Genomic DNA, 55,455 nt, shown 5'->3' on the forward strand with positions numbered 1-55,455 from the left:
TGGGGTATTGCCGCAGTTCCGCCTTCCCGATGCGCGTCGCGGATCCTGTTTCGCCGGAAGGTCCGGTGAAGGCTGGGGACAGGATAGATAGGGCAAGACCATGGACGAGATCTGGGGCCAGGCATGCGCCGCGCTTGAAACAAGCGTGGGACCGAACAATTTCAATCATTGGATCAAGCCCCTGCGCCTGACCGGCGTGGATGCGGGCATTGCCCATTTCGCCAGTCCGACGCGCTTCATCTCGGACTGGGTGAACCGCCACTTCGCCAAGGATATCCTGGGCGAGCTCAGCCGCCATGGCGCCCCCGTGGAACGCCTGCGCTTCGAGGTCGTGCCCCAGCAGGCCCCCGGCCGCGCCCGTCCTGCTGCCGCCGCCCCGGCCAAGCCCGCCCGCCCCGTCGCATCCGCTGCAGCCCCCGCATCCGTCCGCGTGGCGCGCGCCGATCTGGGCGCGCCGCTGGATCCGCGATACACATTCGGCAATTTCGTCGTCGGCAAACCCAACGAACTGGCCCATGCCGCCGCGCGCCGCGTGGCCGAGGGCGGGCCGGTGGGCTTCAACCCGCTGTTCCTGTATGGCGGCGTGGGCTTGGGCAAGACGCACCTGATGCACGCAATCGCCCATGACTATCAGATCAATCATCCGGCCGCGCAGGTGCTGTATCTGTCGGCGGAACAGTTCATGTACCGCTTCGTGCAGGCCTTGCGCGAAAGTTCCATCATGGATTTCAAGAGCATGTTCCGCAACGTGAACATGCTGATGGTGGACGACGTGCAGTTCATCGCCGGCAAGGACAGCACCCAGGAAGAATTCTTCCACACCTTCAACGCCCTGGTCGACCAGGGCAAGCAGATCGTCATTTCCGCCGACCGCGCCCCGGCCGAGATCAAGGGGCTTGAGGAACGCATCAAGTCGCGCTTGTCCTGCGGGCTGATCGTGGACCTGCATCCCACAACCTATGAATTGCGCCTGGGCATCCTGCAATCCAAGACCGAGGGCTTCCGCGCCCAGCAGCCGGATCTGGAAATCGGCACCGGCGTTCTGGAATTCTTGGCGCATCGGATCACCACCAACGTCCGCGTGCTGGAAGGCGCGTTGCAGCGCCTGTTTGCCCATGCCAGCCTGCTGCGTCGCGAAATCACGCTGGAAGTGGCCCAGGAATGCCTGGCCGACATCTTGCGCACCAACGACCGCAAGATCTCGATCGACGACATCCAGCGCAAGGTGGCCGAACATTACAACATCCGCCTGGCCGACATGATCGGTCCGAAACGCGCCCGCAACGTCGCCCGTCCGCGCCAGATCGCCATGTATCTGTCCAAGCAGCTGACCAGCCGGTCCCTGCCGGAAATCGGACGCCGCTTCGGCGGGCGCGACCACACCACGATCATGCACGGCATCCGCAAGGTCGAGGAACTGGCCGTAGAGGATCATGCTCTGGCCGAGGACGTGGCGCTGCTGAAACGCCTGCTGGAAGCCTGATCCCCGAAAGCCTCACGAAACCCTTGTGACCGCCCTCATGGCTGGTTACAAATCAGGTCCGCAGACGGGCCGGGTTGGCCATATTCACAGGGAAACGTGATGAAATTCTCGATCGAGCGCGCCGTTCTGGTCAAGGCCGTCTCTCAGGCCCAATCGGTTGTGGAACGTCGCAACACCATCCCGATCCTGGCCAACGTCCTGATCGAGGCCGCGCCCGACGGCGTCAGTTTCCGCGCCACCGACCTGGATACCGAGGTCGTGGACCAGGCCCCGGCGCAGGTCGAACGCCCCGGCGCCACCACCGTCAGCGCGGTCATGCTGAACGAGATCGCGCGGAAATTGCCCGACGGCGCCTTGGTGCAGATCAGCAGCGACGATGCGACAGGGCGGCTGGCGGTTCAGGCGGGGCGATCCTCCTTCAGCCTGGCCACGCTGCCGCGCGAGGACTTCCCGGTCATGGCCTCGTCCGAATACAGCGCCAATTTCAAGGCCAAGGCCGATATGCTGCGCCGCCTGTTCGACAAGGCGAAATTTGCCATCTCGACCGAGGAAACGCGTTACTATCTGAACGGCGTCTATATGCACGTGGCGCAGGTCGATGGTCAGCCGATGCTGCGCTGCGTGGCGACCGACGGACATCGGCTGGCGCGGATCGACGCACCCCTGCCGGTTGGCGCGGACGAGATGCCGGGCGTGATCGTGCCGCGCAAGACGGTTGCCGAACTGCGCAAGCTGCTGGACGACGGCGACGTCGACATCGCGGTGTCGGTCAGCGAGACCAAGGTGCGGTTCGCCACGCCCACGCTGACGCTGACATCCAAGGTGATCGACGGGACCTTCCCGGATTATTCGCGCGTGATCCCCCAGAACAATGCCCGCAAGCTCGAGGTTGACGCCGCCGATTTCGCCCGTGCCGTGGACCGGGTCGCCACCGTCAGCAGCGAACGGTCCCGCGCGGTCAAGCTGGCCTTGGACCAGGACCGGCTGATCCTGTCGGTGAACGCCCCCGACGCGGGCGCGGCCGAGGAGGAGCTGATCGTCGCCTATGCCGACGAGCCGCTGGAAATCGGTTTCAATGCCAAGTATTTGCAGGAAATCGCATCCCAAGTGGATCGCGACAACGCGGTCTTCATGTTCAACGGTTCGGGCGATGCCGCATTGATCCGCGAAGGCGGCGACCAGAGCGCGGTTTATGTCGTCATGCCGATGCGGGTGTGACGCTAGGCCACATCTCGCTGGCGCAATTCCGGTCCTGGTCGCGGCTAGAGCTGGATCTGGACCAAAGACCCTTGGCGATCTTCGGTCCGAACGGGTCCGGCAAGACCAATATCCTGGAAGCGGTATCCATGCTGGCCCCGGGCCGGGGGCTGCGGTCAGCACCTGCACCCGACCAGGCCCGCCAGGGCAAGGATGCGGGCTGGCGGATCACGGCAAGGATCGGCGATCATCCGGTGGAAACCCTGGCCCCGCCGGGCCAGCCCCGCAGCGTCGCCATCGACGACAAGATCGTGGCCCAGACCGCGCTTGGGCGCCTGCTGCGGATCATCTGGCTGGTGCCTGCGATGGACCGCCTGTGGTCCGACCCGCCCGAGGCACGGCGGCGATTCCTGGACCGGGTGACCCTCAGCCTTTATCCCGATCATGCGGATCTGGCGCTGACCTATGACAAGGCGATGCGGGAACGCAACCGGCTGTTGAAGGACCAGATCAACGACCCCGGCTGGTATCGCGCGCTAGAGGCGCAAATGGGGGATGCGGGCGGCGCGCTGACCCGCAACCGTCAGGCCGCGCTGTCGGCCATCACCGCCGCGCAGGATGGGGGCGATTTCCCCGCAGCCACCCTGGCCCTGCTGCCCGGCGAAGGGGTGGCGGACGATCCCGACCCGGACAGCATCGCCGCCCGCTTGGCCGCCATGCGTCCGCGCGATCTGGCGGCAGGACGCACGCTGACCGGCCCGCACCGGGCCGATCTCGGGGCAACCTGGGGGCCGCAGGATATGCCCGCCGCCCTGTCCTCGACCGGAGAGCAGAAGGCCTTGCTGTTGTCGCTGATCCTGGCCAATGCCCGCGCCTTGCCGGACCAGCCGGTGGTCCTGCTGCTGGACGAGGTCGCGGCCCATCTGGACGCCGACCGCCGCGCGGCCCTGTATGACCGCATCTGCGGCCTGCCCGCGCAAAGCCTGCTGACCGGCACCGGAGCCGAGCTTTTCGACAGCCTTGGCGCCCGCGCCCGGCGCCTGTCCGTGACGAAAATGGCCGGCCTGTCGCAGGCCAGCGAAACGACCGGCTGAACCCCGCCGGAAACGCAGAAAAATCCCGTCTTTCCCGTGACTTTCACTGTCGGAACCCTTATATCGACAGCACAGGAACAGGACACCATCACCTATGACCGCACCCGCCGCGCAGACCGCCGAATACGGCGCTGATTCCATCAAGGTTCTCAAGGGCTTGGAAGCCGTGAGGAAGCGGCCCGGCATGTATATCGGCGATACCGACGACGGGTCCGGCCTTCATCACATGGTCTACGAGGTCGTGGACAACGGCATTGACGAGGCTTTGGCCGGTCACGCCGATTATGTAAAGGTGAAAATCCACGCCGACAGCAGCGTCAGCGTCCGCGACAACGGCCGGGGCATTCCCACCGACATCCACGCGGGCGAAGGCGTCAGCGCGGCCGAGGTCATCATGACCCAGCTTCATGCGGGCGGAAAGTTCGACCAGAACAGCTACAAGGTTTCGGGTGGCTTGCACGGCGTCGGCGTGTCGGTCGTGAACGCCCTGTCGGACTGGCTGGAACTGCGCGTGTGGCGCAATGGCCGCGAACATTACGCCCGTTTCGAACGCGGGGACACCGTGGAACACCTGCGCGTCGTGGGCGATGCGGAACCCGGCGAAAAGGGAACCGAGGTGCGCTTTCTCGCCTCGGTCAAGTCTGATGGTTCCGAGGGCACGTTCAGCAATCTCGATTACGTCTACAAGACGCTGGAAAACCGATTGCGGGAACTGGCCTTCCTGAACAGCGGCGTCCGCATCATCCTGGAAGACGAGCGTCATGCCGAGGTGCAGCGGACCGAGCTGTTCTATGAAGGCGGCGTGCGGGAATTCGTGAAATATCTGGACCGCTCTAAGGCCGCTGTCATGCCGGAACCGATCTTCATGACTGGCGAACGGAACGGCATCGGGGTCGAGGTCGCGATGTGGTGGAACGACAGCTATCACGAAACGGTGCTGCCCTTTACCAACAACATCCCGCAACGCGACGGCGGCACGCATCTGGCGGGCTTTCGGGGCGCGCTGACCCGCGTGATCACGAAATATGCCCAGGACAGCGGCATCGCCAAGCGTGAAAAGGTCGATTTCACGGGCGATGACGCGCGTGAGGGGCTGACCTGCGTGCTGTCGGTCAAGGTGCCCGATCCCAAATTCTCTAGCCAGACCAAGGACAAGCTGGTCAGCAGCGAAGTTCGTCCGGCGGTGGAAAACCTGGTCGGCGAAAAGCTGGCCGAATGGTTCGAGGAAAACCCCTCCGAGGCCAAGGCCATCACCGGCAAGATCGTCGAGGCAGCCCTTGCCCGCGAAGCCGCGCGCAAGGCCCGCGAACTGACGCGCCGCAAGACGGCGATGGATGTGGCCTCGCTGCCCGGCAAGCTGGCCGACTGCCAGGAAAAGGATCCCGCGCTGTCGGAACTGTTCATCGTCGAGGGGGATTCCGCGGGCGGGTCCGCAAAACAGGGTCGGTCGCGCCAGAACCAGGCGGTGCTGCCGCTGCGCGGCAAGATCCTGAACGTGGAACGGGCGCGCTTTGACCGGATGCTGTCGTCCGAAATGATCGGCACGCTGATTACCGCGCTTGGTACCGGCATCGGTCGCGACGAATTCAACCTGAACAAGCTGCGTTACCACAAGATCGTCATCATGACCGACGCCGACGTGGACGGCGCGCATATCCGCACGCTGCTGCTGACCTTCTTCTTCCGCCAGATGCCCGACCTGATCGACGCGGGCCACCTGTATATCGCGCAGCCGCCGCTTTATAAAGTGTCGCGCGGCCGGTCCGAGGTTTACCTGAAGGACGAAGCGGCCCTGGAAGACTACCTGATCCAGCAAGGGGTCGAGGGCGCGGCGCTGCGCCTCGGCTCGGGCGAGGAAATCATGGGCGCGGATCTGGCGCGTGTCGTGGACGAGGCGCGGACCGCGCGGCGCGTGCTGCGTGCCTATCCGACCCATTACCCGCCCCATGTCACCGAACAGGCGGCCATTGCCGGGGCGCTGATGGCGGGCCGGATCGACGGAGATGCCCAAAGCGTGGCAGATGCCATTGCCGCGCGCCTCGACATGATTGCCGAGGAATATGAACGCGGCTGGACCGGTCGCCCGACCCAGGACGCAGGCATTCGCCTGACCCGCACCCTGCGCGGGGTCGAGGAAAACCGGACCCTGGACGGGCAGATGCTGCGCAGCGCCGAAAGCCGCCGTTTGGGCGAGATGACGCAAGCCTTGCAGGATGTCTATGCCCGGCCCGCGCGGCTGGTGCGAAAGGACCGCGACCAGCCGATCTTCGGGCCGCTGGGGCTGTTGCAGGCGATCTTCCTGGAAGGCGAAAAGGGCCTGTCGCTGCAACGCTACAAGGGTCTGGGCGAGATGAACCCGGAACAGTTGTGGGAAACGACGCTGGACCCCGTTGCGCGCACCATGTTGCAGGTGCGCGTCGAGGACGTGGCGGAGGCCGAGGATCTGTTCACCAAGCTGATGGGCGACGTGGTGGAACCCCGCCGCGAATTCATCCAGCAGAACGCGCTGAACGTCGAGAACCTGGATACCTGATGCTGTGGCGGAAATGCCGCGCCCAAGTGTCAGGCGCAGGGTTTCCGTTTACACGCATGAGATGTATCATCGGTGCGCAGACAAATGGCGCTTATCTCCAATGCGAACAGGAAGATCCGCGCTTCGGTTGAATTATCCTATGTAAAGGAGCTCTAGATGCGTCATTCCTCGTTTCTGGCGATATGCGCCTTTGGCCTTGTCCCCGGTGCATCCGGCGCCCTTGCAGGGGGATATGTCGCCCCGGTCGCCGACCCTGTGGTAGTCACGCCGGTGATCGAAGCCCCTGCCGGCATCTGGTCCGGCCGATATGCGGGTGGCTCGATCGGCTATGCCTTCGGCGGTGACGACGAGATCGGGCTGGACCTGATCGAAGGGGGAACCCTTGTCGAGCGGGCGAATGACCTGGGCAGCGTCGATCTTAAAGGCCTGAACGCAGGGCTTCACGCAGGCTATCGCTGGCAGCGTGGGAACTGGGTCTTTGGCCCCGAGCTTTGGGTCGAGGGCGGCAGCATCGACGCCACGGACCGGATTAGCGTGGCGGACGCCACGGACGTCGAGGTTGAATCCTCGGTCAATTACATCGCCGGTCTGCAGTTCAAGACGGGCTATACGGTGGATCCGCAGACCCTGGTCTATGGCACCGCCGGCGTCACCCATGGCGATTTCGACTATAAGCTGGCGGACATGACCGAAAGCTATTCCGATACCGGCTATTCGCTGGGCCTTGGCGTTGAACGGAAGATGCGCGACAACCTTTCGGTTTTTGCGGAATGGCAGTACCGCAATTTCGGCAAGTCCGAAGTGACCTATGACCTGGGCGATGGCGATGCAGTCCTGACCCGTTCCACGCCCGAACATCACAACATCAAGGTCGGCGTGAACTTCAGCTTCTAAGCCGATCCAGCCGTACCGGGGCCGGGCCGCTTGCGTGCCCGGCCTTTTTCATGCCCGCCGTCCGGGCCGCCGAGAAGCGCCCACCGGCAGGGGCAGGGCGCGCGCGCCGCACGCAATGGCCAGGCCCTGCGGGACAAGCACCGACAGCACCGGGCTGTCGATGGCAAGCCCGCCGGTATAGGCGCCGAAGGCGGGCAGGATCAGGTGATCGCGCCCGACCAGGAAACAGCGCCGACGATCCCCTGCCAGCCTGACGCAGGGATGGAAATGACCCGACACATCCGGCCCCTGCCCCGCCTGGTGGCGCAAGACCAGCCCCTCGGTCAGCGCGTCCACCGTCTTGCCCGGCAGGCGCGGGCAAACCGGGGAAGGATCGTGGTTGCCGCTGACCCAGATCCACTGCCTCCCCCAGGCCATGTCGCGCAGCCGGTCGCACAGCATATCGGGCAGAGCCAAGGCCGCCGCATCGTCGTCGAAGCCGTCGCCCAGGCTGATGACGGCAGCGGGATCGGTGGCGGTGATCTCGGCTTCCAGCCGATCCAGCGTCGCCAGAACCTCGTAAGGCGGCAACAGCGATCCGCCGCGCCGGGCCATGCGTTCGGACTTGCCCAGGTGCAGGTCGGCCACGATCAGCCAACGGCGTTCCGGCCAGAACAGCGCGCCCGACGGCCGCGCCTCAAGCGCGTGGCCCGCAAAGTCGAAGGCATAGGTCATGCCAGGCCTGCTTCGGCCATCAGGGCGGCGGCCTCGGCTTCGGCCAGGCGTTCGCGGGCCTGGCCGGTGATGGGCACCCGGCCGTATTCCAGCAGCAAGGGTGCGGCCAGGGGGGTCACGCGGCCTGTCATGCGATGGTCGCTTTGGGGTGAATGGTTCAGCATATCCTCGATCCGGTCGAAATCGACAAGGCCCCGCCGCGCCTCGTCCGCGGTGATCCGCAGCAGCAGATGGTCGGGGTCGTAACGGCGCAAGGTATCGTAAAGAATATCGCTGGAAAAGGTCGCCTGCTTGCCGGTCTTGCGCGCCCCCGGCATATTCCGCTGGATCAGGCCGGAAATGACCGCGACATTCTTGAACGTCCGCTTCATCACCGCATTGCCCGCCAACCAGTCGCCCAGGCCCGCGCGCAAGCCTTCGCGGTCCAGCAGCGGCGCGGGATCAGTGACGGGATCCAGCGACCAGATCAGCAGCGCATAGTCGGTTGCGATAAAGCCCAAGGGTCCAAGTCCCGCTTCCTCCATCATGCGGGTCATCAACAGGCCCAGGGTTTGCAGCGCATTGCGCCCTGCGAACCCATAGAGCGCGAAATGCCATTTGCCCTGAAAGGGGAAACTCTCGCTCAGCAACACGCCGGGCTGCGGCAGGGTGCTGATCCGGGCCTGCATGGCCAGCCAGTCGGCAGTGTCCGGGGGCAGCACCCAGTGGCGCGTGGAATCCCCGATCAGCGCCTGCACCCGGTGCGACAGTTGCGTCGAGGTCGCAAGCTTCATCCCGGAGTAAAGCGCAATCCGCGGCTGCTTGGTGGGCTGCTTCGTCACCTCGACCACCATCTCGCGCAGGGCGTCGTAACGGACGGTCTGCCCGCCGATCAGGAAGGTGTCGCCGGGCACAAGGGTGGCGGCAAAGCCTTCCTCGACCTCTCCCAGCAGGCCGCCGCCCCGGCGAAAGCGGACCTTCAGCATCTCGGCCTCGACGATGGTGCCCACGTTCATGCGCAGATCGCGGGCGGCCCGAGGGTCGCGCAGGCGCCACAACCCGTCGCGCAGCATCAGCCGCTGCCAGCGGTCATAAGCGCGCAGGGCGTATCCGCCGGTCGCGGCGAAATCCAGGCAATCGTCGAACTGTGCGCGGCTCAGCCCGCGATAGGGTCCGGCGGTCCGCGCCTCGCGGAACAGGGCGTCGGCATCGAAGGGACCGGCGCAGGCCGTCAACAGGATATGCTGGCACAGCACGTCCAGCGGGCCGGGGCCGCGCGGATCGCCGTCCAGGTCGTGTTCATGCACGGCTTCCAAGGCGGCGATGCATTCGACCACCTCGAAGCGGTTGGCGGGCACGATGCGGGCACGGCTGGGCGCGTTATAGCGGTGGTTGGCGCGCCCGATCCGCTGGACCAGCCGCTTGACGTTCTTGGGCGCGCCGACCTGGATCACCAGATCGACCGCGCCCCAGTCGATGCCCAGATCCAGGCTGCCCGTCGCCACCACGGCGCGCAACTCGCCCGCCGCCATCGCGGCCTCGACCCGCTGGCGGGCTTCGCGCGACAGGCTGCCGTGATGCAACCCGATGGGCAGGTTGTCGTCGTTGGCGGCCCAGATGGCCTGGAAGAACAGCTCGGCCTGGGCGCGGGTGTTGATGAAGATGATGGTCGTGCGGGCCTGCCGGATCTCGGCCAGAACCTCGGGGACGGCGTAATGGCCGCCGCCGCCCGACCAGGGCGCAGGACGGGCGGTGGCCAACATGGCGATGTCGGGTTCCGGGCCGGGATCGGCATTGATGACCGTGGCGCCGCCCATGAAGCGGGCCAATGCCTGCGGTTCCTCGACCGTGGCGGACAGGCCGGTTGCGACCAGGCCCGGGGAAAGCGTGCGCAGCCGCGCAAGGCACAGCATCAACTGGTCGCCGCGCTTGTTTTCCGCCAATGCGTGCAGTTCGTCCAACACCACGCGCCGCAGGTTGCCAAAGATCTGCGGTGCCTGTTCATAGGACAGCATCAAGGCCAGCGATTCCGGCGTGGTCAGCAGGATCTGCGGCGGATCGACCCGCTGGCGCGCCCGCTGCGAGGATCGCGTGTCCCCCGTCCGGTCCTCGACCCGGATGGGCAGGTTCAGGTCCGCCACGGGGCGGGCCAGGTTTCGGGCGATATCCGCCGTCAGCGCCTTGAGCGGAGAGACATAAAGGGTATGCAGCCCCTTGTGCCCGTCCTTCAGATCGATCAGCGACGGCAAGAAGCCCGCCAGCGTCTTGCCGCCCCCCGTGGGCGCGATCAGCAGCGTGTCGCCCTTTGTTGCCAGCAGGTCCAACTGGTGGGGATGGGGCTGCCAGCCCTGCCGGGCGAACCAGTCCTGGAACGCGGGCGGCAGGGTCACGGGATCATGGCCTTCAGCGTGGACAGGCGGTCAGCCTCGGCCACGGGCTTGTCCCAGCGGATGCGGCTGATGCGGGGAAAGCGCATGGCGACGCCGGCCTTGTGGCGCCCCGAGGCGTTCAGGCCTTCGAACGCGACCTCCAATACCAGTTTCGGCGCGACCGACCGGACCGGGCCGAAGCGTTCGATGGTGTTGTTGCGGACAAAGCGGTCCAGTTCGCGCAGTTCCTCGTCCGTGAAGCCGAAATAGGCCTTGCCGACCGGGACAAGCTGATCCGCGTCCCACAGGCCAAAGGTAAAGTCGCTGTAAAACCCCGACCGCTTGCCATGGCCGCGCTGCGCGTAAAGCAGAACGGCATCGACCACATGGGGATCGCGCTTCCACTTGAACCACGGCCCGCGCGGGCGCCCGCCGACGTAAGGACTGTCGCGGCGCTTGATCATCACGCCCTCGATCACCTGGGCCGGGGGATCGGCGCGCAGGGCGGCCAGGTCGTCCCAGGTGGCAAAATCCAGCAAGGGCGAGACATCGATTCGATCGCTGCCGAAATCCGCGCCCTCCAGAACGGCGCGACGATCCATCAGCGGAAATTCCCGCAGGTCGCGGCCCTGCCAGATCATCAGGTCATAGACGCGCAGGCCCGCCGGATGGCTGTCCAGCATCCCCCGCCCCACCTGCTTGCGGCCAAGGCGTTTCTGCAGGTCGCCAAAGACCGCCACGTCATCGCCCCGCCGCACCAGCAGTTCGCCATCCACCGCGCCGTCGAAGTTCAGAGCCTCGATCAGGTCGGGAAAGCTGTTGCTGATATCCTCGCCCGTGCGGCTGTAAAGCCTGCGCACGCCGCCGTCGTTGATCGCCTGCACACGGATGCCGTCCCATTTCCATTCCGCGATGTAATCGGCGGGAGGGAAGGCGGCCAACTGGTCCAGATCGACGGGCGTGGACAGCATCACCGGGCGGAACGGGGCGCGGGCGGCATTTTCAGGCCGCAGTCCACCCGCGATCCAGTCGAACAAGGGTCGATAGGGGGGCTTCAGCCCGTGCCAGATCTCCTCGATCTGGGCCACATCCGGCTCTCCCATGTCGGCCAGTGCCATGCGGGCCATGCGGGCGGACAGGCCGATGCGCATATTGCCGGTGGCAAGCTTCAAAAAGGCCAGCCGCTGCGACGGACCCAGCCGGTCCAGCATCCCGGCGATGGCCGTGGGCAGGGCTGCCTTGCCTGTTTCAGATAACAAGGCCACGGCCTGATGCAGGGGCACATCCTCGTCCCGGTCGGTTTCCCACAACAGCGCAATGGTCTCGGCCAGATCACCCACGAAATCATAGGACAGCGCGAACAACTGTTCGTCCACCCGTTCCACCATCAGCCCGCGCAAAAGGCCCGGCGTCACGGTGCGCAGCTTCAGGTCGCCCGTCAGCGCGGCCAGGGCAAAGCCGCGATCCGGGTCGGGCGTGGCCTCCAGGTAATGGCGCAGGATCCGCAGCTTGGCATTGCGCGCGGGCGTAAAGGCCAGGCGTTCCAGAAGGGTCGCGAATGCCCTCATTCCGGCTCGTCCTCGTATCCGACCAGCCGCAACGGACGGGCGGGGATGCCCTGGAGTTCGCACCACCGCATCAGCCCGTCCTCGGTCCCGTGGGTGATCCAGACTTCCTGGGGACCAAGTTCCGCGATGGTCTGCGTGACCTGCGGCCAGTCCACATGGTCGCTGATGACCAGCGGCAGTTCCACCCCGCGCTGCCGCGCCCGTGCCCGCACCGCCATCCAGCCGGATGCAAAGCCGATCACGGGATCGCGGAACCGCTGCACCCAGGCGGATGCAAAGGCAGAGGGCGGCGCGATCACCAGTTGCGCATCGACCTGTTTCGCGGTCGCGGGCACCAGCGGGCCAAGGTCGATCCCCTGTTCCACATGGTAATCGCACAACCGTTGCAGCGCGCCATGGATGGCGATGGGGCCGTCGATGCCTGCGGCGCGGGCCAGCATGATCAGCCGCTGCGCCTTGCCCAGGGCATAGGCGCCGATCAGGTGATGGCGTTCGGGAAACTCGGCCATGCTGGCGGTCAGGCGGGTCATTTCGCCCGCCGGGTCCGGGTGCTTGAAGACCGGCAGGCCAAAGGTCGCCTCGGTCACGAAGATGTCGCAGGGGACGGGTTCATACGCCGCGCTGACCGGGTTCGGATGGCGGCAGTAGTCGCCCGACACCACGATCTTCGGACCCCGGTCGGGCTGCACGGCGATCTGTGCCGATCCCAGGATGTGGCCCGCCGGATGAAAGCTGACGGTGGTATCGCCAACGCGGATCGGACCATCCGCCGCCTGCCGCTGGCCCGCGAAATCGGCCCCATAGCGGATCGCCATGATCTCCAGCGTCTGGCGCGTGGCCATGACCGCGCCGTGGCCGGACCGGGCGTGATCGCCATGGCCGTGGGTGATCAGCGCGCGGGGCACCGGGCGGATCGGGTCGATGAAGAAATCGCCGGGGGGACAGTAAAGCCCGGCCGGCGTGGGATGCAGGATCTGATCGGCGCGCATGGGATCCAAGATGGCAAGGATTTCATGGATTTCAACGCCGCCCCGATGGCCCCCGTTCCCGCCGTCAGGCCGGGGGCGGGCGGCGGGCCGGCACCGCCGCCGCCGGCGCCTTGGACAGTTGCACGGCCAGGATGCCTGCCATGATCACCCCCACGCCGATCACGTCGCCTGCGGCAAGCTGTTCGCCCAGCAAAAGCGCCCCGGTGGCGACCCCGAAAAAGGGCGTCAGGAAATGAAATGTCGCGGCCCGCACCGCCCCGATCCGGCCCACCAGCTTGAACCAGACCCAGGTCGCGACCAGCCCCGGCACGATCACGGTGTAAAGAAAGGCCCAGACCAGCCGGGGATTGGGATCGACCTGCCAATCCTCCAGCAGGGGGGCAAGGATCCACAGGGTCGCCGATCCGACCAGCATTTGCAGGCTGACGATCATCATCACATTGCCGCCCGAGCTTGCCCCGCGCACCGTCAGCGTGGCAACCGCCAGGGCCAGGGCCGCGGCAAAGCACATCGCGATGCCCAGCGGATCGCTGCCCCCGCCTTGCAGCCGCGCGCCCATGATGATCGCCACCCCGATCAAGCCCAGGGCCAGCCCCGCGATCCCCAAGGGGCGCAACCGTTCCCCCATCAGCATCCAGCCCAGCAGCGCCACGATCAGCGGCATGGTGGCCGCGATGATCGAGGCCAGCCCCGCCTCGATCCACTGCATGGCCGTCCAGTTCAGGCCCAGGTACAGCGCGTTCTGGCACAGGCCCAGGATCACCACCGCCCGCCATTGCACCCGCGTCAGCGCCCGCCAGGTTTCGCCCATCATCAGGGCGATGACGAACGCCGCCGCCCCCGACAGGGCAAAGCGCAGGGCCAGGGCGAACAAGGGCGGCACCTCGGTCACGATCATCCGGGTCGAGGTGAAGGCCGAGGCCCACATCACCGCAAAGAACACCCCCATCCCGATCGCGCGAATGTCCATGCGGAAAGCCCCGTTTGCAGATGATGCAGGAACGGCTAGCAGCATGGCCGGGCAGCGGGAAGGCCAAAATGGAAAAGGCCGCGCCCATCGGCACGGCCCCGTCATCCGGCAAAGCGGAAGGATCAGCTGTTGACGCTGTCCTTCAGCGACTTGGCGACCGTCACCTTGACCTGCTTGTCGGCGGGCTTGGTCATCATTTCCTGGGTCTGCGGGTTGCGGACCTGGCGTTCCGGGCGGGCGCGGCAGGCGATCTTGCCGATGCCGGGGATCGTGACCGAACCGCCGGCGGCGACTTCACGCGACACAACGGCGGCGATCGCGTCCAGGGCGGCCGTGGCCGATTTCTTATCCGAACCCATTTCCTCGGCCAGGGTGGCGACGAGTTGGGTCTTGGTCATCGGTTTCGCGGATGGCGTTGCCATGGATCTGTCTCCTCTTGCCCTGTTCTGCGGGGCCTGCGAATAGCGCCGTTTGCGGCATATCGCCTGCTACACACGGTTTTGCCCAACAGATCAAGCGTTTTTCGCCACTTCTTGCAAAAGCGGGCACCGTCCGGCCGGTTGACGCAGGGTCAAAGGAACGCCGTTTCGTTGAAGGACCGCAATTTGCGCGAATGGATCCGCTCGAGCGGCATCTCTCGCAGCTTTTCCATGGCCCGGATGCCGATCAGCAGGTGATTGGCGACCTGGGTCCGATAGAAATCGGTGGCCATCCCCGGCAGCTTCAATTCGCCATGCAGCGGCTTGTCGCTGACACAGAGCAGCGTGCCGTAAGGCACCCGGAACCGGAAGCCGTTCGCGGCGATCGTGGCGCTTTCCATGTCAAGCGCCACCGCCCGTGCCAGCGACAGCCGGTGGATCGGCGTATCGCGCAGTTCCCAGTTGCGGTTGTCGATGGTGGCGACCGTGCCGGTGCGCATGATGCGCTTCAGCTCGTATCCTTCCAGTTGCGTGACCTCGGCCACGGCTTCCTGCAAGGCCACCTGCACCTCGGACAGGGTCGGCAGCGGGATCCAGACAGGCAGGTCAGCGTCCAGGACGTGGTCTTCACGCAGATAGGCATGGGCCAGGACGAAATCGCCCAGCCGCTGGCTGTTGCGCAGGCCCGCGCAATGGCCGACCATCAGCCAGGCATGGGGACGCAGGACCGCGATATGGTCGGTCGCGGTCTTGGCGTTCGACGGGCCGACGCCGATATTGACCAGCGTGATTCCCTGCCCGTTTGGGCGCTTGAGATGATAGGCGGGCATCTGCGGCATCTTTGTCAGCGCCGCCAGGGGCGCGCCGGCGTCGTCGATCACCTGGTTTCCCGGTGCGACAAAGCTGTCATAGCCAAGCGATGCGTCGCACAGGACGCGGCGGGCATAGGCCTCGAATTCGTCAACATAGAACTGATAGTTGGTGAACAGGATGAAGTTCTGGAAATGCTCGGCCGCCGTCGCGGTGTAATGCTGCAGCCGCGCCAGGGAATAATCGATGCGCTGCGCCGTGAAGGCCGCCAGATGCAGCGACCCGTCCGGCATCGGCCCTGCCACGCCGTTCACGATGTCGTCGTTCATGGTGTTCAGGTCCGGCACGTCGAAAATGTCGCGCAAGCTGAAATCCAGCACCCCTTCCTGGGGCACCGCCAGGTCGCTTTGGGCGGCGACGGCGAAATGGACTGGCATAGGCGTGTCGCTGACACCCACCGTGACGGGCACGCCGTGGTTGCGGATCAGGAGGCCTATCTGTTCGCGCAGGTAATTGCCGAACAGGTCGGGCCGGGTGACTGTCGCGGAATAGCTGCCGGGGGCGACCACATGGCCAAAGGACAGGCGCGAATCGACCGAAGGATGAGTCGGCACGGTCAGGCGCAATTCGGGATAATAGGCGCGATACCGGGCGGCGGGCTTGTCGCCCTCCAATGCCTTGGTGAAGCGGTCCAGCAGAAAGCCCGTCGATTGCGCATAAAGATCCTGCAATTGCGCGACGGCGGCACCGGCATCGGTAAATTGCCGGCGGCCCGGCGCCTCGGGGCTTTCGACCGGCAGGTAACGGGAATCCGTGTCCATTCTTGTTATCCTTCTTTCCCCTGACCCTGCCAGCGGGACCGGGCGCAGGCAAGCGTCTGGCGCCGGGGAACGCGTGCCGTTACGGTGTCGTCATGAAGATGCTTGTTTTCGGTCACGGCTACTGCGCGGGCTTCCTGACGCAACTTTTGCGCGCACGGCGCTGGCAGGTTCTGGGCACCACGCGCGGCGATCCCGACCGGGTGGCCCAGGCGGGCGCGGTGCCCCTGATCTGGCCCGGCGAGGATGCGCGCCTGCGCGAGGAGATCGCCACGGCGGATGCGATCCTGGTATCCGCCGCGCCCGGCCCGGAAGGCGATCCGGTTCTGGCCGCCTTTCACGACGATCTGGTGGGCGCCAAGCCCCGCTGGCTGGGCTATCTGTCCACGACCGGGGTTTACGGCGACCGGAACGGCGGTTGGGTGGACGAGGACAGCCCCCTGGACGCCACCAGCCCTCGCGGCCAGGCCCGCATCCGGGCCGAGGGGGACTGGCAGACCCTGGCGGATCGTGCGGGGCTGCCGCTGCACATCTTCCGGCTGGCCGGGATCTATGGTCCCGGGCGCGGGCCGTTCGAAAAGGTGCGCAATGGCACCGCCCGGCGGATCATCAAGCCGGGCCAGGTCTTTTCCCGCATCCATGCCGAAGACATCGCCCAGGTGCTGCTGGCATCGCTGGACCGGCCCGCGCCCGGCACCGCCTATAACCTTTGCGACGATGACCCTGCGCCCCCGCAGGATGTACTGGCCCATGCCGCCGAACTGCTGGGCCTGCCGCCCCCGCCCCAGGTGGCGTTCGAGGATGCCCAGATGACGCCCATGGCGCGGTCGTTCTATGCCGACAGCAAGCGGGTATCAAACCGGCGGATCAAGGAGGATCTGGGGATCGTCCTGCGTCATCCCGATTACCGCAGCGGGTTGGCCGCGATCCTGGCAGGTAACGACGCTTCGCCGCATGGACTTCGCCCCGCGCTCGTGCATGATCGCGGCGATGGAACTTGATGCCGATATCCTGATCGCCGGAGGCGGGCTGAACGGCCCCACCCTGGCGCTTGCCCTGGCCCAGGCGGGGCTGCGCGTGATCGTGGTCGATTCCCGTCCAGCCGATGCGCGGGCGGGCGACAACTTCGACGGGCGGGCCTATGCGCTTGCCGTGTCCTCTCAGCGGTTGCTGAAGGCGCTTGGGTTGTGGGCGGGGCTGACAGGCGACAGCCAGCCGATAGGCCAGGTCAAAGCGTCCCAAGGCCGCCCCGGCGAAGGGGCCTTGCCCTTTTTCCTGCATTTCGACAGCGCCGAGATCGAGGAAGGCCCGGTCGGCTTTATGCTGGAGGACCGGTTCCTGTATCGCGCGCTGCTGGCGGCGATGCGGGACCGGGTGCAGAATCTGCCGGGGCTTTCGGTCGTGGACCAGCAGACCACGTCAGGCGGGATCCAGGCCACGCTGTCGGATGGCCGCAGCTTGCGCGCCCGGCTGCTGGTGGGCGCGGATGGGCGTGGATCCGGGGTGGCCGCCCGCGCCGGGATTCGGCGGCAAGGCTGGGATTACGGCCAGACCGCCCTGGTGGCGGCCATCGCGCATGACCACCCCCATCACGGCATCGCGCAACAGTATTTCATGGAAACCGGGCCGCTGGCGATCCTGCCCCTGCCCGGCAACCGCAGCAGCGTCGTCTGGTCGGAAACCCATGACAACGCCCGCGCCATCGCCGCCCTGCCCGATGATGCCTTCCTGGACGTGCTGCGCCCGCGCTTTGGCGATTACCTGGGCAACATTTCCCTGGCAGGTGCGCGCTTCACCTATCCGTTGAGCCTGTCGCTGGCCGATCGCTATGTCGCGGACCGGGTGGCCCTGGTGGGCGACGCGGCGCATGGCGTGCATCCCATCGCGGGCCAGGGGCTGAACCTGGGGCTGCGCGACGTGGCGGCGCTTGCGGAGGTTCTGGTCGATGCGTCGCGCCGGGGCGAGGATATCGGGTCGGATCTGGTCCTGGAACGATACCAGGGCTGGCGGCGGTTCGATGCCACCAGCCTGGCGCTTGGCATGGACGGGGTGAACCGGCTGTTTGGCAGCAGCAATCCGGTCCTGTCCGCCGCGCGCGGCATCGGCATGGGACTGGTCAGCGCGATTCCCGCCCTGCGGCGCGGCTTCATGCGGCAGGCAGCAGGGCTGTCGGTCGATCCGATGCCGCGGCTGCTTCTGGGGCAGGCTTTGTAGGGGGGCTGCCGCCCCCGTCCCTGCGGGACTCCCCCGCGGATATTTGAACAAGATGAAAAGCCCGCTTAGGCGGCCATCATCTTGGCAGCTTGCGTCAGGTCGGCCGCGAACTGGTGGCGCGCTTCCTCGGCCCGGGTTGGATCCAGCCGCAGGATAAGGCTGGGATGCCAGGTCAGCAGGACCGGGCCGCCGTCCAGCGTGGTTTCCACCATGCCGCGCCGAGGGGTCAGGGGGCGGTTGTCGCCCGTCAAGGCAAAAGCCGCCGTGGCACCCATCGCCAGCGTCAGCTTCGGCTGGACAAGGCGGCGTTCCAAATCCAGCCACCAGCGACACTGCTTGACCTCGGTGGCATTGGGGGTCTGGTGGATGCGGCGCTTGCCGCGGGGGGTGAACTTGAAATGCTTCACCGCATTGGTCATCCAGACACGGGCCGGGTCCAGTCCCGCCTGATCCATGACCCGGTGCAGCAACTGCCCGGCGGGACCGACAAAGGGGCGGCCTTGCAGATCTTCCTGATCGCCCGGCGCCTCGCCCACGATCATCAGGGGCGCTGCGGGATCACCCTTGCCCCAGACGGTCTGGGTTGCGGCATGGCACAGGTCGCAGCGGGTGCAGCGGCTGGCCTGCCCTGCGGCAGTGTCCAGATCTTGGGGCGGGGCCTCGTCCGGGGCCTGCCGGATCCGTGCCGTGACCTTGGCGGCAAAGCCGGGCGCGGTGCTGGCGCCGGCGTCGCGCATGGCCTGCACCCGGCGGGGCGCGTCCGCCAGCATCTGCGCGATCAGCCCGGTTTCCGGCAGGTTCTTCCAGTATTTCACCGGCATTTCCGACCGCATGGCATTGGTCTTGATCCGCGCCGGGTTGAAGATGTTGGCGAAATAAGTTTGCCACAATTCATGGCTGGCATCGGGGGGCAGGTTGGGACGCGGCGCGGGCGGTTCAAATCGCAGACTGCCGTCAAAGCGGGCCGTGCCTTCGGGCGTGGCGATCAGCCAGTCCATGTCGGCGAAGCGTTTCGCAAAGAACGGCGACGCGGCTTCCAGAATGGGATGCTCGGGTTCGAACCAGGCGCCAAACCGGCGGCGCGGGCCGTCGCCCGGCATTTCATTGAAACGGACAAAGGCGTGCATCTTGTGGATGTCGCGGCGCACGGATTTCGCCATGCGACCCAGCCGGTCTGTCAGGGGGTCGGCAGGATTGGCGATGAAACCCCGGTCATCCTGCAGCCGGATCAGCGCGGCATACAGCAAGGCCCAGCGTTCCGGGTCGGAATGGCTGGCCACGGTCCCGGCCAGATTGAGAAAATCCCTGGTCGCCACCACCGGGTGCAAGCCGGGGGGCGGGACAGGATCGGCGCCGAACAACCCGGTATCGCCCCAGATCACCTGGTCAGGCGCCACGCGGCTGCTGGCAAGCTGGCGAGCCGTGTCGCGCCAGGCCTCGAAACGTCCGAAATGGGGCAGATCGACGCCGATCACAGCAATTGCAGCTGCTCGGCCTTGGGCGCGAATCGCGCGCGCAGGCGGTCGCTGTCGGTCAGCGCGCCCGGATGCCAGTCGGGCAGCGTCACAAAAGCGCGCGCCTTCGACATGATCGCCCCCATGCGCAGCAGATCGCCATAGCGCACCGGCCCGTTGCGCCGCGCGGCCAGGATCCGGGTCACCGTCTTGGTGCCGAAGCCCGGGACGCGCAGCAGCATTTCCTTGGTCGCGGTCGCCACATCGACAGGAAACTGCGCCCGATTCGACAAGGCCCAGGCCAGTTTCGGATCAATGGCCAGATCCAGGAAACCCGACGGGTGGGCCGCGCCGATCTCCTCGGCATCGAACCCGTAAAAGCGCATCAGCCAGTCGGCCTGATACAGCCGGTGTTCGCGCATCAAGGGCGGCTTGATCAGCGGCAGGGCGGCGGATGCGTCGGGAATCGGGCTGAAGGCCGAATAATAAACCCGCTTCAGGTCATAGCCGGAATACAGGTTGGCCGAGGTCGCCAGGATGTCCCGGTCCGTCGCCGCATCTGCGCCGACGATCATCTGCGTGGACTGGCCTGCCGGGGCGAAACGCGGCGGGCGCTTGCCGGTATGGGTCTTTTCCTTGGCGGCTTCCCGGGACAGGCGCACGTCGGCCATGGCGGCGCGGATCGTTTCGGGGCGCTTTTCGGGGGCCAGTTCCCGGATGCTGGCATCCTGGGGCAGTTCGATGTTGACCGACAGGCGGTCGGCATACAGACCCGCCTCGGCCACCAGGGCGGGGGATGCATCGGGAATGGTCTTGAGGTGGATGTAACCCTTAAAGCCATGTTCGACGCGCAAGGTCCGGGCGATGCGAACCATCTGGCTCATCGTCTCATCGGGGCTGCGGATGATGCCAGACGACAGGAACAGCCCCTCGATCATGTTGCGGCGATAGAATTCCAGCGTCAGCGTCACGACCTCCTCGGGCGTGAAGCGGGCGCGTTCGACATTGCTGCTGACGCGGTTGATGCAATAGGCGCAATCATAGATGCAGAAGTTCGTCATCAGGATCTTCAGCAGGCTGATGCAGCGCCCGTCCGGCGTATAGGCATGGCAGATGCCCATGCCCCCCGACGATCCCAGGCCGCCATCCCGGGAATCGCGCCGCGTCGTGCCGCTGCTGGCGCAGGAGGCGTCGTATTTTGCCGCGTCCGACAGGATCGCCAGCTTCTGCTGAAGGGTGCGTTGTGCCATTCGTGGAATATATGTTCCCGATGCGTTCCATTCAACGGCCTGTGGGCCGGAACCCTCACAACGATGCGAGCGTTCGCCGCCCGTGCCATCCGCCAGACGTGATGTGCATCCGGTTTTGGAAAGGATATGATCGGCGCCATGAACATCAGATCGCTCGCCCTTGCGCCCGCCCTTGTCCTTGGCCTCGCCTTTCCGGCCCTGGCCGAGAAAATTCCCTTGAACGAATTGTCGCGCTATCTGAACCGGATGACGACAGCGACCTCTGAATTCACGCAGGTCAACCCAGACGGTTCGATCTCGACCGGGACGGTCTATATCCAACGGCCCGGACGGGTGCGTTTCGAATACAATAACGACAACACGCTGGTCATGGCATCGGGCGGAAACGTGGCGGTGTTCGATCCGAAATCCAGCGGGCCGCAACAATATCCGCTGTCGCAAACGCCGCTGTCGATCATCCTGGACGCCAACGTGAACTTGGGCCGCGCGAACATGGTGACGGCCCATACGGAAGCGAAGAACGCGACGGTTGTCACGGCGCAGGATCCGCAAAACCCGCAATACGGCAATATCCAGATGGTCTTCACCGCCGCGCCGACGCAGTTGCGTCAATGGGTCGTGACCGATGACAGCGGCCAGAAGACCACCGTGATCTTGGGCGAGATGCGCGAGGGCGGGTCGATCCCGGCATCGAAATTCTCGATCAACAACGAGGTGGCGCGGCGCAATTGATCGGTGCCGGTGATCGCATCAACGACGTTGATGGGTCACATCACGATGCCGGGGCTTGATCTTCGGACGGGACAGGTTCAACGCTGACCGCGACCTTATGCCGCGCAGGTTCAGTCATGACCACGTCCCGTTTGTTCACGCCCATCCTGATCGGCGGATCGCTGATCCTGCTGATCAACTTCGCCCTGCGGGCCAGCTTCGGCGTCTTCCAGATCCCCATCGCCGCCGATTTCGGCTGGCCGCGCGCTGAATTCTCGTTGGCCATTGCCATCCAGAACCTGGCCTGGGGGATCGGGCAGCCGATCTTTGGCGCGCTTGCCGAACGCTGGGGCGACCGCTGGGCGATCATCCTGGGCGCGATCCTGTATTCGGCGGGGCTGATCCTGACATCCCTTGCGACCACGCCCGCGACGATGCAGCTGCTGGAGGTGATGGTCGGCTTCGGCATTGCCGGCACGGGCTTTGGCGTCATCCTGGCCGTCGTGGGCCGGGCTGCCAGCGACGACAACCGCAGCCTTGCCCTGGGCGTCGCCACCGCAGCCGGATCCGCAGGCCAGGTCTTTGGCGCGCCCTTGGCCGAGGTTCTGCTGGGCTTCTATGCCTGGCAGACCGTTTTCGTGATCTTCGGCGTGATCGTGCTGTCCTGCCTGCTGTTCCTGCCGATGCTGGGCGATGGCAAGCCCGCCACCCGGTCCGAGCTTGAGGAAAGCCTGGGCAGCGTGCTGAAGCGCGCCTTCCGCGACCCGTCCTTTCTGATGATCTTCGTGGGCTTCTTTTCCTGCGGCTATCAGCTTGGCTTCATCACCGCGCATTTTCCCGCGATGGTGACGGAAATGTGCGGCCCGATCAGCCCCATGGGAACGCTGGCCAGCATCGGGATCACCACCACATCTGCCCTGGGCGCGGCGGCGATCAGCCTGATCGGGATGGCCAATATCGCCGGGTCGATCTTCGCGGGCTGGCTGGGCAAGCGTTACACCAAGAAATACCTGCTGGCGGGCATCTATACCCTGCGCACCATCGCGGCGGCGGCCTTTATCCTGCTGCCGATCACGCCCATCAGCGTTGTCGTCTTTTCGCTGGTAATGGGGGCGTTGTGGCTGGCAACGGTGCCGCTGACCTCGGGGCTGGTCGCCTATATCTATGGGTTGCGCTACATGGGAACGCTGTATGGCTTCGTGTTCCTGTCCCACCAGATCGGATCCTTCCTGGGGGTCTGGCTGGGCGGCGCGCTGTATGACGCTTACGGCGACTATACCCTTGTCTGGTGGGTCGGTGTGGGCGTCGGCGCAATCAGCGCACTGATCCATCTGCCGGTGCGCGAGGCCCCGTCCCGCCTTCCGGCCACGGTTCCGGCGGTTTGACGGCGGCGGGCGGTGGTTCTAGGGTCCGGTCCTCGTCTTGCAGGATTCGCCCATGACCAGCCCGACCCGCCACCATCCTTCGGAACGCGCCATCGCGATCCGCTATCAGCAGCGGTCAGCCGAGGTGAAGGCCTTGCAACGGCAATGCTATGCCCTGGCCACGCTGCGGCTGCGCGCGGCGGTCGAGGCGAACGGCACCGGCAAGGGGCTGGCCGTGGTCAGCGACATCGACGAGACGATCCTGGACAACACCGCCGTCATGGCGCACGCGATGACCCTGGGCGAGGCCCTGGACGGGTTCGAGACCTGGAAGCTGTGGGAACGCGAAGGGGCGCCGCATCTGCTGCCGGGGGCTGCGGATTTCTTTCATCTGGCGGACCGCTTGGGTGTCACGATCTTCTACGTCTCGGACCGGTTCGAGGAAAACAAGCTGGCGACCATCGCCACCCTTTCCCGCCTCGGCCTGCCCCAGGTTCATGCGGACCAGGTGCTGCTGTTCGGCCCGCCCAAATCCGAACGCCGCGCGGCCGTTGAACGGGACCACCGCATCATCCTGCAACTGGGCGACACGCTGCACGATTTCCACGGCTGCTTTGCCGGGGCGACGTTGGATATCCAGCACCAACTGGCCGAAGATCACGCAGACCGCTTCGGCGAGGATTGGATCGTCTTTCCCAACGCCGCCCATGGCACCTGGATGGAAGCCGAACTGCGTCCCTGGGAGGCGCCCAAGCCCCGCTAGTCGCCCAGGTGGCTGGCAATTGCCCGGCCAAGGGCAAAGGCCCGTTGTTCCAGAATCACCGGCGTTTCGCAGACATAGGTCAGCGATTGCTGGCGTTCGGTAAAGATGCGCTGATCCCAGTCAAGCGCCTCCTCGGCCGCATCGATGGCATCGAAATCGGGATCGGTTGCGGTCTCCAGGTCGGCCATGGCGGCGCGGCGTTCCTCGATCCGGCGGGCCATGTCCACCTGGCTGCGGCCATATCGGGCGATGCCGTCGATCAGCGCCGTCCGATCCGGTTCGATCTTGCCGAACACCGCCACCATCAGCGCAGTCAGTTCCGCATCGTCGGCCTGCGCCGCGAAATCCGCGATCTCGGCCTCGGCGTCTTCCAGCGGCAGGCGACGTTGTTCCAGCCGGGCGGCAAGGGCCTCGATCCGGGGATCGCGGGCCAGTTCGGCAATGCGGTCGTCGGGCGCAGGCCCGGTCCAGACCTGACCCAGCGACAGGTGCGGCTGCTTGCGCTGGATGCAGGGCCAGTCGGGATCAATTCCGGCAGCCGGCCATGCAGGCCCGGCGGCGATGATCAGCGCCACGATGATGCGTTTCATCCTCTTTCCTTCCGTCTGGCCCACAGGCCCTTGGCGGGATCATACATGAACACGGCCCCGCCGAAAAAGACCGCAAGGCAGCCCGCCACAACGCCGAAGGCCTGCCAGTTCATCTCAAGGTAAAGCGCGAAGCGGATCAGTTCCACCGCATAGGTAAAGGGATTGGCCGCGCAGATGTCGTGCAAAAGGGGCGAGCTTTCGTTCATCCGCCACAGCGGATAAAGCGCCGAGGACGCAAAGAACATCGGGAAGATCACGAAGTTCATCACGCCCGCGAAATTCTCCAACTGTCGGATGGCCGATGACAGGAACAACCCCAGCGCCCCCAGCATCAGCCCCGACAGGACCAGCGCGGGAAAGACCGCGACATAGCCCCAGGCGGGCGGCCGGATGTCCCAGAACCAGGCGATCGCCAGAAACGTATAGGCCTGGATGATCGACACGATCACCCCTGCCATCAGCTTGGATCCCAGCAGGAACCAGCGGGGAAAGGGGCTGACCAGCAGCGTGCGCATTGCGCCCGTTTCGCGGTCATAGACCATCGACAGCGACGACTGCATCCCGTTGAACAACTGGATCATCGCGACAAGGCCGGGGGTCACATAGACCTCGTAAAGGACATAGGTCTGATAGGGCGGCGTGATCGACAGGCCCAGCACGGCCCTGAAGCCTGCCGCAAAGATGAACAGCCAGACCAGCGGGCGCACCAGGGCGGCCAGGAACCGCCCGCGCTGCTGGACAAAGCGCAGCGTTTCGCGCCAGGCAATGCCGCGAAAGGCGGTGGCCCAGGCGGCCGCAGGGAAACGACGTTCGCTCATGCGGCGGCCCCGGTCAGCGACAGAAAGGTCTGGGTCAGCCCCGAAGGCCCGGCAATGGCAGCCGTCTTTCCCTGGCTGAGAACGCGGCCCTTGTGCAGGATCACCAAGTCGTCGTCGGGCTGGATTTCATCCATGATATGCGTGGCCCACAGCGCCGACACGCCTTCCGAGGCGATCAGGCGGCGTGTCAGAGCCAGAACCTCGGCCCGGGATTTCACGTCCAGCCCCACCGTCGCCTCGTCCAGCAGCAAAAGATCGGGGCTGTGGATCAGGGCGCGGGCGATTTCCGCGCGCCGTTGCTGGCCCCCCGACAGGGCGGACACCCGGTCATGCGCGCGGCTTTCCAGCCCCACCTGGTCCAGCACCTTGTCGATGCGCGGTCGGGCCTTGGCGCGCGGTATTCCGTGCAGCGCGGCGTGATAGGCTAGGTTCTGCGCCACCGACAAATCGGCGTCCAGGGCGCGGCTTTGGAACACCACGCCCAGGCGCGCCATGGCCTGGGCGGGATGGCGGCGCAAGTCGTATCCCGCCACCTCGATGCTGCCCGAGACATTGCTGTAAAGCCGCGTCACCAGCGAAAACAGCGTGGTCTTGCCCGCGCCGTTAACGCCCAGAAGGGCGGTAAAGCTGCCACGCGGGACGGCCAGCGACACATCGGCCAGCGCCTGGACCGAACCAAAGCGATGCGACAGGCCGGTGATCCGCAGGGCATCGGCGGATGGGGGCAGAGCGCCCGCCTCCTGCGTGGAATCAGTCAAGGGTCATGCTGGTGATGGTGAAATCGCCAGACAGCTTGATGTCGTACTGGCCAATCTCGCATTCAGCATCGTCCACCTCGAACAGGTCGGCGCGTTCCTTCTCCACCCCTTCCGGGCCAGGCTGACATCCGATCTTGGCCAGGGCTTCGGTTATGCTGGCCAGTTCCTGGTCTGATGCCATGTCATTGTCCTGCGCAAGCACAGGGGTGACGGCGCTGGCGATGATCGCGGCGCAAAGGACGGATTTCAGCATGGCATTTCCCCTTACTGGACGTTGAACACGGCCTGCTGGCTTTCGCCCGAAGATCCCGGCACCGACAATGTATAGCGTCCCGGCGTGACTGCAATGAAACTGATCACCGCCGTGCCGGCATTGTCGAATTCGATGCTGTGGACACCCATCGGGCGGATTTCGATGTCGTTGATGACGATCTCATTGATCCAGATCGACCGGAAGAAATCGCCGCCCGACAAGGCCAGTTCCTGGCTGCCATCGGCATTGATGGCGATGCGATAGAAGCCGCCCGACTTCAGGGTGTATTCCCCGCCCGCGACCGGCTGCCCCGACGCCAGCGTCAGCGGCGCCAGGTCGGTGCGGTTGTCGCGCGCCATGATGCCCGAGAAGCCATAGTCGAACTTGCCCTTGGCGTCATAGGTGGCCGCAGCCTCGCCGCCGGCTTCTTCCTCTTCCTCGTCGTCGTCGTCTTCTTCGGTCGCCGCAGCGGCCTCGGGGGCCGCCTCAGACGCAGCGGCGCCTTCGGTGGCGGCGGCGTCCTGTGCTGCGGCGGGAACCGACAGGCCGGCCATGATCATCAGAACGGTCAGCAAACGGGTCATGGGTTTTCCTTCTTTGGTGAATAGGGTGGGCCGCATCAATTGGGCGCGACGACGACGCCCCAGGGCTGCTGGCCTACGGGCACGGACTTGACGACTTCCTCGGATGCCACGTCGATCACGGACACGTCGTTGGAATTGCCGTTGGTGGTGAACAGGTATTTCTCGTCGGGCGTGAAGGCCATCTGCCAGACCCGCTGGCCGACCAGCAGGTAATCCTTGACCTCGTCCGTTTCGCCGTCGATCACGGCCACGCGGTTCGACGGCCCGAGCGCCACGAAGACCTTCTTGCCGTCATTCGTCACGCGCACACCGACGGGCTGGATCGCTTCGGGCAGGACGCCCGGAACCTCGAACGTGATCTTGTTGGTGATCTGCTGGGTCGCGGGGTCGATCACGCTGATCGTGCCGCCGATCTCGGCGCTGACATACAGTTTCGTGCCGTCGTGGTTGTACTCGGCGAAGCGGGGGCGCGAATCGACCAGGACGTTGGCGACGATCTCGAAGGTGTCGGTATCGATGAAATGCGCCATGTTCGTCGTTTCCGACGTGTTGATGACGATCTTGCCGTCCGGGCTGACGCCCATGCCCTCGGGTTCGACGCCCACGGGGATTTCGGCCAGCACCTGCTTGGTCTTCACATCGACCACGGTGACAAGGTTGTCATCCTCGTTCGCGACATACAGCGGGTTGCCGGACGGATGCAGCACGAACAGTTCGGGATCGGGGCCGGACGGCAGGGTATGCAATTCCTCCATCGTGTTCGGATCGAAGACCCGGACCAGGTTGTCGTCGGAGGCGCAAACGTAAAGCTCGGTTCCGTCGGGGGAAATGGTGATGCCGCGCGGGCGGTTGCCCACCGGATAGGTGCCGATCACCTCCAGCGTGTCGCTGTCCAGGACCGTGACATCGTTGCCTTTTTCATTGGTGACGAAGACGCGGTTGGCAAGCGCCGGTTCCGCCAAAAGGGCAAATGCGGGGGCCAGGGCGAGGATATGCTTCATGGAACCTCTCAAAAGGAACATTCGGTTTCGGGACGGTCGATGCCCAGCGTATCCAGGGCACTGGTCTGGTGCAGATACTGGTCCTGCGGACTGACCGAGGTGGTCAGCAGCCCGGTGGTCAGCAGGATCGGCTGGCGGACCTGGTGGTCCCAGTCGCGCACGGTCAGTTTCCGGCCCTTGAAGCCCGCCACGTCGAACCCTTCCGACAGGATGAATTCGCGCAATTCCACCGGATCGGCGGACTGGGTGCGGGTTGCGGCCTCGCCTACAATGCGCAGGGCCAGCCAGGTCTGGTAATCTTCCTCTCGGATGGGTCGGTTCGCCAGGCGTTCGAAACGGTTCTGGTACTGCGTCCCGCCCCAGGCCTCCATCGCCGGGTGCCAGCTTCGCGGGACCAGGCCGGCCGATCCTGCCACGGGACGCGGATCCCAGGTCAGATAGGGCAGGTAAGGGGCAAAGATGTCGCTTTCGTCCGCCGCGATCAGGATGTCGTAATCGGGCGCACGCTGCGTGAAGACCGGCATCTGTGCCTGGACCTGAACATGGCCCGAATCGGTGCTGCGGGCGCCGCCGGTATCTTCGTAAACGCGTTCCTCGACGATCTTGGCGCCGAACTTGGCGGCGGAACGGCGAAAGGCGGCGGCCAGGTTTTCATCCTCGGGGTGGCTGCCCTTGACCAGCAGCCAGTCGGGCCAGTTCTTCCACATCAGGAACTGCGCTAGCCCGTCGGCCAGCATGGCGTGGCTGGGCGCGACATGGATGGTGTTCGCGCGGCAATCGGTCCCCCGCAAGGCATCGCCCCGCGCCCGGGCATTCAGCAGCATGGCGCGGTCACCTGCCTGGTCGGCCAGGGCCAGGGTCGTGGCGTCGTCGGCCAGGACCACGACGAACTGGATCCCCTCGGCCAGGATCCTGTCCAGTTCCGCGCCCGCCGTTTCGGGCGTAGCGGTGATCTCGAGCGCCTCGAAATCCTGGTTCATGAAGCGCCCAGTTGTGTCGTTGTCCTCGATCGCCAGGCGCGCGCCCGCGAATCCCAGATCCTCGACCGGCAGATCCAGCCGGGAAATGGGGGGCAATCTTTCCTCGTCCACGCGCAGCACGGCCGCGCGGATCTGCTGCATCTCGGGCTGAGGCTGCTGGGCTATGGCAGGCCCGGCCAGCACAGCGGCACCAGCCAAAAGTCCTATGATTCCCTTGAACATTTTTCGTCTCCCTGCCTGTCATGTTGGGTCGCGGCGGGGCTTGGGACAAGACGGTTTATGTTCCCGGCGCGATCGGGAAGATTTGGATCAATCTTATGTCGTATGGACGCGGGCGGGCGACTGGCGCATGGTCATGGGCGTTTGACAGAAAGCGGAACAGATGATGCAGAAGATCCTGGGCCTTGCCGTCGCCGCGACGCTGGCCCTGCCCCTTGGCGCCCAAGCCCATGGGCCCGCCCGCCTGAAGACCGAACAGTCGGTTGTCCTGGACGCCACCCCGGACGAGGTCTGGCAGGTGATCGGCAAGTTCGACGACATGGGCTGGCATCCCGCGGTGGCCCGTACCGAAATGACGCCCGAAGGCGCGCCTGCCGATGTCCCCGAGGAATCGACGCGCGTCCTGCACCTGAAGGCGGAAAGCGGCGATCCGACCATCACCGAGCAGTTGATGTCCATCGACCCGGACAAGCGCCAATACAAATACATGATCACCGACGTCGCGGTCGAGGTTCTGCCGGTCACGAACTACTCGTCCACGATACAGGTCAAGGACAAGGACGGCCATGCCGAGGTGGTCTGGAAGGCCGGGTTCTATCGCGGCTTTCCCAACAACGATCCCCCGGCCAACCTGAATGACGACGCCGCCATGGCGGCGGTCAACGGAATCTATCAGGCGGGCATCGACGCCCTGGTCGAACGATTCGGCAAGGCCGAGTGAGGCTTGCCGCACTGGCATTGATGCTGGCATCCCCCGCAGTCGCGGGGGATTTGGCTTTCGTGACAAGCCAGAACGCGGACATGGTCACGCTTGTCGATCTGGCGTCGGGCAAGGTGCTGGCCCAGACGCCGGTTGCGGGCAAGCCCGCGCCCGTGGCCTATGATCCGGCAGCGGGCCGCGCCTATGTGATCGCGGCGGATACCGGGCAGCTTTACATCCTGGACGAGGCAGGGGGCGTCACGGCCAGCCACGCCTTGGGCGAAGGCGCATTCGGACTGGCTGCGGCGCCGGGGGGCGGTCTGTTCGTGACAGACTGGTTCGGGGCGCGGCTTGTGCATCTGGACCGCAGCCTGCAGGTGGTCTGGGACGTGCCCACGGGCGCTGCCCCTGCCGGGGTGGCGGTCAGCACTGACGGGCAATGGGTGGCAACGGCGGATCGCGACAACGACGGGGTCAGCATCTTTGACGCCAAGACGGGCGCGCTGCTGCACAAGGTCAAGACGGCGGGCGCGCATCCCTTCGGGATCACCTTCCACGACGGGCGGTTCTGGACAGCGGATGTTCAGGGCGACAGCGTTTCCGTGATCGACCCCTGGACAGGGACGCTGGCGGGCCATGTCCCGACCGGCAGCCACCCTTATGCCGTGGCTTTCGCGGGGGGCCGGGGGTTCGTCACCAACCAGTATGCAGGCACGCTGACGGTGTTCGACCCCGGCAGCCTGGCCGTATTGGCCGAGGTCCCAGTCGGCGATTACCCGGAAGGCATCGGCACCCTGCCCGGCGGCGATGCGGTTGCGGTCGCAAACTGGGAATCGGACACGCTTGTCGTCATGGACGCGGCCAGCCTGACCATCACGGCAGAGATCGAGATGCCCTCTGGTCCCCGCGCCTTTGGCCAGTTCACGGGCCGGCAGGCACAGCCTTGACCAGGGGCGCGCCGCCCGCCGCCAGCCAGCCTTCGATCCCGCCGGGAAACCAGTGGACGCCGCTGTAGCCCAGGGCAACCGCACGGCGGGCGGCATTCCAGCTCATCCAGCAATCGCTGCGGCAGAAGATCACCATGGGCGCCGCCCGGTCGCCCTTCGACACCTGCTCCAGGCCCCGTTCCAACCGCGCCTGTTCGGCAGGGGCCAGGTTTTCCCAGCCGGTATCCCACAGCCAGACCGCACCGGGGATGGTTTCATGGGGCGGTTCGCGCCAGATCGTACCCTCGGGCAGGCCCTGGGGCCGTGTCTTGCGGGGCAGCACGTCCAGGAACGGGACGTTTTCGCCATGCAGCCGGATGGTATCGCCCGCATCGACAACCGTGGCACCGCGCAGCGTCGCGGGCACCGGCGCGCGATAAGGCTCGCCCCGATAGGCGTCAGGTTCAGGCACCTGGGCCGTTGCCGGTCCTGCCAGCAGCAGCGCCAGCAAGACCGCGCGGATCACTGGACCAGCTCCTTGCCGTAGTCATCGACCAGGGGCACGCCTGCGTCACGCAGGATGGCGTTGATGTCGTCCTGGTGGCGGCGGATCAGGCTGTTCAGTTCCCGCTTCCATTCCTGTTCAGACAGCCGCACCCCCATGGTGATGCGATAGAACATCTTCGGCCCCGCTGTTTCCTTCAACAGCGGCGTGAACTGCAGATCGGGATCGTCCTTGACCCGAGGGCCGGACAGCGGTCCCCACAAGACGGCCGCGTCCAGCGTGCCGTCCTTGACGCCCCCGATCAGGTCGCCAACAGGATCCTTGACGCGGCGGTCCACGAACAGGTCGGCCCCGCGCATATCCTTGGCCAGCCCCGCCCGCGCCATGATCGTTGCAGGCGGCGATCCCGCGATCACCCCGATCGGATGGCCCTTCAAGGCCGGATCGGAAAGGTGATCGACCCCGGCCAGGTCGCCGTCCTTTCGCGTCACGATCCCGAACACCGAGGTATAGTAATGGTTGGTGTTCTGCACCAGCTCATCACCCTGGGCATAGCCCATCACCACGTCGCAATCCCCTGTCCGCAGCGTCCTGGCGATGAAACCCATGCCCGAGGGGAACCAGGAATAGGTGACAGGCACGCCCAGCCATTCCCCGAATGCCTCTGCCAGCTTGTTTTCAAAGCCCGATCCGTCGCGCATCGACATGGGGGCGTTGGCCGGATCCGCGCAGACCCGAAACTGCGTGGTGGACCGCAGGTCCGCCACCTGGGCCGTGGCGGGCAGCCCGCCCAGAACGACCGCCGCCATCAGCCAGCGAAGGATGCCCATCTTACATCGACATGCAGGAATCTTCCTGCGCCGTGTATTCGTCGGACTTGTCGGCGCGTTCCGCAGGACGGCCGCGCGGAATCTCTCCGGTCCCGTGGGCCAGCAGATAGACATAAATGTCATCGACATAGCACCAGACGTTCTTGTTCGTCCCGAACGCAGGCATGACCGAGTTCGTGCCCTGGCGTCCCGACGCCACGACTTCCTGGAATTCATAGTAGTCCATGCGCAGGACTGAATTCTTCAAGGCCGGGGCATAGGTGGACCCTTCGCCGTCAGGACCGTGGCAGACATGGCATTCCGCATGATAGCGGCGGAACCCGTTGAAGGTCGCGAAATCGACGACGTTGTTGTCGATCTTGAAGGTCGGAATGCCCTCGGCATTGTACCAGCGGCCGTTTTCCTCGGTGACAGGGGTGATGTCCATGCCATTGGGAAGGGTGGTTGCCCCCTCGGCCATCTCGACGGGCGCATCGTCCCCCCCGGCGGGTGCTGCGGGTTCGGCTGCTGCCGCGGCGCCGGATGTGGCGGCTGCCGCGCCTGCGCCGGCCTCGGCGGGCGGGGGGGTCTGGGTTGTCGCTTCCTGCGCGAAGGCAGTTGTTGCCACGGTCGCGGCAAGCGCCAGGGACGCAAGGCTGGTGATGGCTTTCATTGTCTCATTCCTCCCGAAATTCAATTTACCCGGTCCTCCTCAGGTAAAACTCCCCCCGGAGATTATCCTCGGGGGGAGCGTTGGATAGCGCAACTTTACGTTAGCGGGCCGAAAGTATTAGCCGCTGGTGCCGCCTTCGGCAGGCGCCGGTTCCGCCGCAGGGTCGGCGGCCGGCTCGGCCGAGGCCGAGGCCTCGCCCGGCAGTTCGAACACGGTCAGCTGGCCGCCCAGTTCGGTGTAATCCGACAGGGCCGCATAGCCGCCCACGGCGCCCAGGCCTTCGTTCGGGTTGGTCAGGCCCGCTGCCAGACCGATCCCGGCCCAGCCGCCGACGCCCGACAGGATGCCGATGTACTGCTTGCCTTCGCGTTCATAGGTCATCACGTTGCCGATGATCCCGGACGGGGTCTTGAACTTGTACAGTTCTTCGCCCGTGTCGGCATCCACCGCCTTCAGATAGCCTTCCAGCGTGCCATAGAAGACCACGTCGCCCGCGGTGGCCAAGGCCCCCGACCAGACCGAGAACTGTTCGGGCAGCGACCACTTGATCTTGCCCTCGATATTGTCCCAGGCGATGAAGTTACCCATGCCGCCGTGGCTGTCGGGTGCCGGATACATCGACAGGGTCGCGCCGACATAGGGCTGGCCCGCCGTATAGGCGACGCGGAACGGTTCATAGTCCATGCAGACGTGGTTGGTCGGCACATAGAAGGTCTGGGTCTTGGGCGAATAGGCAGCGGGCTGCTGGTCCTTCGATCCAAGGGCCGCCGGGCAGACGCCGGTGGTGTTCTCATCCTCGCCATTCTGGGCGGTCGAGTATTCGGCGACGACCTGCGGGCGGCCATACTGGTCGCTGTTGGGATCCATCTCGACATGGGTCGCCCAGTTCACCGCCGGATCGAACTTTTCTGCGACCAGCAGTTCGCCCGATTCGCGGTCCAGCGTATAGCCAAAGCCGTTGCGGTCGAAGTGGGTCAGCAGTTTGCGCGGCTGGCCGTCGATTTCCTGGTCGGTCAGGATGTTTTCGTTGACCCCATCATAGTCCCATTCATCGTGGGGGGTCATCTGGTAGAACCACTTGGCCATGCCGGTATCGGCATCGCGGGCCATGATGGTCATCGACCACTTGTTGTCGCCCGGCCTTTGCGACGGGTTCCAGGTCGAGGGGTTGCCGGTGCCGTAGTAGATCAGGTTCAGATCGGGGTCATAGGAGAACCAGCCCCAGATCGAGCCGCCGCCGATCTTCCACTGATCGCCTTCCCAGCTGTTCAGGCTGCTGTCGGCCCCGACCGGCTTGCCCAGATGGGTGGTCTTTTCGGGATCGACCAGCATTTCGTCGTCGGGACCGGTCGAATAGGCTTTCCATGCCTCGGTCCCATCGGCCAGGTTCAGCGCGGTCAACCGGCCACGGATGCCGTATTCACCGCCCGAAACGCCGACCATCACCTTGTCCTTGACCGGCATGACGGTCGCGGTCAGGGTTTCGCCGATCGCCGGATCGCCGATCTTGGTGGACCATTTCACTTCGCCCGTCTTGGCATCCAGTGCCACCACGGTGGTGTCGGCTTGCGACAGAATGACCATCCCGTCGGCATAGGCCAAGCCGCGGTTGACCGTGTCGCAGCACATGACGGCAATGACTTCGGGGTTTTGCTGCGGTTCGTAACGCCACAGGATCTTGCCGTCGTTGGCCAGATCCAGGGCGAAGACGTTGTTCGGGAACGGCGTGTGGACATACATGATGTCGCCGATCACCAGGGGGCTGCCCTCATGCCCGCGCAGCACGCCGGTCGAGAAGGTCCAGGCCACCCGCAGATCGCCCACGTTGTCGCGGTTGATCTGGTCCAGTTCCGAATAGCGCGTGTTGGCATAGTCGCCGGTCTGGATCGCCCATTGTTCGGGCTTGGCTGTCTCGGTCAGGACGCTTTCGTTGGCAAAGCTCGCCGCGCCCGTCAGAAGCAGCACGGCAACCGTGCTGTTCAGCAATCTTTTCATGGATTAATTCCTCCGCTGTTGGAAGCGTGCGACGGGTTCCCTCCTCCATCGCCGTCCTGGAACGTAGTCTTTGGCGGACAATGCCTTGCGTCAATCTGCCGTTCTGGCAATTGCCCCTAAAGTCTTAGGTCGAATTACCAGAACGGTCGGGAAATTTCGGCAATCGCCTTAAAGCAGTCTTTCCGCGTGCCACATCACATGATCGGCCATGAAGGACTGGACGAAGAAATAGCTGTGGTCATAACCGGGCTGCATCCTGAACTGGCCGGGCTGGCGGCGCGCCATCATCGCCTGGGCCAGCGATTCGGGGCGCAGCTTGTCCAGGAACTGATCCGCGCTGCCCTGGTCGATCAGCACCTCTCCGGGAAAGCCGCGTTCCGTCATCAGGATCGTCGCGTCATGGGCGCGCCAGGTTGACCGGTCATCCCCCAGATAGGCAGACAGCTGTTTCTGTCCCCAGTCGGATTCGGTCGGGTTGGCGATCGGCGCAAAGGCAGACACCGACTTGTATCGCTCGGGATGGGTCATGGCGATGGTCAGCGCGCCATGCCCGCCCATGGAATGGCCCGTGATGCCCATCGCCTCGCGGTCGATGGCGAAATTGTCGGCCACCAGTTCGGGCAGTTCGTGGACGATATATTGCCACATCTGGAAATGCGGCTTCCACGGATCCTGGGTCGCGTTGACATAGAAGCCTGCGCCCTTGCCCAGGTCATAGGCCTCGTCGTCGGCCACGTCGTCGCCGCGCGGAGAGGTGTCTGGAAAGACGATGGCGATGCCGGCCTCGGCGCACCATTGCTGGGCTGCGGCCTTGGTCATGGCGTTGTCGTGGGTGCAGGTCAGCCCGGACAGGTACCACAGGACCGGCACCCGTTCCTGGGCCACCAGTTCGGGCATGAAGACCGCAAAGGTCATGTCGGTCCCGGTGGATTGCGATCTGTGGCGGTAAACGCCCTGCGTGCCGCCAAAGCTGCGGTTTTCGGAAAGGGTTTCAAGCGTCATCCGACACCTCCAGTTTTTGAAACATGACCAGCCCGTCGACCGGCCCAAGCCGGGGGTGACGAAACGCCCCCGGCAACCTGCCGACAATGGCAAATCCGGCCTTCTGCCACAAATGGACGGCATCGGCATTGGTCGAAACGACAAAGTTGAACTGCATCGCCGCAAATTCCTGCGCCGCCGCCCAGGTTTTCGCATGGTCCACCAGGGCACGGGCGATCCCCCTGCCCCTAGCATCGGGATGGGTGGCAAAGGACGCATTGGCCACATGGGATCCGCCGCCGGGACGATTCGCGCCGACATGGCTGGTGCCCAGGACGCGGCCACCGGCGATTGCCACAAAGGCCGTGAAGGGAGGGGCGAACCAGTCCGCCAGGGCATCGCCCCTGGAAATGTCCTGGGGGATGCAATAGGTTTCGCCCGCGCGATAGACGGGTTCCAGGATGGCCCAGATGGCATCGTGATCGGCCGGGGTCGCGGGGCGGATTTCCACCCCGCCGCCGGTCATTTCAACTCGTCCACGCTGCGGATCACCTGTCCCAGCAAGCCATAGTCCAGCGCCTCCTGGGTGTTCAGCCAGAAATCGCGCTGCGTGTCCTTCTCGATACGCTCGACGCTCTGGCCGGTGGCATCGGCAAAGATCTGGTTCAGACGGTCGCGCATCAGCCGCACCTGTTCCGCCTGGATCATCATGTCAGACGACGTGCCGCCGATCCCGCCCGAGGGCTGGTGGATCAGGAAGCGCGTGTTGGGCAGGCAGTAGCGGTTTTCCTTTTTTGCCGCGACAAAGATCAACGCACCCGCCGACGCCACCCAGCCCGAGCCGATGGTGCGCACGTTGGGGCGGATGAACTTGATCACGTCATGGATCATGTCGCCCGATTCCACGTGCCCGCCGGGCGAGGAGATCAGCATGTTGATCGGCTTGTCGCTGTCCTCGGCCAAGGCCAGCAGATGCGCCACGGTGCGCTGCGCCAGCTTGTCGTTGATGGTGCCCGCGACAATCACCGTGCGCGACTTGAAGTACAGCTTGCCGATCTTGTCGCCTTCGGGAAGGCCCAGGCCGCCATCCTTTTCGCCGTCGTGGCGCCGGTCGTCTTCTTCCGGTTCATCGTCGTCGTCATCGTCCAGCCACTGGTGACGCATCGGCCTGCTCCTTTTTATCTCATGGCGACGGCGGGACCAGCGGCCCCGCCGTTCTTTTACCTATGCAGCCGTGAAGGATCAGTAAAGGACGACCGAGCGGATCGATTCACCGCGATGGGCCAGCTCGAACCCCTCGTTGATGTCTTCCAGCGGCATGGTGTGGGTGATCATCGGGTCGATCTCGATCTTGCCGTCCATGTACCAGTCAACGATCTTCGGCACATCCGTGCGCCCGCGTGCGCCACCAAAGGCCGTGCCTTTCCAGACCCGGCCGGTCACCAGTTGGAACGGCCGGGTGCTGATTTCCGCCCCCGCTGCCGCCACGCCGATGATGACCGAGACGCCCCAGCCGCGATGGGTGCATTCCAGCGCGTCGCGCATCACCTTGGTGCTGCCGGTCGCATCGAAGGAATAATCCGCGCCGCCGATCTGGTCGAAGGGGGTTTTCGTCAGGTTGACGATTTCCTGCACGACCGAGCCGTCGATTTCCTTGGGGTTGATGAAATGCGTCATGCCGAAATGCTCGGCCATCGGCTTCTTGTCGTTGTTCAGGTCGACGCCGATGATCTTGTCGGCCCCTGCAAGGCGCAGGCCCTGGATCACGTTCAGACCGATGCCGCCCAGGCCGAACACCACGGCCGTGGCGCCGATTTCCACCTTGGCGGTGTTGATCACCGCGCCGATGCCGGTGGTGACCCCGCAGCCGATATAGCAGATCTTGTCGAAGGGCGCGTCCTCGCGGACCTTGGCCACCGCGATTTCAGGCAGCACCGTATAGTTCGAGAAGGTCGAGCAGCCCATGTAGTGATAGATCGGGGTGCCATCCAGCATGGAAAACCGGGTGGTGCCGTCGGGCATCAGTCCCTGGCCCTGCGTGGCGCGGATCGCGGTGCAAAGGTTCGTCTTGCCCGAAAGGCATGACGCGCACTGGCGGCATTCGGGGGTGTAAAGCGGGATGACATGATCGCCGGGCTTCACGCTGGTGACGCCGGGTCCGACCTCGACCACGATGCCTGCGCCCTCATGGCCCAGGATCGAGGGAAAGATGCCTTCAGGGTCGGCGCCCGACCGGGTGAATTCGTCGGTGTGGCAGATGCCGGTGGCCTTGATCTCGACCATCACCTCGCCCGCTTTCGGGCCTTCCAGGTTGACCTCCATCACTTCCAGGGGTCGGCCAGCTTCCAGGGCTACGGCGGCACGGGTTCTCATCATGGATCTCCTAGTTCGTTCGAGCGTCCCGCAAGGGTCACGGGCGGTCAAGGCCAAAGGGGCCGCGACGCGGCCCCCGGATTTCATGCAGGGATCAGCGTCCCGTCAAGCAGCCAGGGCGCCGGAACGCTTGGCAATATGGGTGGCAATCGCGTCCATCAAGGGCGGCGACAGCGCGTCATAGGGTTCCAGACCCAGTTCGCGCAAACGCGCCCGGATGCCGTCCATCTGAGCCGGATCGACGCCGGATTCGATGATCGAACTTACAAAGGCCGCGAACTCGGGGGCCGACCAGCCGGCTTCGTTCGACAGTTCGGTATGGACAAAGTCCAGTCCATAGAACGGATGGTCCTTGTTCTCGATCCGGCCATACATATGAACGCCGCAGCCGGTGCAGGCGTAGCGCTGGATCGGCGCGTCCTTGTTGACGATCTGCAGCTTGTCGCCGTTTTCCAGAACCTGGACCGCGTCGCGCGACACGACGGCCACCTGGCTGAAGACCGCCCCGTCGGGCTTCCAGCATTTCGTGCAGCCGCACACGTGGTTATGGGCGGTCTGCGCGCCGACCCGGACCTTGACCGGCTTCGTCGCGCATTTGCAGGTAAGCGTGCCGCCCCCGAAACTGGAATTGCCTGCCTTTATGCCGTTATCCACGGCGGGGTGGATCTTTACCCCCTCGGTGCTGGCCATGGTTCTTCCCTCCCGATGAACCGATTGTGAACCCAGCGTCGCGCCATTGGGAACATTCGGCAAGTCAGCGGAAGGTTGTAGCGCCCCGACGAACCGGGGCGCCGTGCGGTCAGCTTGCGGGCGTCGAGGACACGCCGACCTTGGCCGGACGCAGCAGCCGGTCGTGCAGGCGGAAACCATTGTCCATCACCTGGATGATTTCCCCCGCAATGGTGCCGGGAACGGCGGCTTCGAACATCGCCTCGTGTTCGCTGGGGTCAAACTTGTCACCGGGCCGAGGGGTGATCACGGCAATGCCATGCTTGGCAAAGACATTGGACAGTTCGCGCAGGGTCAATTCTACGCCTTCGATCAGGGCGCTTGCGGCGGCACGCTGTTCGTCGCCCGCCGCATCCAGCGCACGGGTCAGCGCGTCATGGACCGGCAGCAGGTCGCGCGCCAGGCGGGATCCGCCATATTGTTCCGCGTCCCGGCGGTCCTTTTCGGCCCGCTTGCGCGAGTTTTCGGCGTCGGCCAATGCCCGCATGAACCTGTCGCGGAATTCGTCGCGTTCAGCCGTCAGGGCGGCGATTTCGCCCGCCGGGTCAGTCAGGGGATCCGCCAGGATATCGTCAAGGGGCTGTTCGTTTTGCTCGTTCATCGTCTTTTCATCCTTTCCGGCCGGACAGCACCCGCCCGACCAGTTGCGCGGTGTAGTCGACGATCGGCACGATCCGGCCATAGTTCAGCCGTGTCGGTCCGATGACGCCAACCGCGCCTACAATCTTTCGATCGGCATTCATATAGGGTGAAACCACCAGAGCGGAACCCGAAAGCGAAAAAAGCTTGTTTTCCGACCCGATGAAGATGCGGACCCCCTCGCCTTTCTCGGTCAATTCCAGGAATTCCACGATGTCGCGCTTGCGTTCCAAGTCGTCGAACAACACGCGGATGCGGTCCAGATCCGCGGCCTCCTGGTCCAGCAGGTTGGCCCGGCCCCGCACGATCAGGCGCGGATCGCTGGACCCGGCATCCCATTGGGCCATTCCCGATTGCACCAGTTCGGCGGCCAGCACGTCCAGTTCCTGGCGCCGCGCCGCGATTTCCCGACCGATATGGCCGCGCAGTTCGGACAGGGTCTTTCCCTCGGCCATGGCGTTCAGGAAATTCCCCGCCTCTCGCATCGACGAGGGCGTCTGGCCCACGGGCGGCGTGAACAGGCGGTTTTCCACATGGCCGTCGGCAAAGACCAGCACCACCAGCGCGCGGTCGGGACCAAGGCTGACGAATTCGATATGCCGGATCGGCGCCTCGTGCTTGGGCATCAGCACCAGGGATGCGCCGCGGGTGATGGAGGACAGCGCCGTGCTGACCCGGTCCAGCAGCACGCCCGTATCGGGATCGTCGTTGCCCAGCGTCTGGTCGATGGCCGCGCGGTCAGTGGCGGTGACGGCGTCCACCTCCATCATGCCGTCCACGAACAGCCGCAGCCCCTGCTGGGACGGCATCCGTCCGGCCGAGGTGTGTGGGCTGTCCAGCAGCCCCATGAATTCCAGATCTTGCATCACGTTGCGCACGGTCGCCGCGCTCAGCTTCTCGGACAAGGCGCGGGTCAGCGTGCGCGAACCCACAGGCTCGCCTGTTTCCAGATAGGTTTCGACCACGCGGCGAAAGATTTCGCGCGACCGGTCGTTCAAATCCTGCAGCGGCGTTTTCCGGTCCATGTCCCTCGAAGGGTTGCGTGATGGCCCGTTGGGGCGGTATTGGGCAGCCAATCTCTCGAAAAGGAATGACCATGCGCCCGTCTGGCCGAAATCTAAGCCAAATGCGTCCGATTTCAATCGAAACCGGCGTGATGGCTCATGCCGAAGGGTCATGCCTGATCCGTGTCGGCAACACCCATGTGCTGTGCACGGCATCGCTGGAGGAAACGCCGCCGCGTTTCCTGAAGGGCACCGGCCTGGGCTGGGTCACGGCGGAATACGGGATGCTGCCGCGCGCCACCAACACCCGCAACCGGCGCGAGGCAGCCCAGGGCAAGCAATCGGGCCGCACCCAGGAAATCCAGCGCCTGATCGGGCGCAGCCTGCGGGCGGGCGTGGATCGCAGTGCCCTGGGCGAACGGCAGATCACCATCGACTGCGACGTGATCCAGGCCGATGGCGGCACCCGCTGCGCATCCATCACGGGCGGCTGGGTCGCGCTGCGGCTGGCTGTAAACAAGCTGCTGAAGGCAGGCGCGATCACCAGCGACCCGATCATGGACCATGTGGCGGCGGTGTCCTGCGGACTTTATGCGGGCCAGGCGGTTCTGGATCTGGATTATGCCGAGGACAGCGAGGCAGGCACCGACGGCAATTTTGTCCTGACAGGCGCGGGCCGCCTGATCGAGGTGCAGATGTCGGCCGAGGGCGCGACCTTCTCGCGCGACCAAATGGGACAGTTGCTGGATCTGGCCGAAGGCGGCATGGCCGAACTGGTCGCCGCCCAGAAGGCCGCCACCGCATGAGACGCTTTGAGGGCACCCGCCTGCTGGTGGCGACCCATAACGCGGGCAAGCTGGACGAGATGCGCGCCCTGCTGGCCCCTTTTGGCGTCGAAGTCACGGGTGCGGCCGAGGCGGGTCTGCCCGAGCCTGAGGAAACCGAAACAACCTTCGTCGGCAATGCCCGCATCAAGGCCCGCGCCGCCGTGGAGGCAACCGGCCTGCCCGCGCTGTCCGACGACAGCGGCATCTGCGTCGATGCGCTTGACGGCGCGCCCGGCGTCCACACCGCCGACTGGGCCGAGACCGGCCAGGGCCGTGACTTCCGCATGGCCATGCAGCGCACCTGGGACGAACTGGAATCGCGCAATGCCCCCGCCCCGCGCAGCGCCCAGTTCCGCTGCACCCTGGTGCTGATGTGGCCCGACGGCCATGACGAGGTGTTCGAGGGCGTGCTGCCCGGCCAGGTCGTCTGGCCGCCGCGCGGGGTTGAAGGCCACGGTTACGACCCCATCTTCATGCCGGACGGTCACGACGTGACCCTGGGGGAGATGTCGCCCGAGATGAAGAACAGCCTCAGCCACCGGGCACGGGCGGTGGAGCGGATGATAAGGGGCAGCTTTGCATAGGATATCCACCGGATCGCCCTTCGAGGCCGCCATGGGTTACAGCCGCGCCGTTGTGAAGGGCGACTGGTGCTTCGTGTCCGGCACAACGGGGTATGACTATGCCACGATGACCATGCCGGACGATCCCTGCCAGCAGGCCCGCAACTGCTTTGCCACGATCTTTTCCGTGCTGAAGGAGGCGGGCTTTGCCCCCGAGGACATCGTGCGCGTGCAATACACCGTCACCGACGCCGCCGTGATGGAGGTGATCGCCCCTGCCCTGGGCGAGGCCATGGGCACCATCCGCCCCGCCGCCACCATGGTCATCGCAGGGCTGATCCGGCCCGAGATGAAGGTCGAGGTGGAAGTCACGGCGATGCGCGGATGATGATGCCGGGGCAGGACGGCTTTGCAGAGGCGGACTGGCGGGCCGGGGGCTTTGGCCTTTACGTCCATTGGCCCTTTTGCCAGGCGAAATGCCCTTATTGCGATTTCAACAGCCATGTGGTGCCTGCCGTGGACCAGGCCCGCTGGGCCGAGGCGCTGTCGTCCGAAATCGCCCGGCTTGGCGCGGAACTGCCCGGCCGTCACCTGGGCAGCATCTTTTTCGGCGGCGGCACGCCGTCGCTGATGGAACCCGAAACCGTCGATACGGTCCTGCGCGCCGCCCGCGCCGCCTGGGGGTTCGCCAACGACATCGAGATCACGCTGGAGGCCAACCCCACAAGCGTCGAACGGGGCCGTTTCCGGGGGTTTGCCGATGCGGGCGTCAACCGCCTGTCCATGGGCATCCAGGCGCTGAACGACGCCGATCTGCGCGCCCTGGGCCGGATGCATTCCGTGGCCGAGGCGCGGGCGGCCCTTGACGTGGCGCGCGCCTGCTTCGACCGGGTCAGCTTTGACCTGATCTATGCCCGGCAGAACCAGACGCGCGAGGCCTGGAGGGCCGAACTGACCGAAGCCCTGGCGATGGCCGTGGATCACCTGTCGCTGTATCAGTTGACCATCGAACCCGGCACGGCCTTTGGCGCGCGGGCGGCGGCGGGCAAGCTGCGCGACCTGCCCGACGACGATCTGGCCGCCGATATGTATCTGGAAACCCAGGACATCTGCGAAGCAGCCGGGATGGCGGGATACGAGACATCCAACCATGCCCGCCCCGGTTCGGAAAGCCGCCACAATCAGGTCTATTGGCGCCAGGGCGATTGGGCGGCGGTCGGACCCGGCGCCCATGGCCGCATCACCCTGCCCTCCGTCGGCAACTCTGGCGGCCGCCTTGCCACCGAGGCGCATCGCGCCCCCGGCGCCTGGCTTCACACCGTCGAGCGCCAGGGAACGGGCGAATCGCTGCGCGAGGTGGTGCCATTGGACGAACAAGCGACCGAATACCTGCTGATGTCGTTGCGGCTGGCCAAGGGACTGGACGAGGCCCGTTATGCCCGGCTGGCAGGCACCCCCCTGGACAAGGACGCGGTCAGCCGGCTGGCAGACCTGGGCATGGTCGAACGCAGCGACGGGCGGCTGCGCACCACCCGCGCGGGGCGTCCCCTGCTGAATGCCATCCTGCGGGAATTGGCGGCCTGATGCGTCCCTTGTGGTATGCCGCCGGACTGCTGTCCCTGGCCCTGGGCATCGTGGGGATCGCCCTGCCCGTGGTGCCGACCGTGCCCTTTCTGCTGCTGGCCGCAGCGGCCTTTGCGCGCAGCAGTCCCCAACTGGAACGGCGGATCCTGAACCATCCGACCTATGGCCCGCCTGTCCGGGCCTGGCGCGAACGCGGGGCGATCAGCCGCCTGGCCAAGATCTGGGCGACGCTGGCCATGGGCTGCGGGGTGGGCTTCAGCCTGTTCGTCGGAATGCCCGTCTGGGTCGTCGCGACGCAGGCCGCGATCTGCACGGCCATCGCCGCCTATCTCGTGACCCGGCCCGAAACCTGATCCCCCATGACGGCTGCCCTTTCCTTTGCCGAGCAGATTTCCGGGATGACTGCGGTCGATCTTGCCCGGCGGCTGATCGGGGCGACCCTTCTGGTCCGTGGCGCGGGTGGGACCATCATCGAGACCGAGGCTTACAGCCGCGACGATCCCGCATCGCACAGCTTTCGCGGCCCGACCGCGCGCAATGCGTCGATGTTCGGACCAGCGGGGCACGCCTATGTCTATCGATCCTATGGCATCCACCTGTGCCTGAACGTGGTCGCCCGCCCGGGCGAGGCGGTCCTGATCCGCGCCCTGGACCCCACCACGGGGATCGAGGCAATGGCCGCGCGCCGCAACAGTCCCATGCTGTGCAACGGGCCGGGACGGCTGACCCAGGCGCTCGGCGTCCGGCCCGACGATGACGGTGCCCCCCTGGATGGCCCGGAACTGTTTATCGGCCTGTCCCCGGACCGGCCCGACCTGCTGGTGGGGCCGCGTATCGGCATCAGCCGCGCGCAGGATCTGCCCTGGCGTTTCGGCATGGCTGGCGTTCGCGGCCACAGCCGCCCCTTCCCCTCTGAGCCATCGCCCCTGTCAACGCCGCGTTGATCACGTCAGTGATCGATGTTCCAGGAAGGAGTTCAGGCTGTCTTCGGCTAAATCTGCGGTCTGGTCAGCCACATCGGCAGGGCATGGCCCGCTCGGCCCGTCAGGGATGCTTCGATACATCGGCCCAGGTTGCCGAACCTGACCCTGCAGCCGGACAGGCCGGGGCCGTAATGGGCGTATTTTCCCGAATTCGTCATCAGCGTGCGGGTCTTGACCGGGAAAACCGGGCGAGAGATCGAACACCAGCACAGGTCGGGGATCACCTGCACCCCCGCCTGTTCCAGCAGCGCCAGGGTTCCTTCGGCACGCGCCTGCGCAATCGTGTCGCGGCCCGCCGTCAGGATGGTGGGGATCAGCACCCGGCGCCCATCAAGGCCTGCGGCCAGCGCGCGGCATTCGCCCGGCGAGGCGTGGGGGCTGCCCAGGGCGACAAGGTCGATGTCCTCCGGCCCCTCGTTCAACAGCTGCCAGCCTTGTTCCATATCGGCCAGGGTGATCCGACGACGATCGGCCTCATTGCCGATTTGCCCGGCTTCGGGTGTCACCCCCTCCAGATGCAGCATCGGCGCGGCGGAAGTCGTGCCAAAGGCCGCGCACAGGGCCTTCAACTCGTCCGTGCCGGGACTTGCATCCGCAAGCCCGCGCAGAACGGGAATGCGGTCGGGCGACAGCTTCCCGGCCAGATAGCCGATCAGCGGCCAGAAGGCATCATCGGCATTTTGGGGTAGGTCCACGTCGATGATGCGCCGGGCCTTGCGCTGTTCGTCCAGATAGACGCCCGACAAGGGCGCCCGCCCCGTGATCGCAATGCACAGGTCTAGGAAATCCGGGTGCTTGGCGGTGCGTGCCCCCAGAACGCTGTTGGCATAGATCACCGCGTTCGATTCTGCCCAGGCAACCGCCTCGCCCATGCCCGGCGCGCTGTCCAGAAGATAGGGTGAACAGGTGAAGGTCGGGCGGCAGCCCATCGCCACATAGGCATCGGCCAGCCGCTGCGCAGGCCCGCCAAAGCTGGGCGGCACGCCTTGGGCGCGCCAGTTGTCGTGATCAACGGAAATCGCATTCATCGTCGTCGGCACCCTGACCCTGGCACCCATCGCCACCATCTTTTCAGCAAAGGTCAGGTTTGCGGGACTGGCATAGATGCAGCCGTCGATATGGGCCTGGGTCACGTCCACAAGCCCCCTGGCCCCCTGCTCGGCGGCCATGGCGCAGATGATCCGCATGGCCTGCGCCCTGGCCGCGCCTCCCTCGCCCGCCAGCATCGCGCGGTCGCCGGCAGTCAGGTCCAGCGATGCCGTGGCAGGCGGCAGGACCGGGATCGACAGCGCGCCAGCGGTGATCCGATCCAGTCCGATCGCTGCATGGCTTTCGTTGGACATGACCGTGAAATCCCGGTCTGACAGGCGCAGGACCGGCAGAGCCTTTCCGAACATCTCGACCGCGATCAGGGCGCCCAGGGTCACGACATCCTCGGGTTCGGAAAAGACCAGCGCCACCGGGCCGCGCCCAGACAGGACCAGATCAAGCAGCACCCCCGACCCCGTGCAGGATCCGCGCGTGGAGGGCATCATCAGCACGCTGCCGGTGATCGCCTGCCCATGCAGCGGGTGATGCACGTCGATGACCGTGCCGGTCGCGGGATCCACCCCGCCCCAGAAGCTGAGCGGCTCGCCGGACGCGATGACCGGCCCCTCTGCGATGCCCGGCAGGATGGACAGCGCCGTCATTGCTTCAGCGTCGGCGTGACGCCCCATGTGTCGGACAGCATATAGCCCGCCTGCCACGGGTCGTCGGGATCCAGGTAATAGCTGTGCTGCCCCGTGATCCAGGCCCGCCCGGTGATCTGCGGGATGATCGTGGTCCGTCCGCCGCTTTCCCGCACCTCGAGGATCTGGCCGGTGAAACGCGACCCGATGATGGATTCATGGATCAGCACGTCGCCCTGACCCATCGACCCCCGCGCCTGCAGCACCGCCATGCGGGCCGAGGTGCCCGTCCCGGTGGGCGAACGGTCCGACCGGCCGGGCGCCACGATGCAGGTGTTGCGCGTGACGTTCCCCGGACCCTGGAAGGGCATCGCGAATTGCACGATGGATACGCCGCGCACGTTCGGGAAATCGGGATGGACCACATCGAACTGCTGTCGCGCGGCGTGGCGGATCTTCTCGCCCAGGGTGGCCAGGTCGCGGGCCTCGTCGGGGCGGATCTGGAAACCGAGGGCTTTCGCATCCACGATCCCGAAGAACATCCCGCCATAGGCGATGTCCAGCGGGATGGTGCCATGGCCCTCGACTTCCAGCGCGCCGTCCAGAACGGCGGCAAAGGCGGGGGCGTTGCGGAAGGTGACGGATCGGCACTTGCCGTTTTCGCAATCCGCCGTCACCTCGATCACGCCGCCGGGCATATCCAGCTTGAAGCGGGTGACAGGCTCGACCATCGGCACCATGCCGGTTTCCAGCAGCACGGTCGCCACGCAGATCGTGTTCGACCCGGACATGGGGACGTATTCCGTAGGCTCCATCACGATGGCGCCCGCAGCGCAGCCGGGGGTGATCGGCGGGACGATCAGGTTGACATGGCGCGCGACCGATCCGCGCGGCTCGCAGATCAGCAGGCGGCGGATGTGGTCGTGGTCACGCTCCATCGCAATCATGCGCTCCATCATGGTGGCGCCTGCAGGGGGCAGAACGCCGCCGATGATGACATCGCCGATCTCGCCCTCGGCATGGCAGCCGATCACGGAAATCGAAAAACGAGAGCGCATGGCTTATTCCTTTTGGTCGTTCGCCGGCGGTGCTGCATATGACCGGCCCGCATTGAACCAGTCCTGCGGCGGGGTTTCCTGGAAAATGACGGTAGTGGCCTCTGCCGGAATGCCAGCCATCTCGGTCAGCATCCGGGTGATGCCGGCGGCGATATCGGCTTTCATGTCCGGGGATCGGCCGGGGAACAGTTCGATGCGGACGATGGGCATGGACAGCCTTTCGGGGAAATGGACGGTCACTTGACGACAAAGCCGTGGGCAAAGGGATCGCGCTCGGCATCGATGAAGATGGTGTTCAGCCCGGTCTGGCGCGCCCAGCCGGCAATCGAGGGGATGATCGCGGCGCGTCCCGCCACGGTGGTCGCGGCCTCGACCCGGCCCTTGAAGATGCTGCCGATGATGGATTCGTGGTGGAATTCGTCGCCCACGGCCAGCTTGCCCCTGGCCGCCAATTGCGCCATCCGGGCCGAGGTGCCAGTGCCGCAAGGGCTGCGGTCGATGGCCTTGTCGCCATAAAAGACGGCGTTGCGCGCGTGTGCCCCGGGCTGGGTCGGTTGCCCGGTCCACAGGATGTGGGACAGCCCGTTGATCGCCGGATGTTCGGGATGGACGAAGTCGTATTTCGCGTTCAACGCCGTGCGCAGCTTTGGCGACCAGCCGATCAGTTCGCCCGCCCTATGGTCGGCCATGTCGCGAAAGTTCTTCTGCGGCTCGACGATGGCATAGAAATTGCCGCCATAGGCCACGTCCACGACGATTTCGCCCAGTCCCTCGACCTCGGCCGTCAGGCCCTCGGCGTGAAGAAAGCCGGGTACGTTGGTCAGGCGCACTTCTTCGACAAAGCGGCCTTCCTGGCAGTATTCGATATCGACCTTGCCGGCGGGGGTCTCGATCGCCAGGCGGCCCGGGGTGCGGGGGGTGATCAGCCCGTTTTCGATTCCCATGGTGATGGTGCCGATGGTGCCGTGGCCGCACATGGGCAGACAGCCCGAGGTTTCGATATACAGGACCGCAACATCGCAATCCGCCCGCGTCGGGGGATAGAGGATCGACCCCGACATCATGTCATGGCCGCGCGGCTCGAACATCAGGCCGGTGCGGATCCAGTCGAAGTCGCGCAGGAAATGGGCGCGCCTTTCCAGCATGGTCGCGCCCTCCAGCCGGGGGGCGCCGCCTGCGACCAGGCGGACCGGGTTGCCGCAGGTATGGCCGTCGATGCAGGGGAAGATGTATTGGGTCATGTCCGTTTTCCGAAACGCGCCGGGGAAAAGGGCGCAAGGTCGATGGGGGGCGTGGCCCCGGTCACAAGGTCAGCGACAATCCGCGCCGTGCCTGCCGATTGCGTCAGGCCCAGATGGCCATGGCCAAAGGCGCAGGTGACGTTCGGATTGCCGGGCAGCGGGCCGATGGCGGGAAGGCTGTCGGGCAGGGACGGACGGAAGCCCATCCATTGCGTGCCGCCGGTGGTGCGCAATCCCGGCAGGAAGGCTGCGGCCTTGTCCAGCATCGCCCGAGACCGCTTGAAGTTCGGGGGCAGGTCCAGCCCGCCCAGTTCGACCGCCCCGCCGACACGGATGCCCGAGGACAGCTTCGTGACGACAAATCCGTGCCCGCCGAAGGTGACCTGGGTGCGCAGGTCGAAGGCGTCCCCGGGCAGCGTGGTGTTATAGCCGCGTTCGGTTTCCAGCGGGATGCGCACGCCCCGGCTGCGTGCCAGCCTGTGCGAAAAGGCCCCCGCCGCCAGAACCACCCGGCCCCGCATCGTCCCGCTGGCGGTCATGACGCCGTCATCGGTCAGGGCAGTCGCCTCGGCAATGACGATCCGCCCGCCACCCGCGCGGAAACGGTCAGCCAAGGCGACGGTATAGTCGCGCGGGTCGGCGATGGAATACCAGCCAGGCGTGAATGTCCCATGGGTAAAGCGCAGTGCCAGGCCGGGCTGAACCTCGGCCATCTCCTCGGGTGTCATGTGCCGGAAGGCAATGCCGTGATCCGCGCGCGCCTGCCAGCCGGGCAAGGACGCGTCGAATTCCCGCTGGCCTTCATAAACCTGAAGATTGCCGTCCTTGCGCAACATCGCCTGGGTGCCGGTTGCCACCAGGAACGGTTCCAGTTCGGCCCTGGACAGATCCATCAGGGCCGTCTGGCCCTTGGTCGAGGCCGCGACGCGGGCGGGCGAACAGGCGCGCCAGAACCGCATCATCCAGGGCGCGATCCGCAACGCGTAGGCCGGCGGCACAGACAGCGGCCCCAGCGGATCCAGCAGCCAGCGGGGCGCCTTGCGCATGATCCCGGGCGAGGCCAAGGGCAGGATGTCGGTAAAGGCAAATGCCCCCGCATTCCCGGCGGACGCCCCGGCAGCCGGGCCTTCGCGGTCGATCACCGTGACCGGCACGCCGCGCGCCTGCAAGGCCAGGGCGGCGGACAGGCCGACAACGCCCGCCCCGACAACGATCACGTCCGACATCAATGCGTGGCCGACAGGAATTTCTGCAATTCGGGATCCTTGGGCGCATTGAACAACTGTTCGGGGGGCGCGATTTCCGCCATGACGCCCTTGTGGAAAAAGGCCACGCGGTCGGATACCTCGCGCGCGAATTTCATCTCGTGGGTGACGCAGATCATCGTCATCCCTTCGCGCGCCAGCATCCGCAAGGTGTCCAGAACCTCGCCCACCAACTGCGGGTCAAGGGCCGATGTCACCTCGTCGAACAGCATATAGTCGGGCGACATGGCAAGCGCCCGGGCAATCGCCATGCGCTGCTGCTGGCCGCCCGACAGGCGCGAGGGATAGACCTTCAGCTTGTCGCCCAGGCCCACGTGATCCAACTGCTTGACCGCCTCGGCCTCGGCTTCCGCCCTGGACCGTTTCAGCACCTTGACCTGGGCCAGCATGACGTTTTCCAGCACGGTCAGATGCGGAAAGGCGTTGAACTGCTGGAAGACGATGCCGATCTTGCGGCGCAGCTTGTTCAGGTCGGTGGACCTGGCGTGAACAACGGTCCCGTCCACGGCGATCTTGCCGGAATCGATGGGTTCCAGCCCGTTGATGCAGGTCAGCAACGTCGATTTGCCCGACCCCGATCCGCCGATGATCGTCACCACCTCGCCCTTTTGGACGGTCAGGTCGATGCCTTTGAGGACTTCCAGCGCGCCGAAGGACTTGCGGACGTTTTCGATCTCAATCATTGGACCACCGTTTTTCCAGATAGCCGCCGAACCGGGCCAGCGGGAACGAGATGACAAAATAGAAGGCCCCGCAGATCATCAGAAGCAGCAGCGGTTCTTGCAGGCGGGTGATCAGGATCTGGGTCGATTTCAGCAGTTCCGTCACCTGCACGATATAGACCAGCGCGGAATCCTTCATCACCCCAAGCGCCAGCCCGATCCAGGACGGCAAGGCCACGCGGGTTGCCAGCGGCAACACGATGTTGCGCATATCCTGGCCCCAAGTCATGCCCAGGGACCGCGCCGCACGCCGCGTCGTCACCGGCACCGCCTCGATCCCGCCGCGCACGATTTCCGAACAGAAGGCCGCCGTGTACAACGACAGGATGATGCAGGCGACCGTGAAGCCCGAGATGTTCAGCCGCAGGATCGTGCCCAAGAACGCATTGGCCAGAACAAGCTGGATCAACAGCGGGATCGACCGGAAGATGTCCAGCACAAAGGTCAGCGGCGCCGCCCAGATCGGGCCGACCTGATAGCGGAAGACGCCAAAGACGATGCCCAGAATGGTCCCCGCGATCACCGAGATCATCGTGACCACGATCGTGATGCCAGCGCCACGGGCCAGAAAGGCGAAATCGGCGGCGGTCAGTGCGGTATCGAACATGGCCAGACCCCTTCAATACCGGAACAGCCGGGCAGCGATCAGCCGCGCGCCAAGGGTGATGACCTTTGTGATCACGTAAAAGATCAAGGCGGCCAGGGCGAACAATTCGAAGGTGCGGAAGGTCAGCGCGTTCAGATCCTGCGTCACGCCATACAGGTCGCTGTTCATGCCGACCGTGACGCCCAGGGACGTCATCAGGATTGCCCAGACCATCTGGTTGGTCATCGGCAGAAAGGCAATGCGCAGCATCTGCGGCAACACGACATAGCGGAAGGCCCCGCCCTGGCCAAAGCCCAGAGACCGCGCGGCGCGGGCCTGGGTGTCGGGAATGGCCTTCAGCGCGCCGCGAAAATTCTCGGTCAGATAGCCTGCGTTGTTGAAGGTGATGCCCAGCAGGATCGAGGCAAAAGGCGAAAGGTGGATGCCGAAGCTGCCCAACCCGAAATGCGCCATGTAGATCTGGAACAGGGCGGGGGTGTTGCGCGCAACCTCGACCCAGGTCTTCGAGACAGCGGACAGAACCCGCACGCCCGACAGCCGGAACATGGTCAGCACGATCGCAAGCCCGATGCCGATCACCATCGACAGGATGGCGATCTGCATGGTCACAAGCGCGCCATCCAGCATCTGCGGAAGCCGGGCAAGCGCCTGTTTCCATTGGAAGGTATAGTTGAACATGGGCCGTCCCGCGGCTGCTGCAAGGTGTCAGGGCGGTGCGGCACCTGCGCCGCCCTGACGGGTTTTCAGCGATAGATGCCGGGAACGGTCAGATCGGCAGGCTCGCCCTCGCCCACCCATTTTGCATAAAGTTCGGCATAGCGTCCGGTGCGGACCTGCTGGTTCACGAACAGGTTCAGGTAATTGATAAGCCCGTATTCCTCGCGCATCGTGAACAGCGCCACATAGTCGGGGACCATCGGCGCCTTGTCGATGATCTTGATGCCGGGGAAATTGCCCGAAGCGACGTTGGCATTCGCGACCTCGACCGTGGAAACCGTCGCGTCAAGCTGCCCCTGGCTCAGCGCCAGGAAAACGTCGGCTTGCGTTTGATACGGACGGAAGGTGCCCTCGCCCCATTCGTTGATCTGCTTTTCCAGCCAGATCGCCTCATAGGTGCCGGCGGTGGCCCCGACGGTCTTGCCCTTCATGTCTTCCCAGGTCGACATCTCGACGCCCTCGTTCCCGACGACGGCGTTTTCAAAGGCATAGTAGGGAATCGACATGCCGACCGTCTTGGCCCGCTCCAGCGTGTCCGAGGTCGAGGCGACGCCCACGTCCACGCGGCCCGACATCAGCGCGGGGATCCGTTCGGGAAAGGGGGTTTCCACGATCTCGGCCGTGACGCCCAGGGCGGCGGCCAGGTCGTTGCAATAATCCACGTCGAAGCCGATGGGATTGTTGCTGTCGTCGCGCATCCCCATCGGCGGGAAATCCAGCACCACGGCGCAGCGCAGCGTGCCCGACGAGATGATGTCGTCCAGCTTGTCGGCATGGGCCGGCGCGGCCAGGGCGGCCGTTGTCGCCAGCAGGCCAAGGGCCCGTGTGGTCTTTGTCATGGTTTTCTCCTGTCGGTGATGGGCCGGCCTATGCTGGCCGATTCCTTGCTTGCCACTATTCATAGGATGGAAGGGCATGGCAAATTAAAAATACAAACAGTATACAAATATTGCGCAAGGACATCACGGTCTGGAGTCATGCAGGAGGATGAGATGGACGAAACAGTATCGGTCGAAACGCTGCGTCAAAGGATCGAACGGATCTTTCTGCGCGCGGGAATGCATGAGGGCCAGGCCGCGCCCTTGTCCCGTGTCATTGCGGCGGGCGAACGCGACGGCTGCAAGTCGCATGGCATCTACCGGATCGAAGGCATCTTGCGCACCTTGAAGGCGGGCAAGGTATCGGGTTCGGCGGAACCTGTGCTGCAGGCGGCGGCTGGCGATGCCATTGTCCGCGTGAATGCCGGGGGCGGGTTTTCGAACGCGGCTTTCGAACTGGGCCTGCCGGTCCTGGCGGATCGCGCGAAAGACCTGGGGCTTGCCGCCCTGGTGGTGAATGATTGCGTCCATTTCGCGGCCCTTTGGCCCGAGGTCGAAGCCGTGACCGCCCACAGGCTTGCGGTTCTTGTGATGTGCCCCAGCTATGCCAGCGTGGCGCCTGCCGGGGGCAACCAGCCGTTGCTGGGCACGAACCCGCTTGCCTTCGGCTGGCCCCGGACGGGCCGCCATCCCTATGTCTTTGACTTCGCCACCTCGGTTGCGGCACGCGGAGAGATCGAACTGCACCGCCGCGCCGGAAAGCCCCTGCCCGATGGCTGGGCCATCGACCTGCAGGGCCAGCCCACGACCGATCCCGATGCGGCCCTGGCGGGCGCGATGCTGCCTTTTGGCGGACACAAGGGGTCGGCCATCGGGACGATGATCGAATTGCTGGCAGGGATCATGATCGGCGACCTGACCAGCCCCGAGGTGCTGGATTTCCTGGGCACGACGGCGCTTGCGCCTTTTCATGGCGAACTGATCCTGGCGATGTGCCCTGACAAATTCGCCGCCGGCCGGACAGGCGACCCCTTTGCGCGGGCCGAAGTGCTGTTCGAGGCGATCCAGGGCCAGGGCGCCCGCCTGCCCTCGCAACGCCGTTTCGCGGCTCGTGCCAAGGCGGAAGCCCAGGGGATCGACCTGACCGGCGCAGAGGTTGCGCAAATGGACCGCTTTCTGGCGCTTGGACTGGACGCGGTCGCCTGACGAATAAGGCCCCCGGTTTCCGGGGGCCTTGAGCAGGTCAGGGCTTGCAGGCCTGGACCGCGCCGGGAAGCGCGCTCCATTCCCCGTACCAGACCTTGAACTGATGGAGCTGCCGTTCGGCCCAGCCCCGCTGGCTGGGGGTCAATTCATCCGTTTCGTTGAAGTGCAGCGCGTATTCGGCGTCGCCCTGCAGCACCATCATGTGCTTGTAATACAGGACCAGATCGGTCCCTTCGTCCCAGGACGACAGGACCTCCAGCGCCTCGCTCATTTCCTTGGCGCGGGCACGGGCGTCCAGATCGCCCCCGGCCGCCGCCTTGGAAAGCGCCACGAAATGCAGGATCTCGTGCGGGATGACGTTGCCGATGCCGGTGATCGTGCCGGTGGCGCCGCATTTGACATAGCCGTGGTAAACGCCGGTGTCGACCCCTGCCATCAGGATCACGCCGTCATCCGCACTGGTGATGTGTTCGGCTGCATAGGTCATGGCGCGGGCACCGCCGAATTCCTTGAAACCCACCAGGTTCGGATGATCGGCCCGCAGGGCAAAGAACAGGTCTGCCTTGGTTTCAAAGCCGTAGTAAGGGCTGTTATAGATGACGGCGGGAAGGTCGGGCGCAGCCGCCAGGATCGCCTTGAAATGATGGCGCTGCGCGGTGGCCGACAGGCCGCGCGACAGCACCCGCGGGATCACCATCAGCCCCGCCGCGCCGACTTTCTGTGCATGGGCCGCATGGGCCACTGCCAGGGCGGAATTGACCGCGCCCGTGCCCACGATCACCGGGATCCCCGCGCCGACCAGACGTTCCACCCCTTCCATCCGCTGCGCATCGGTCAGCAGCGGCCAGTCGCCCATGGACCCGCAGTAAACGACCGCCGACATTCCCGCCGCGATCAGTTCTTGGGCTTTGCGCACAAGCGCGTCGTAATCGGGGCTGCGATCGGGGGTGCAGGGCGTCATCAGCGCGGGAATGACGCCGGTGAAGATCTGGGTGTTCATGGGAAATCCTTTTCGACGGACAGGCAGACGGCATCGCGGCCGATTCTCTCAACGGCAATCTAGCATTTGCATTTTATTTGTCGACAAGAATCCGGCGAGCTACAGGCCGATGGTCTGCCGTTCATCCCGTGCCAGGAAATGCTGGATTTGCCGGATGATCTGGTCGGCATGGGTCTTGGCCAGCCGGTCGCACAGTTCGGTATCGCGGGCGGTGATGGCGTCGATGATGTCTTCGTGTTCCTGGACGATTTCGGGGGGCAGGCGATCGTTGAAGGACTGGTAATACAGCCGCAGCAGGCGCCGGCCTTCGTCCAGGATGCGCAAGAACAGGCTGGCATAATATGGATTGCGTCCAGCCTCGGCGATGGCCGCGTGGAAATCGCGGTTGGAGGCGATCATTCCCAGCGCGTCCTGGGCCGCCACGGCAGCGGCAAAGCGGGCCTGATGCGTGCGGATCGTCTTGAGATCGGCAGGGCGGTGATAGGTCGCGGCAAGTCGCGTGGTCACGCGGTACATCAACGTCATCGCATCGAAAAAGGTGTGCAGGTTCAGGAAGTCGATGTTGGCGACCATGGTCGAGCGGTTGGGAAGGGTTTCCACCAGCCCCTCGCCCGCCAACCGCACCAAGGCTTCCCGGATGGGGGTGCGCGACATCCCAAAGCGCTCGGCCAGCTGCACTTCGTCGATAGGACTGCCGGGCAGCAGCACCAGATCCAGGATCTCGTCGCGCAGCTGGTCATAGACCAGCTTGACGCCTGACCCACGCCTGCGTTCGGGAAAGCCGCCGGTTTCTGCCATCGATCCGTTCTCCGAAATGCGCCATCAGGATTGTCGACATCATAAATACACTTTGTGCTTTTGCAGATCAATCGGGATGGTCCGGTGGTCGGGACGATCCGGGCCGGGTCACCGTGCCGGCGACCCTTTTTGACAAGTTTCATGGGCCTTGGGTGCCACCGATGCATGGACCTCTGCGCCCAGCGGACTGGACATTGGTCCGATCCGCCAGAAGGCGATCCGTGGTTCAATTCAGGGATGTCTCCGGGCCTTTGGCCCATCATGAA

General features: G+C 65.2%; 57 protein-coding genes. 19 read left to right on the forward strand and 38 right to left on the reverse strand.

The window, feature by feature from the left end:
• Positions 1-100: 100 nt before the first annotated feature.
• From dnaA to LZ585_RS00025, 5 genes are all read left to right on the forward strand, one after another.
• Positions 101-1,483: a chromosomal replication initiator protein DnaA gene (gene dnaA / locus LZ585_RS00005; protein WP_234854320.1), complete on the forward strand. Its 1,383-nt coding sequence runs from the start codon at positions 101-103 to the stop codon at positions 1,481-1,483.
• 99 nt (positions 1,484-1,582) lie between these two features.
• Positions 1,583-2,701, forward strand: a complete 1,119-nt coding sequence (gene dnaN / locus LZ585_RS00010; RefSeq protein WP_234854322.1) for a DNA polymerase III subunit beta — start codon at positions 1,583-1,585, stop codon at positions 2,699-2,701.
• Positions 2,698-3,774 (forward strand): DNA replication/repair protein RecF, encoded by a 1,077-nt coding sequence (gene recF, locus LZ585_RS00015; RefSeq protein WP_234854323.1) that lies wholly within the window; start codon positions 2,698-2,700, stop codon positions 3,772-3,774. Before dnaN ends, recF begins: the two co-directional genes overlap by 4 nt.
• Before the next feature lie 94 nt (positions 3,775-3,868).
• Positions 3,869-6,307 (forward strand): DNA topoisomerase (ATP-hydrolyzing) subunit B, encoded by a 2,439-nt coding sequence (gene gyrB / locus LZ585_RS00020; RefSeq protein WP_234854325.1) that lies wholly within the window; start codon positions 3,869-3,871, stop codon positions 6,305-6,307.
• 156 nt (positions 6,308-6,463) lie between these two features.
• Complete coding sequence (locus LZ585_RS00025) at positions 6,464-7,201, forward strand: outer membrane protein (RefSeq protein ID WP_234854326.1); 738 nt, start codon at positions 6,464-6,466, stop codon at positions 7,199-7,201.
• A 48-nt stretch (positions 7,202-7,249) separates the two neighbouring features.
• Here LZ585_RS00025 and pdeM read toward each other — a convergent pair whose 3' ends face one another.
• From pdeM to LZ585_RS00060, 7 genes are all read right to left on the reverse strand, one after another.
• Entirely contained in the window at positions 7,250-7,915 is a 666-nt protein-coding gene (gene pdeM, locus LZ585_RS00030) for a ligase-associated DNA damage response endonuclease PdeM (RefSeq protein WP_234854328.1), read from the reverse strand.
• Positions 7,912-10,284, reverse strand: a complete 2,373-nt coding sequence (locus LZ585_RS00035; protein ID WP_234854329.1) for a ligase-associated DNA damage response DEXH box helicase — start codon at positions 10,282-10,284, stop codon at positions 7,912-7,914. Before LZ585_RS00035 ends, pdeM begins: the two co-directional genes overlap by 4 nt.
• The gene (locus LZ585_RS00040; RefSeq protein WP_234854330.1) at positions 10,281-11,831 is read right to left on the reverse strand and encodes a cisplatin damage response ATP-dependent DNA ligase; all 1,551 of its coding nucleotides are present in this window, start codon (positions 11,829-11,831) and stop codon (positions 10,281-10,283) included. Before LZ585_RS00040 ends, LZ585_RS00035 begins: the two co-directional genes overlap by 4 nt.
• Positions 11,828-12,820, reverse strand: coding sequence for a ligase-associated DNA damage response exonuclease (locus LZ585_RS00045; RefSeq protein WP_234854331.1), 993 nt, complete (start codon positions 12,818-12,820; stop codon positions 11,828-11,830). Before LZ585_RS00045 ends, LZ585_RS00040 begins: the two co-directional genes overlap by 4 nt.
• 64 nt (positions 12,821-12,884) lie before the next feature.
• On the reverse strand, positions 12,885-13,790 hold the full coding sequence (locus tag LZ585_RS00050) for a DMT family transporter (protein ID WP_234854332.1): 906 nt from the start codon (positions 13,788-13,790) through the stop codon (positions 12,885-12,887).
• A 122-nt stretch (positions 13,791-13,912) separates the two neighbouring features.
• A complete protein-coding gene (locus LZ585_RS00055) occupies positions 13,913-14,212 on the reverse strand; it encodes an HU family DNA-binding protein (protein ID WP_089386943.1) in 300 nt (99 codons plus the stop codon).
• 149 nt (positions 14,213-14,361) lie between these two features.
• Complete coding sequence (locus LZ585_RS00060) at positions 14,362-15,840, reverse strand: AMP nucleosidase (protein ID WP_234854334.1); 1,479 nt, start codon at positions 15,838-15,840, stop codon at positions 14,362-14,364.
• A gap of 92 nt (positions 15,841-15,932) precedes the next feature.
• On the opposite strand from LZ585_RS00060, the gene LZ585_RS00065 reads away from it, so the two are divergent.
• Both LZ585_RS00065 and LZ585_RS00070 read left to right on the forward strand, forming a co-directional pair.
• Positions 15,933-16,838, forward strand: coding sequence for an SDR family oxidoreductase (locus LZ585_RS00065; RefSeq protein WP_234854336.1), 906 nt, complete (start codon positions 15,933-15,935; stop codon positions 16,836-16,838).
• A complete protein-coding gene (locus LZ585_RS00070) occupies positions 16,792-18,051 on the forward strand; it encodes a UbiH/UbiF/VisC/COQ6 family ubiquinone biosynthesis hydroxylase (RefSeq protein WP_390625079.1) in 1,260 nt (419 codons plus the stop codon). Before LZ585_RS00065 ends, LZ585_RS00070 begins: the two co-directional genes overlap by 47 nt.
• A gap of 65 nt (positions 18,052-18,116) precedes the next feature.
• Here LZ585_RS00070 and LZ585_RS00075 read toward each other — a convergent pair whose 3' ends face one another.
• Both LZ585_RS00075 and LZ585_RS00080 read right to left on the reverse strand, forming a co-directional pair.
• A complete protein-coding gene (locus tag LZ585_RS00075) occupies positions 18,117-19,526 on the reverse strand; it encodes a UdgX family uracil-DNA binding protein (RefSeq protein WP_390625080.1) in 1,410 nt (469 codons plus the stop codon).
• Entirely contained in the window at positions 19,523-20,755 is a 1,233-nt protein-coding gene (locus LZ585_RS00080) for a putative DNA modification/repair radical SAM protein (RefSeq protein ID WP_234854338.1), read from the reverse strand. The genes LZ585_RS00075 and LZ585_RS00080 overlap by 4 nt, the downstream gene beginning before the upstream one ends.
• A gap of 138 nt (positions 20,756-20,893) precedes the next feature.
• Between LZ585_RS00080 and LZ585_RS00085 the strand changes: the two genes are divergently transcribed.
• From LZ585_RS00085 to LZ585_RS00095, 3 genes are all read left to right on the forward strand, one after another.
• A complete protein-coding gene (locus LZ585_RS00085) occupies positions 20,894-21,487 on the forward strand; it encodes a LolA family protein (protein ID WP_234854339.1) in 594 nt (197 codons plus the stop codon).
• A gap of 116 nt (positions 21,488-21,603) precedes the next feature.
• A complete protein-coding gene (locus LZ585_RS00090) occupies positions 21,604-22,851 on the forward strand; it encodes an MFS transporter (RefSeq protein WP_234854340.1) in 1,248 nt (415 codons plus the stop codon).
• Between the two features lie 52 nt (positions 22,852-22,903).
• Positions 22,904-23,593, forward strand: coding sequence for a 5'-nucleotidase, lipoprotein e(P4) family (locus LZ585_RS00095; RefSeq protein ID WP_234854341.1), 690 nt, complete (start codon positions 22,904-22,906; stop codon positions 23,591-23,593).
• Here the strand turns inward: LZ585_RS00095 and LZ585_RS00100 are convergent.
• From LZ585_RS00100 to LZ585_RS00130, 7 genes are read right to left on the reverse strand one after another with little or no spacing between them, the layout of a single operon-like run.
• Positions 23,590-24,183 (reverse strand): hypothetical protein, encoded by a 594-nt coding sequence (locus LZ585_RS00100; protein ID WP_234854343.1) that lies wholly within the window; start codon positions 24,181-24,183, stop codon positions 23,590-23,592. The two genes, LZ585_RS00095 and LZ585_RS00100, sit on opposite strands and share 4 nt — an antisense overlap.
• On the reverse strand, positions 24,180-25,001 hold the full coding sequence (locus LZ585_RS00105; RefSeq protein ID WP_234854345.1) for an ABC transporter permease: 822 nt from the start codon (positions 24,999-25,001) through the stop codon (positions 24,180-24,182). The genes LZ585_RS00100 and LZ585_RS00105 overlap by 4 nt, the downstream gene beginning before the upstream one ends.
• A complete protein-coding gene (locus tag LZ585_RS00110; RefSeq protein ID WP_234854346.1) occupies positions 24,998-25,759 on the reverse strand; it encodes an ABC transporter ATP-binding protein in 762 nt (253 codons plus the stop codon). The genes LZ585_RS00105 and LZ585_RS00110 overlap by 4 nt, the downstream gene beginning before the upstream one ends.
• Positions 25,752-26,012, reverse strand: a complete 261-nt coding sequence (locus tag LZ585_RS00115) for a hypothetical protein (RefSeq protein ID WP_234854347.1) — start codon at positions 26,010-26,012, stop codon at positions 25,752-25,754. The genes LZ585_RS00110 and LZ585_RS00115 overlap by 8 nt, the downstream gene beginning before the upstream one ends.
• A gap of 11 nt (positions 26,013-26,023) precedes the next feature.
• Positions 26,024-26,596, reverse strand: a complete 573-nt coding sequence (locus LZ585_RS00120; protein WP_234854348.1) for a cupredoxin domain-containing protein — start codon at positions 26,594-26,596, stop codon at positions 26,024-26,026.
• A 35-nt stretch (positions 26,597-26,631) separates the two neighbouring features.
• Positions 26,632-27,597, reverse strand: coding sequence for a YVTN family beta-propeller repeat protein (locus tag LZ585_RS00125; RefSeq protein ID WP_234854350.1), 966 nt, complete (start codon positions 27,595-27,597; stop codon positions 26,632-26,634).
• An 8-nt stretch (positions 27,598-27,605) separates the two neighbouring features.
• Entirely contained in the window at positions 27,606-28,799 is a 1,194-nt protein-coding gene (locus LZ585_RS00130) for an ABC transporter substrate-binding protein (protein ID WP_390625081.1), read from the reverse strand.
• Positions 28,800-28,959: 160 nt separating this feature from the next.
• Between LZ585_RS00130 and LZ585_RS00135 the strand changes: the two genes are divergently transcribed.
• Positions 28,960-29,517, forward strand: coding sequence for an SRPBCC family protein (locus LZ585_RS00135; RefSeq protein WP_390625082.1), 558 nt, complete (start codon positions 28,960-28,962; stop codon positions 29,515-29,517).
• 20 nt (positions 29,518-29,537) lie between these two features.
• The gene (locus LZ585_RS00140; protein WP_234854352.1) at positions 29,538-30,443 is read left to right on the forward strand and encodes a YVTN family beta-propeller repeat protein; all 906 of its coding nucleotides are present in this window, start codon (positions 29,538-29,540) and stop codon (positions 30,441-30,443) included.
• Here LZ585_RS00140 and LZ585_RS00145 read toward each other — a convergent pair.
• The 11 genes from LZ585_RS00145 to hrcA all read right to left on the reverse strand — a co-directional run bounded on the left by LZ585_RS00145 (position 30,418) and on the right by hrcA (position 40,151).
• The gene (locus LZ585_RS00145) at positions 30,418-30,948 is read right to left on the reverse strand and encodes a PQQ-dependent catabolism-associated CXXCW motif protein (protein WP_234854353.1); all 531 of its coding nucleotides are present in this window, start codon (positions 30,946-30,948) and stop codon (positions 30,418-30,420) included. The genes LZ585_RS00140 and LZ585_RS00145 overlap by 26 nt on opposite strands.
• Positions 30,945-31,757, reverse strand: a complete 813-nt coding sequence (locus LZ585_RS00150; RefSeq protein ID WP_234854354.1) for a quinoprotein dehydrogenase-associated putative ABC transporter substrate-binding protein — start codon at positions 31,755-31,757, stop codon at positions 30,945-30,947. The genes LZ585_RS00145 and LZ585_RS00150 overlap by 4 nt, the downstream gene beginning before the upstream one ends.
• A 1-nt stretch (position 31,758) precedes the next feature.
• Positions 31,759-32,409, reverse strand: coding sequence for a c-type cytochrome, methanol metabolism-related (locus LZ585_RS00155; RefSeq protein ID WP_306753430.1), 651 nt, complete (start codon positions 32,407-32,409; stop codon positions 31,759-31,761).
• A 117-nt stretch (positions 32,410-32,526) separates the two neighbouring features.
• Complete coding sequence (locus LZ585_RS00160; protein ID WP_234854355.1) at positions 32,527-34,404, reverse strand: methanol/ethanol family PQQ-dependent dehydrogenase; 1,878 nt, start codon at positions 34,402-34,404, stop codon at positions 32,527-32,529.
• A 168-nt stretch (positions 34,405-34,572) separates the two neighbouring features.
• On the reverse strand, positions 34,573-35,406 hold the full coding sequence (gene fghA, locus LZ585_RS00165) for an S-formylglutathione hydrolase (protein ID WP_234854357.1): 834 nt from the start codon (positions 35,404-35,406) through the stop codon (positions 34,573-34,575).
• Positions 35,396-35,911 carry a GNAT family N-acetyltransferase gene (locus tag LZ585_RS00170; RefSeq protein WP_234854358.1) on the reverse strand — a complete coding sequence of 172 codons (516 nt, stop codon included), beginning with the start codon at positions 35,909-35,911 and terminating at the stop codon, positions 35,396-35,398. The genes fghA and LZ585_RS00170 overlap by 11 nt, the downstream gene beginning before the upstream one ends.
• On the reverse strand, positions 35,908-36,549 hold the full coding sequence (locus LZ585_RS00175) for an ATP-dependent Clp protease proteolytic subunit (protein WP_234854360.1): 642 nt from the start codon (positions 36,547-36,549) through the stop codon (positions 35,908-35,910). The genes LZ585_RS00170 and LZ585_RS00175 overlap by 4 nt, the downstream gene beginning before the upstream one ends.
• 78 nt (positions 36,550-36,627) lie before the next feature.
• Positions 36,628-37,758: an S-(hydroxymethyl)glutathione dehydrogenase/class III alcohol dehydrogenase gene (locus LZ585_RS00180; protein ID WP_234855859.1), complete on the reverse strand. Its 1,131-nt coding sequence runs from the start codon at positions 37,756-37,758 to the stop codon at positions 36,628-36,630.
• Positions 37,759-37,863: 105 nt separating this feature from the next.
• Positions 37,864-38,448 carry an S-(hydroxymethyl)glutathione synthase gene (gene gfa / locus LZ585_RS00185; protein ID WP_234854361.1) on the reverse strand — a complete coding sequence of 195 codons (585 nt, stop codon included), beginning with the start codon at positions 38,446-38,448 and terminating at the stop codon, positions 37,864-37,866.
• A 109-nt stretch (positions 38,449-38,557) separates the two neighbouring features.
• On the reverse strand, positions 38,558-39,088 hold the full coding sequence (locus LZ585_RS00190; RefSeq protein ID WP_234854363.1) for a nucleotide exchange factor GrpE: 531 nt from the start codon (positions 39,086-39,088) through the stop codon (positions 38,558-38,560).
• A gap of 7 nt (positions 39,089-39,095) precedes the next feature.
• Positions 39,096-40,151 carry a heat-inducible transcriptional repressor HrcA gene (hrcA, locus tag LZ585_RS00195; RefSeq protein ID WP_234854364.1) on the reverse strand — a complete coding sequence of 352 codons (1,056 nt, stop codon included), beginning with the start codon at positions 40,149-40,151 and terminating at the stop codon, positions 39,096-39,098.
• Positions 40,152-40,222: 71 nt separating this feature from the next.
• Here hrcA and rph point away from each other — a divergent pair, with 71 nt between their 5' ends.
• Genes rph through LZ585_RS00225 form a run of 6 tightly spaced genes read left to right on the forward strand, consistent with a single transcriptional unit; the run spans position 40,223 to position 44,048 of the window.
• Positions 40,223-40,936, forward strand: coding sequence for a ribonuclease PH (rph, locus tag LZ585_RS00200; protein ID WP_234855860.1), 714 nt, complete (start codon positions 40,223-40,225; stop codon positions 40,934-40,936).
• Entirely contained in the window at positions 40,933-41,541 is a 609-nt protein-coding gene (gene rdgB, locus LZ585_RS00205) for an RdgB/HAM1 family non-canonical purine NTP pyrophosphatase (RefSeq protein WP_234854366.1), read from the forward strand. The genes rph and rdgB overlap by 4 nt, the downstream gene beginning before the upstream one ends.
• Positions 41,534-41,908 carry a RidA family protein gene (locus LZ585_RS00210; protein WP_234854368.1) on the forward strand — a complete coding sequence of 125 codons (375 nt, stop codon included), beginning with the start codon at positions 41,534-41,536 and terminating at the stop codon, positions 41,906-41,908. Before rdgB ends, LZ585_RS00210 begins: the two co-directional genes overlap by 8 nt.
• Positions 41,905-43,104 carry a radical SAM family heme chaperone HemW gene (gene hemW, locus LZ585_RS00215; protein ID WP_234854369.1) on the forward strand — a complete coding sequence of 400 codons (1,200 nt, stop codon included), beginning with the start codon at positions 41,905-41,907 and terminating at the stop codon, positions 43,102-43,104. Before LZ585_RS00210 ends, hemW begins: the two co-directional genes overlap by 4 nt.
• The gene (locus LZ585_RS00220; RefSeq protein WP_234854370.1) at positions 43,104-43,457 is read left to right on the forward strand and encodes a YbaN family protein; all 354 of its coding nucleotides are present in this window, start codon (positions 43,104-43,106) and stop codon (positions 43,455-43,457) included. Before hemW ends, LZ585_RS00220 begins: the two co-directional genes overlap by 1 nt.
• 45 nt (positions 43,458-43,502) lie before the next feature.
• A complete protein-coding gene (locus LZ585_RS00225; protein WP_234855861.1) occupies positions 43,503-44,048 on the forward strand; it encodes a DNA-3-methyladenine glycosylase in 546 nt (181 codons plus the stop codon).
• Between the two features lie 47 nt (positions 44,049-44,095).
• On the opposite strand, the gene lhpI is transcribed toward LZ585_RS00225, so the two are convergent.
• From lhpI to LZ585_RS00270, 9 genes are all read right to left on the reverse strand, one after another.
• Positions 44,096-45,778, reverse strand: coding sequence for a cis-3-hydroxy-L-proline dehydratase (lhpI, locus tag LZ585_RS00230; RefSeq protein ID WP_234854371.1), 1,683 nt, complete (start codon positions 45,776-45,778; stop codon positions 44,096-44,098).
• Positions 45,775-46,815 (reverse strand): proline racemase family protein, encoded by a 1,041-nt coding sequence (locus LZ585_RS00235; protein ID WP_234854373.1) that lies wholly within the window; start codon positions 46,813-46,815, stop codon positions 45,775-45,777. Before LZ585_RS00235 ends, lhpI begins: the two co-directional genes overlap by 4 nt.
• 3 nt (positions 46,816-46,818) lie before the next feature.
• The gene (locus LZ585_RS00240) at positions 46,819-47,025 is read right to left on the reverse strand and encodes a tautomerase family protein (RefSeq protein ID WP_234854374.1); all 207 of its coding nucleotides are present in this window, start codon (positions 47,023-47,025) and stop codon (positions 46,819-46,821) included.
• A 26-nt stretch (positions 47,026-47,051) separates the two neighbouring features.
• The gene (locus LZ585_RS00245; protein WP_234854375.1) at positions 47,052-48,056 is read right to left on the reverse strand and encodes a 4-hydroxyproline epimerase; all 1,005 of its coding nucleotides are present in this window, start codon (positions 48,054-48,056) and stop codon (positions 47,052-47,054) included.
• A complete protein-coding gene (locus LZ585_RS00250; RefSeq protein ID WP_234854377.1) occupies positions 48,053-49,282 on the reverse strand; it encodes an NAD(P)/FAD-dependent oxidoreductase in 1,230 nt (409 codons plus the stop codon). The genes LZ585_RS00245 and LZ585_RS00250 overlap by 4 nt, the downstream gene beginning before the upstream one ends.
• On the reverse strand, positions 49,282-50,004 hold the full coding sequence (locus tag LZ585_RS00255; RefSeq protein ID WP_234854378.1) for an amino acid ABC transporter ATP-binding protein: 723 nt from the start codon (positions 50,002-50,004) through the stop codon (positions 49,282-49,284). Before LZ585_RS00255 ends, LZ585_RS00250 begins: the two co-directional genes overlap by 1 nt.
• Positions 49,997-50,650: an amino acid ABC transporter permease gene (locus LZ585_RS00260; RefSeq protein ID WP_234854380.1), complete on the reverse strand. Its 654-nt coding sequence runs from the start codon at positions 50,648-50,650 to the stop codon at positions 49,997-49,999. The genes LZ585_RS00255 and LZ585_RS00260 overlap by 8 nt, the downstream gene beginning before the upstream one ends.
• 12 nt (positions 50,651-50,662) lie before the next feature.
• Positions 50,663-51,328, reverse strand: coding sequence for an amino acid ABC transporter permease (locus LZ585_RS00265; protein WP_234854381.1), 666 nt, complete (start codon positions 51,326-51,328; stop codon positions 50,663-50,665).
• A gap of 65 nt (positions 51,329-51,393) precedes the next feature.
• On the reverse strand, positions 51,394-52,206 hold the full coding sequence (locus LZ585_RS00270; protein ID WP_234854382.1) for an ABC transporter substrate-binding protein: 813 nt from the start codon (positions 52,204-52,206) through the stop codon (positions 51,394-51,396).
• A gap of 153 nt (positions 52,207-52,359) precedes the next feature.
• Here LZ585_RS00270 and LZ585_RS00275 point away from each other — a divergent pair, with 153 nt between their 5' ends.
• The gene (locus LZ585_RS00275; RefSeq protein WP_234854384.1) at positions 52,360-53,391 is read left to right on the forward strand and encodes an Ldh family oxidoreductase; all 1,032 of its coding nucleotides are present in this window, start codon (positions 52,360-52,362) and stop codon (positions 53,389-53,391) included.
• Between the two features lie 37 nt (positions 53,392-53,428).
• On the opposite strand, the gene LZ585_RS00280 is transcribed toward LZ585_RS00275, so the two are convergent.
• Together LZ585_RS00280 and LZ585_RS00285 are read right to left on the reverse strand one after the other, a co-directional pair.
• A complete protein-coding gene (locus LZ585_RS00280) occupies positions 53,429-54,391 on the reverse strand; it encodes a dihydrodipicolinate synthase family protein (protein WP_234854386.1) in 963 nt (320 codons plus the stop codon).
• A gap of 99 nt (positions 54,392-54,490) precedes the next feature.
• Positions 54,491-55,189, reverse strand: a complete 699-nt coding sequence (locus tag LZ585_RS00285) for a GntR family transcriptional regulator (protein ID WP_234854387.1) — start codon at positions 55,187-55,189, stop codon at positions 54,491-54,493.
• Positions 55,190-55,455: the final 266 nt, after the last annotated feature.

This window comes from Paracoccus everestensis, assembly GCF_021491915.1.
Lineage (GTDB): Bacteria > Pseudomonadota > Alphaproteobacteria > Rhodobacterales > Rhodobacteraceae > Paracoccus > Paracoccus everestensis.

Bases quoted from the DNA above. Each gene is read 5' to 3' on its own strand.
- dnaA (WP_234854320.1), top strand. From the start codon at position 101: ATGGACGAGATCTGGGGCCAGGCATGCGCCGCGCTTGAAACAAGCGTG.
- dnaN (WP_234854322.1), top strand. From the start codon at position 1,583: ATGAAATTCTCGATCGAGCGCGCCGTTCTGGTCAAGGCCGTCTCTCAG.
- gyrB (WP_234854325.1), top strand. From the start codon at position 3,869: ATGACCGCACCCGCCGCGCAGACCGCCGAATACGGCGCTGATTCCATC.
- LZ585_RS00025 (WP_234854326.1), top strand. From the start codon at position 6,464: ATGCGTCATTCCTCGTTTCTGGCGATATGCGCCTTTGGCCTTGTCCCC.
- pdeM (WP_234854328.1), bottom strand. From the start codon at position 7,915: ATGACCTATGCCTTCGACTTTGCGGGCCACGCGCTTGAGGCGCGGCCG.
- LZ585_RS00040 (WP_234854330.1), bottom strand. From the start codon at position 11,831: ATGAGGGCATTCGCGACCCTTCTGGAACGCCTGGCCTTTACGCCCGCG.
- LZ585_RS00045 (WP_234854331.1), bottom strand. From the start codon at position 12,820: ATGCGCGCCGATCAGATCCTGCATCCCACGCCGGCCGGGCTTTACTGT.
- LZ585_RS00050 (WP_234854332.1), bottom strand. From the start codon at position 13,790: ATGGACATTCGCGCGATCGGGATGGGGGTGTTCTTTGCGGTGATGTGG.
- LZ585_RS00055 (WP_089386943.1), bottom strand. From the start codon at position 14,212: ATGGCAACGCCATCCGCGAAACCGATGACCAAGACCCAACTCGTCGCC.
- LZ585_RS00060 (WP_234854334.1), bottom strand. From the start codon at position 15,840: ATGGACACGGATTCCCGTTACCTGCCGGTCGAAAGCCCCGAGGCGCCG.
- LZ585_RS00065 (WP_234854336.1), top strand. From the start codon at position 15,933: ATGAAGATGCTTGTTTTCGGTCACGGCTACTGCGCGGGCTTCCTGACG.
- LZ585_RS00070 (WP_390625079.1), top strand. From the start codon at position 16,792: ATGGACTTCGCCCCGCGCTCGTGCATGATCGCGGCGATGGAACTTGAT.
- LZ585_RS00080 (WP_234854338.1), bottom strand. From the start codon at position 20,755: ATGGCACAACGCACCCTTCAGCAGAAGCTGGCGATCCTGTCGGACGCG.
- LZ585_RS00085 (WP_234854339.1), top strand. From the start codon at position 20,894: ATGAACATCAGATCGCTCGCCCTTGCGCCCGCCCTTGTCCTTGGCCTC.
- LZ585_RS00090 (WP_234854340.1), top strand. From the start codon at position 21,604: ATGACCACGTCCCGTTTGTTCACGCCCATCCTGATCGGCGGATCGCTG.
- LZ585_RS00095 (WP_234854341.1), top strand. From the start codon at position 22,904: ATGACCAGCCCGACCCGCCACCATCCTTCGGAACGCGCCATCGCGATC.
- LZ585_RS00100 (WP_234854343.1), bottom strand. From the start codon at position 24,183: ATGAAACGCATCATCGTGGCGCTGATCATCGCCGCCGGGCCTGCATGG.
- LZ585_RS00105 (WP_234854345.1), bottom strand. From the start codon at position 25,001: ATGAGCGAACGTCGTTTCCCTGCGGCCGCCTGGGCCACCGCCTTTCGC.
- LZ585_RS00115 (WP_234854347.1), bottom strand. From the start codon at position 26,012: ATGCTGAAATCCGTCCTTTGCGCCGCGATCATCGCCAGCGCCGTCACC.
- LZ585_RS00120 (WP_234854348.1), bottom strand. From the start codon at position 26,596: ATGACCCGTTTGCTGACCGTTCTGATGATCATGGCCGGCCTGTCGGTT.
- LZ585_RS00125 (WP_234854350.1), bottom strand. From the start codon at position 27,597: ATGAAGCATATCCTCGCCCTGGCCCCCGCATTTGCCCTTTTGGCGGAA.
- LZ585_RS00130 (WP_390625081.1), bottom strand. From the start codon at position 28,799: ATGTTCAAGGGAATCATAGGACTTTTGGCTGGTGCCGCTGTGCTGGCC.
- LZ585_RS00135 (WP_390625082.1), top strand. From the start codon at position 28,960: ATGATGCAGAAGATCCTGGGCCTTGCCGTCGCCGCGACGCTGGCCCTG.
- LZ585_RS00140 (WP_234854352.1), top strand. From the start codon at position 29,538: ATGCTGGCATCCCCCGCAGTCGCGGGGGATTTGGCTTTCGTGACAAGC.
- LZ585_RS00150 (WP_234854354.1), bottom strand. From the start codon at position 31,757: ATGGGCATCCTTCGCTGGCTGATGGCGGCGGTCGTTCTGGGCGGGCTG.
- LZ585_RS00155 (WP_306753430.1), bottom strand. From the start codon at position 32,409: ATGAAAGCCATCACCAGCCTTGCGTCCCTGGCGCTTGCCGCGACCGTG.
- LZ585_RS00160 (WP_234854355.1), bottom strand. From the start codon at position 34,404: ATGAAAAGATTGCTGAACAGCACGGTTGCCGTGCTGCTTCTGACGGGC.
- fghA (WP_234854357.1), bottom strand. From the start codon at position 35,406: ATGACGCTTGAAACCCTTTCCGAAAACCGCAGCTTTGGCGGCACGCAG.
- LZ585_RS00170 (WP_234854358.1), bottom strand. From the start codon at position 35,911: ATGACCGGCGGCGGGGTGGAAATCCGCCCCGCGACCCCGGCCGATCAC.
- LZ585_RS00175 (WP_234854360.1), bottom strand. From the start codon at position 36,549: ATGCGTCACCAGTGGCTGGACGATGACGACGACGATGAACCGGAAGAA.
- LZ585_RS00180 (WP_234855859.1), bottom strand. From the start codon at position 37,758: ATGAGAACCCGTGCCGCCGTAGCCCTGGAAGCTGGCCGACCCCTGGAA.
- gfa (WP_234854361.1), bottom strand. From the start codon at position 38,448: ATGGCCAGCACCGAGGGGGTAAAGATCCACCCCGCCGTGGATAACGGC.
- LZ585_RS00190 (WP_234854363.1), bottom strand. From the start codon at position 39,088: ATGAACGAGCAAAACGAACAGCCCCTTGACGATATCCTGGCGGATCCC.
- hrcA (WP_234854364.1), bottom strand. From the start codon at position 40,151: ATGGACCGGAAAACGCCGCTGCAGGATTTGAACGACCGGTCGCGCGAA.
- rph (WP_234855860.1), top strand. From the start codon at position 40,223: ATGCGCCCGTCTGGCCGAAATCTAAGCCAAATGCGTCCGATTTCAATC.
- rdgB (WP_234854366.1), top strand. From the start codon at position 40,933: ATGAGACGCTTTGAGGGCACCCGCCTGCTGGTGGCGACCCATAACGCG.
- hemW (WP_234854369.1), top strand. From the start codon at position 41,905: ATGATGATGCCGGGGCAGGACGGCTTTGCAGAGGCGGACTGGCGGGCC.
- LZ585_RS00220 (WP_234854370.1), top strand. From the start codon at position 43,104: ATGCGTCCCTTGTGGTATGCCGCCGGACTGCTGTCCCTGGCCCTGGGC.
- LZ585_RS00225 (WP_234855861.1), top strand. From the start codon at position 43,503: ATGACTGCGGTCGATCTTGCCCGGCGGCTGATCGGGGCGACCCTTCTG.
- lhpI (WP_234854371.1), bottom strand. From the start codon at position 45,778: ATGACGGCGCTGTCCATCCTGCCGGGCATCGCAGAGGGGCCGGTCATC.
- LZ585_RS00235 (WP_234854373.1), bottom strand. From the start codon at position 46,815: ATGCGCTCTCGTTTTTCGATTTCCGTGATCGGCTGCCATGCCGAGGGC.
- LZ585_RS00240 (WP_234854374.1), bottom strand. From the start codon at position 47,025: ATGCCCATCGTCCGCATCGAACTGTTCCCCGGCCGATCCCCGGACATG.
- LZ585_RS00245 (WP_234854375.1), bottom strand. From the start codon at position 48,056: ATGACCCAATACATCTTCCCCTGCATCGACGGCCATACCTGCGGCAAC.
- LZ585_RS00250 (WP_234854377.1), bottom strand. From the start codon at position 49,282: ATGTCGGACGTGATCGTTGTCGGGGCGGGCGTTGTCGGCCTGTCCGCC.
- LZ585_RS00255 (WP_234854378.1), bottom strand. From the start codon at position 50,004: ATGATTGAGATCGAAAACGTCCGCAAGTCCTTCGGCGCGCTGGAAGTC.
- LZ585_RS00260 (WP_234854380.1), bottom strand. From the start codon at position 50,650: ATGTTCGATACCGCACTGACCGCCGCCGATTTCGCCTTTCTGGCCCGT.
- LZ585_RS00265 (WP_234854381.1), bottom strand. From the start codon at position 51,328: ATGTTCAACTATACCTTCCAATGGAAACAGGCGCTTGCCCGGCTTCCG.
- LZ585_RS00270 (WP_234854382.1), bottom strand. From the start codon at position 52,206: ATGACAAAGACCACACGGGCCCTTGGCCTGCTGGCGACAACGGCCGCC.
- LZ585_RS00275 (WP_234854384.1), top strand. From the start codon at position 52,360: ATGGACGAAACAGTATCGGTCGAAACGCTGCGTCAAAGGATCGAACGG.
- LZ585_RS00280 (WP_234854386.1), bottom strand. From the start codon at position 54,391: ATGAACACCCAGATCTTCACCGGCGTCATTCCCGCGCTGATGACGCCC.
- LZ585_RS00285 (WP_234854387.1), bottom strand. From the start codon at position 55,189: ATGGCAGAAACCGGCGGCTTTCCCGAACGCAGGCGTGGGTCAGGCGTC.